Here is a 57,671-nt window from a genome sequence, read left to right as displayed (position 1 = left end):
TTCCCGAAGGACGCGGTGAGCGCACTATCCAACATGAAACTGTACCGTCGCAACCGGTATCGGGAAGGACGATTCATCCACGCAAAAACCATAATTGCGCAAACGCAGAACGCCGATCACGTTCTGCTCGGCAGCGCCAACTGCACGCTCGCGGCACTTGGTCGCGGGGACTATGTCGGCAAGAACGAAGAGGTCTGTCTCTATCGAAGACTGCCGCCCGATACTATCATACATGCGCTCGAGCTAGCCGATGTTCTGGATGAAGAGCAGACGATCGAGCCCGCAGAAATCGACGAACCCGAGCTCGATGACGACCTGCCGCTGGAAGAGCTGGCAGAAAAAGCCCCCGGCCAATTCGAGGTCAGGGTTGATGTGCTTGTCTGGCGACCTACATCGTTGATCGACCCGGCCGCTTGTACCATCGAACTGCTAGACCAAAACGGATCGGTAATCCCCTGCGCCTGGTCGCCGCTGCACAGTGAGCACAGTCTACGATTCCAGATTTCCGGGACGGATGTCAGGCCGTCCTTCGCCTGTCTGGTCTTCACTGACGGGCATCGGTCGGCACCCGCAATTGTCACGCTTATCGGCCGATTGAGCGCTGCCATCAGGGAGGCGCGCTCGCGCAAAACGGAGAATGCGCTGCGCGGTCTTGATGAAGAAACCGAAGCTGGTTTGATGCTGATGGAAGTGCTCGATTTCCTCGAACAGCTCGAACCGGATGCAGACAAGGACAAAGCGCCAATCTCGATTCCGAAGGCGGGTCACGGCGACAATGACGCGTCGGCGGCACACTATGAAGTGCTGAGCTACGAACAATTTATTGCCAGACGGCGTCCGCGCACTGCCCAAGCGAACTTGACACACAACAGCCTCGCGGGGAGTGAAGTCACGCTGGTGCGTGGATTCTTGAACCGCATCCTCGGCATCGACGGACAGCGCGACGAGATTGACGAGTCAGATAATGACTACCTGATGAGCGATGCGTTCAATCTCGATGATGAAACCGACAACGCGGAAGCCGCGATTGCTGCTGGCGTGGACTTCGGGAAAGAGGAAAAGACACTGGAAGAGGAAGAGCGGGAAGAAGCGGCGCGCAAATGCAAAGCGGCACAGCGAAAAGCCACCAAAGACCAGCTCGTCAGCGCAGCACTCAAGTTAGGACAGCGTATCATGGATCGACAAGAAACCGGACAGCTGGACAATCACGACATCCTACGCCTGCGCGCACTGCTGATGATCATCGCAGCTGCGTCATGGAAGGGATCGGAGGCCAACAAGGGCAACCAACCACCGCGCTCCTCGATCCAGGTCCTGCCTGCCGAAGGCGACAAGGACAGCTGGCCCTTTGTCATGGGGAGGCTCATTTTTGTGGTATTCGGCGGCAAAGATCCGGCCATCCGCCAGCTCTATCTAAGTAATGAGCATGACCAGATACCGGACGACATCGTCGAGTGCTGGGCGACCTGCTATTGGTGCTTCCAGGCCTGCATGCAGGCCTCGATCTCAGAAATCGAGAAGACACGGATCACCAAGCATCTCGGCCCGATCGCATCGTATGCCTACACCATGACGCTGCCGACCAAGGCAGAACTGCTCAGCGATAATATCACGACCATCCTTGACAGCATGAATGCACGCTATGCGGAGAAACTCGGTATTGAACCGGATGCCATCGAGAACGGCCACCGGTCGTTTGTCGAAGACCTGTTCGCACTCGGTCAAGCGGCAACCCAATCGACATCCTGAAGCTGATAAAGATGGTCGACTGCGGGTTGCGGATGTGCGGCGGCGCCTAAGATCTCGCGAGTGCCATCTTCCAGAAACTTTGACCACGAGTCAAAATGGCGTAATTTTTATAAGCGGACAACAATAAAATCGCGGAACTCGTACGTGCTATGAGTGACTGGTTTGGTGATGCTGCGCTGCGGCGTCATGGACCATGGCAAATGTCTGGTTTCGGAAGAAATTGCAGTGTGGTTTCTGAGGCAAGCGAGTACTTGATGAGCCATTACCTGACATTCGAGTGTTTCTCGCATGGGTTGCGCAAGTCTTTGCAGATGAGACTACGGTCTCTTTCTGAAGAGTTCATCTCAGTATATGATTATGTGAAGCGCCCGATAAGATAGGGGGCATTTACCTCCACTCGACGCAGCGTCGAGTGGAGGGAGATTGCGCAGGTGCAGCATGGCTAGAAAGGTTATGGCTGCCGGAAGTTTATCATCCAGCTCACTACTGGAGAAAGATAAAACCTGTTTATAGAGGTTGCAAAAACGTCTTTCGGACAAAGAAGGCCTCCGTTGTACAACCTGATTTTAGTCGAATGCAAAGCATTGTTAGCATTGCGGATCATGTTAAGCGATTAGTATGAGATTAGCAGTGTAACACAAAGCATATTGACAGTATTGGTCTTTAGTTTGTGTCCGTCCGGCGAACCCGGCAATTAGAAAACAGTAGCCAGATGGCAGCGAAAAAATAGTACTTCCATTTAAACAATTCACCAAAACGCTTAAATCCGCGACCTATCGTTATGAGAGCAATTGTGTAAAGAAAAGAAACAATCAAAAAATAGAATATAGATGTAAAAAATAACAGAAAAGATGGACAATGTATTAAAAGCTTTAGTTAGGTGGGTTGCTTAATAAAAAATCCAAAAATTCAAGTCTTTATTTGGTATTTTTGGATGTTAATAATATGACGGCGTTTCGATAATATCGTTGTTTTCTCTACCATAGCCTGTTTTAAAGTATTGTTATGGTTTAAGGAGGGTCGAGACGTGCAAATTGAGGTTTATTGTTGAATAATTAACTTATAGTTGCATTACCATGGGCGCCGCCTCATCGTACCCACTTGGCGTATGCAGTTGTTTTGCACAAGACTGAACAACAAAGGCTAGCGATTTGTGCGGGCCTTCAATCCAGTCGAAGGAACAGTCATGAGCATTTCAGAACAACAAAGCAATGAAGATCGAACATCAGGGCATCCCGTAATTGCGTGCTATGCGCAGGTGGGTGCGAAACTGGTCGGATCAGGCGCTTGGGGTCGCGGCATGCAGGGATCCGTGGCGATTTCCGCAGATGGCTGCACAGCGGTTGTCGGCGGCAGTGGTGATTACGAAAGCACGGGTGCAATCTGGGTTTTTATCAAGTCAGGCGATAGCTGGATCCAGCAAGGGCCTAAACTCACGGGCACCGATGGAATTGGCGCCTCCGGACTTGGGACATCCGTTGCTATTTCGGCCGACGGCAATACGGTGATCGCCGGTGGTAGCGGTGACAACGGAATGGTTGGAGCTGCCTGGGTCTTCACCAGATCCAAAGATGTCTGGACTCAGCAGGGCGATAAACTGGTAGGCACCGATTACTCTTCGTGTCCCATGCAAGGCGCTGCTGTCGGCATTTCATCTGATGGCAACACCGTTGCGATTGGTGGCAACGGCGATGGCGGTGCTAAAGGTGCGGTTTGGATGTTTACCCGCACGGCGGGCGGCTGGACGCAATCCGGCTGCAAACTGGTCGGCTCGGGCTACAGCACCAACGCAAACCAGGGCGTGTCTCTGGGCCTGTCTGGTGATGGGCAGACGCTGGTCGTCGGCAGTTTCGTTCAAGCGGTCCAGGACGCTCCGGTCTGGGTATTTGTCAATTCCGGCGGGTGGCAACAGCAGGGCAACTATCTGACGGCGACTGGCGCTGTTCCAGATCCCAATGGGCAGAACACATCGCTGGCCGTTTCACATGACGGCAATACATTCGTCCTTGGCGAAAATCAGGACAGCGACCAGACAGGAGCGACCTGGATCTTTTCCAGAGCCGGAGGTAACTGGACGCAGCAGGGCAGCAAGCTGGTCGGCACAGGAGCCTCCGGCAAAGCGGGCCAGGGCGGTGCGGTTGGTATTTCGAGCGATGGCGACATTATCGTCGTTGGAGGCGATGACGACAATTCGGATGTCGGTGCCGTGTGGGTCTTTCAGAACAGTTCCGGGACTTGGCTTCAATGTGGAGAAAAGCTGGTTGGAACCGGTGCATCCGGCGCGTCCCTTGAAGGAACTTCTGTAGGGTTGTCCGGGGATGGTCGCACGATCCTGTCAGGCGGGCCTGGTGACAATGATATGACAGGTGCCACCTGGGTGTTCGCGGCGCAGTTCATCAGCTGACAAAGACACCATCTGTCCGCACCCTTTGATTGGGCATTGTCCCCAGCAGCGATGTCAATTGGTGCCGGACCTAGCCGGGGGTGCAGTCACGCTTTGCAGGACTGTGCCTCCGGCTTGTCCAACTTTCTGCACTGCAGCGAATGTCAGCTTTGTCCGCATGGGGGATTCTGTGTTTCTATAGCACGGCTAAAGAGGAGCTCTACAAAGGTTTCAGATGCGAAGTCGACCTGCGGTTGAGAACACGCTGGGAAGGCCCGAATTCAGCATCAGGGTCAATGTCCGCTGTTGGTCACTGAGTGATTGCATATCGCAATAAGAGCTACTGCAGAAGGCTCTGGGTAAGCGCGTCTTAACTTATGATCGAACTAGCTGAAAGTTGGCTTTTGGCTCTGCTTTTCGAGAGCAGTATTCCTTTCGTTCTAATCGTTACTAAGCAATTTTTTTCAGCAATATCACTCCCCAATACGCGCTAGTCTACAGTGGTGTCCGTGATTGATGGGTTAGAGGATCTGATGGGGGATATTGTAGAGTGTGATCTGACACTCGTCGAAGGACTTTTCTTTAAAGATGCTTTCGGCAGTTTATGATTGGACACTCGAGGGTATCTGTTCGTATTTTTCAAATCTTTTGCCTAGCTGTTGGCCTGTAACTACTGACCGTCAAACTTTAACTCAACGCCACAAGAAAACAGTTCCCCCTGAGTGGCGGGATGATCATAGGTTGATGGAAATCCTTGAGAGTGGCAAGGCTCCCAAGAGAGCTGAGGAAAAGCTGGCAACTCAGCTGATATTTGAAACGTATTTGGCTCTGATATCTGCACTGCAGCGTGGTGAGCTTATAGTGAAAGGCTGCGACAGCAGCCTTAGCAGATGCCCACGTAGTTCCTGCCTCTTATTGGTGTTCTGAACTTTCGTATGTCTCATGGCGGCGAAATGAACTCTTGCGCATTGACGGTGATCAGCGGCAAGTGCTGGCCAAAGATTTGACGATATTTGTGGCTCAAAGTAATGAGGTAAAGCGCAGCTCAAAATCTGATAGTACAGGTCGTTTTGTTGAGGCTGAAGTCATACGTTTTCTGCAAGCTCTTGCAGATCGACCTTGGCAACGAAGAGACAGTATCAAGAAGGAAGCGTTACAGCTTTTTTCGGGATTAAGTGGTCGACATTTTGAAAGGCTTTGGGCTTTACACGCTCCAAAAGACCGCACAAAACCGGGGCCAAGGCTCAAGCTCTCTTTAGATCAATAATTCAGATCACCCGCACTGAATAATCGTGTCACCTATTTCTGTCGGTGGAATCCAAACAACATTTCCGCATCGCAAATGAGCGGAGATGATGGTTATGAGGACGGAACTGAACAGCGTTGAGAATGCTCTGATTACAGAGGCGGCGGCGGCGGATTATCTTGGAATTTCTATAAGGACCATACAGGCGTGGCGGTGGGCCAAGTTTCGTGAAGCTGGGAAAATCGGTAAGGTATCGACCTTCTGATATTCAGGCCTGGATTAAAGCCCATTTGGCCAGCTCCACGAGTGAAGTGGAGGCAAGGTCATGAGATCGCGCAATAAGCCACGGCCTCGCATTGATTTCCAGCACATAGCCAAAGCTGCTTTATTGCATGGTGATACGATCTGCAGGCAGTGGCTCCCCGGTGGACGGCTTTGTGGCTGCGAGTATACCGTGAAGAACCCGCGCCGGGTGGATCGACGGGCTGGCTCCTTCAAGACCAATATAGCTTCAGGCTTGTGGTGTGATTTTGCCACCGGTGAAGGCGGACGGGATTTTATCAGCCTTGGGGCCTATCTGTTTTCGCTCTCGCAGAAGCAAGCTGCATGCAATCTTGCGGATATGATTGGAGTGGATGCTTATGAGTGATCCGTTTGCTCCAATCAAAACAGACCAAGCAACCAAATCCAATCGAATACAGCCACAAAAGGCGATTGTGATGCCGGTGTCAGATGAGGCACCAGAACCACCTGCTTTCCATCCTAAATTAGGCGTTCCTTCGCAGTGCTGGACATATCGTGATGCAGCGGGCGAGGTGCTTGGATATGTCTGTCGGTTTGATATGGATGGGGAGGGCAAGAGCTTTCGACCGCTGTGTTCGTTCCAAGTTGGAGAGCAACTGAAATGGCGATGGGAGACGTGGCCTCAACCTAGGCCGCTGTATGGTTTGGATCTTTTGGCAAAAGCTCCAGATGCGCCGATTGTTATTGTTGAGGGGGAGAAGGCCGCTGATGCTGCAAGGCAATTGTTGCTGAAACATGTTTGTATCAGCTCGCCCGGTGGCTCGAATGCAGCTAAGAAAGCGGACTGGTCTGCTCTTATCGGGCGTGAGGTTTTTATCTGGCCTGATGCGGATGAGGCTGGGCTGAAGTTTGCCACTGATGTTGCTGTTTGCCTTGAGAGAGTTGGGGCTGCATCTGTAACGGTTTTTGTGCCGCCGGATGATGTTTCCAAAGGTTGGGATGCTGCTGACGCCTTGGCTGATGGGTGGTCATCAGAACAAGCTGAAGCCTTCGCATTGTCTTCTGAGGTAGAGGACGAGGCAGAACCCGAAGCTAAGCCGCGTGCGCGCGGTGGGAGTTTGCTTTCGGTCGCGCAGGATTTGGAGCTGTGGCATTCTCCGCAAAAGGATGCCTTTGCCACTGTGCTGGTGAATGGTCACAATGAACATTGGCCGGTTGAGAGCCAAAGTTTCAAACGTTGGCTGGTGGGGCGATATTATGAAAAGACCGGGCTTGCACCTTCAACGCAAAACCTAAGTGATGCCTTGCGGGTATTTGAGGTACGGGCGTTGGAGCAGGGCGCTTGCCATGCGCCCTTTATGCGTACTGGCTGGCAGGATGGGGAAAGCTGGTTCGATCTGGCAGATGAGAACTGGCAAGCGATCCGTATCAGCCGGAACGGTTGGGAAGTAGTGCAAAATCCTCCCGTCAAGTTCATCCGCAAGCAGACGATGTCGCCGTTACCTGTGCCTGAAAAAGGGTACCAGATTGAAGAGATGCGCCACCTCATCAATGCGGAGGAGGAGAACTGTAAGCTCATTCTTGGTTGGATGGTGGCGTGCTTGTGGGGGCGTAGTCGTAGCTATCCGGTTTTAGCTCTTGGAGGAGAGCAAGGCAGTGGCAAGAGCACTATGGCGCGGCTGTTGCGGTCGATTACAGATCCCTGTGCGGTTTCTGCGTCCTCTCTTCCCAAGGATGAGCGTGATCTTATGGTGATGGCGCAAAACGGGCATGTGCTCAACTTCGACAATGTCTCGAAAATGGAAGGCTGGCTCTCTAATGCGATTTGCCGGATGGCGACGGGGAGTGGGTTTATCTCTCGCAAATTGCATACAGATGGCGATGCCTATTGGTTTCAAGGAGCGCGGCCAGTGCTGCTTAATGGCATTCCGGCGCTGACTGAGCGGGCTGATCTGGCAGAGCGGGCACTTTCTGTTCGTCTCAAGCGGATTGATGAGGTGGGCCGTCAGCCGGAAGAGCTGTTCTGGCAGGAATGGGAGCAGCTCAAACCGCGTATGCTTGGCGCTTTGCTGGATGCGTTGAGCACAGCCATTCGCAATATTGAGAGTGTGCGTTTGGATCGCCACCCTCGCATGGCAGACTTTGCCCGGTTGATGGTTGCTGCCTCTTCAGGCCTTGGTTGGGAAGAGGACGAGTTTCTGGAGGCTTATGAGAGCAATCGGCGCGGCACGGCGGAAGCTGCGTTTGAAGGTGATCCAATTGCGGTAGCTCTCCATGAGTTTCTCATGGTTCGGCAAGGTGGTGAGAGCTGGGTGGGCACAGCAACTGAACTGCTGGCAGAGCTCAACATGATTGTGAGTGATCAAATCAGATCATCACGCTTTTGGCCGACAAAGGTGAATGCGTTTGGCAATGCGGTGGAACGGGCAGCACCGCTGTTGAGGCAGAAGCGGATACAGGTAACCAAGAAGGCGACGGGGGCAAGGCGGCTGATTTATCTGGATGTGATATAGCGTCTTCCTCTCTCAAGCATCGCGGGTCCTTCTCAGGCTTTTATCTGCCTACGGGTAGTTCGAGATCACGGTGCGAGCGGCTATGTGGTTTTCGCGAGGGCTTGATGTTCATGTTGTTGTTCTCAGTTTACATCGTCTAGTTTGGCCCAGTTAATCCCATGGGTTTGTGGAGGAATTCAGTTTCCCTGCATTGACACCTTGTCTCATACATCGCATGGTCAGCTTGAGGCGTCAGAACCTCGGTAACACGGCACCGCAGCCGTTTTCTGCGGTCTTTTTGTGTCTGGAGTTAGCTCTCCAAACGCAACTCTCGCTTATGGGCGGGAGGGCGGTGAATACAATACCCTTCACGGGGGAATAAACCCGCCTGCGTTACCAGGTTCTGAACCTCCCGCTCACCAGTGGGCCGTCAGAAGTCTTCTGTTGAGTGGTTTGTTCAGCAAACCTGTAACGGAGGTTTTATGATGACTGATACTGGTAAAGAGAAATGTGCCCATACGTCCCTTCGCAACGAAGTGGATCAACTTAGCCTCTCAGTCAGCCACCTTAAAAAATCTAGTTTATTCTATGAGTGTGGTTCTGAGTGAGCGCATGGAGCACACACAGGAATATGAAGCGTTGCTGACACTGTTTGATACTGTGCGCAATCACATTGAAGATGTGCAGGGAAGTAGCGAGAAGATTTCCGAGCTGCTCGAACCTTGTGCGCTGGAAGTCTCCAAAGACTAAAAATACGGAATGAAGAGAGGCTTTGCCTCTCACGGAATATTCTGGCTTGGGAAGCGTGATGCTTCTCAGGCCTTTTTTAGGTCGAGCTTCTGTCGATATGAGTTCAAGGAAAGGTGCTTATTGTGCAGGTTCTATTTGAATATCCTGAAGTTGCTCTTCTTGCCAGCTCGCATAGGTCTGATCGGTACCTTGTATGACCCAATCAACTCTACCATTTCGGCTTGTCCCATAAACGGCTTGTGATGCGGCACTTGGGCTGCCGAATGCAATATCTTCTTGAAACTCCCAAAGGTCACTTTTTTCGAAGGAGCCAGTTTGCCAGCATGAAGCAGCTGCTCTCTTGTTGATTTTACGTTAGAGCCAATTGAAGGCCGAGTATCTTTTCTAGCCTCAGACCCTTTTAGTACTACAAAGCTCCCCTCCAACTCCATTGCTGCTGCCTCAAGATTTGGCCGTTTTATCTCAAAAACTGGGCTAGAAGCCCCATCAAGGGTAGGGCGTGTTCTTAAATTGCTTTGTATGTTGCGTTGAACAAGACGCAATGAAGTTGCTCTTTTCTCATCAGACAATACGTCGGAAGTTTCCAGCTGAGGCTGAAACTCGACACGTTTTGGGGTTTCTCGAAGAAAGTCTAACCCAATGCTTGGAAGCGCTACTCGAAGTTGCTCTAGGAAGTAGTCCATATCAGCGATGTCTGCTTCGGGGAGGTAATCAAAATCAGGTGCTGTCCCGTTTAGTAGCGTTGCGCGGGCTTCTCTTTGTATGATCGAAATCAGCTGACTTTCGAGATATCGAACATGAGCTTTAGTAAGATTCTGGTCTTTGCTTGTGACAATGCATGTGTACTCCCAGAAATCTTTACTTGTGTCTTTGTTGTGCTGAAGCAGGCGACTTTTGACATTGTCGGTCTCTCCAACGTAGACCTGTGGTGCAGGTGATAAATTGCTGTCTTTGCCGACAAGCAGATACACGCCTGTTCGTGCAAGTTCATCGCGATCAAGAAGGTCTTTTAAACGGGTTCTCGGGCCGTACAGGATATGGCCGGTCCAGTTCATTATTTCTGCTGTCAGAACGCCTGAGGGGCTACCGTCTACAAGGAATAAGCGAATTGATCTGCCTGCAGTAGCCATTGTCGTCCTCAATAGTCTTTTCAGCGCAAAATTGTTGAAGGTGTCGCGTGGCACGCTTCATCTACATATAAGTGTCAGAGCCGCTGCGCAACTTATGAGGGTTGATGGCATCGGTGCTCTCTTATGGGAGTGTTGGATACAGTTAGCTTCGAGGCGGATACAACTGCTTACGACTCTCTTACAGTTACCGATGGTTGCCGCCCCGCAGAATACCTAGCTTCTGACAACTATGACGACATTCACAGCTTTTCCAGAGCTAAATTAGAGAAGATGTTGAGGGCATTGTGAGAGCAAAATCGGCTTCTGAAACACTCTCATTTGTTGACATAGTGCTGACACGAGGCCCAAATGCAAAAAGCTCCCGGGAGGGAGCTTTGCTAAACCTCTTTATATACCATGAGGTTAAATGGTGAGCCCGCACGGGTTCGAACCGTGGACCTACTGATTAAAAGTCAGTTGCTCTACCAGCTGAGCTACGGGCTCTTAGGCGGTGACCGCTGGGTCGCTGCCTGTGAGGGGTCTTCTAAGGATTGCAGGGGCTTAGCGCAAGCGCTTTTTTCGATTTTCCACACGGAGCCGCAATCGCACTCTGGAACGTTCTGAAAGCAACACTCTTCAAATACCTTCCCCTTCAAGATAGTGGCAATCGGCCTCGCCCAAATTCAATCAAGTATCAGTGAGCACAGAAACACCTGCCAACGCGTCGCCCTCATCTAAACTAACGAGCAATCCGATTTACGTACTAGGGCAAATTGTCTCGATTCCTCAGTAGAACTACAACCTAAACCCCGTCGCGCTACGTATTTTCACGTCAAGGTGAGAGCTCTAGTGTCTCTTTGATGTCAACGCCGATATCAAATAACATCAACAAAAACAATTACTTAAATAACACAAGCAGATACCCCGTCAGAGTACATCTCCACAAAATCAATCAAAAGTTGTGAAATATCTAAATACTGTGGAGAGGATCGTTTTGATCGATTAGTGGAGTTTGCTTTTTGATCTGTCGCAAAGAACTCACCTCCGAATAAGCGCACCTACTTAATGTATATTTTTCATGCGAGATAAGGTTTCTCGGAAATGCGAGCTCTCAGGTTGCGCACTGTCTTCCTTCTAATTTTCACGTTCTTTCTCAGTGCGTCGAACATCGCGATAGCTGCGTCGGACTCTTCAAGCCGTGTTCTCGACTTTGCCAAAAAAGTTGAGGTCACTAAGTTCTTCCCTAAGGCCGACAGGTATGGTGCGCTGCGCGAGGATATCGCAGTGCTGCCCGCAATGGCTGGCGATGACGTTCTAGGTTGGGTCTTCCTGACCACCGATCTCGTCTCCACAACAGGGTATTCCGGCAAGCCTATTGATACGTTGGTTGGTATCAATCCTGAAGGCATGCTTACAAGCGTTCAGCTGGTAAAACACGCAGAACCAATCGTTCTGATCGGTATCCCTGATAGCGAGATCAAAAAGATCACCGAGAACTACGCTGGTCTCGATATCAAGAAAGAAGCAGAGCAGGGCGGGTCTGCTCACGAGCTTGATATCATTTCCGGCGCGACTGTCACCATTATGGTGATTGATGATTCCGTTGTAAGAGCAAGCCTGAGAGTGGCTCGCACCCTCGGAATTGGTGGCCTCAAAGGCGCTACTGCTGACACTGGCCCAAAATTTGTCATTGATCCAGACAAGACAGAAGTCTCCGACTGGATGACAATGACCGGAGATGGCTCCATCCGCCGTCTGACGCTCGACGTCGGCCAGGTTAACGCTGCGTTTGTGGAACAAGGTAACCCCAAAGCCATCAAGCGTCCTGAGAAGGGGCCTGAAACTGACTCTTATGTCGATATGTTTATGGCGCTCGCTGACGTCCCATCTGTAGGTCGCACGATCCTGGGAGACGCAGAGTATGCCAATCTGAAAAAACGACTGAAAGAGGGTGAACATGCAATCGTGGTTCTTGGTCGCGGTCGCTATTCTTTCAAAGGAACAGGCTACGTTCGTGGTGGCATCTTTGATCGTATTCAGCTGATTCAAGATGATATTTCTGTACGCTTCAGAGATCGTCAACACAAACGTCTCGGCGTTGTGGCAGCAGGTGATGCGCCAACGTTCAAAGAACTGGACATGTTCACCATTCCTGCAGACTCTGGTTTCGATCCAAGCAAACCGTTTCGACTGCAGCTTCTTGTTCACCGTACAATTGGTGCGATTGAAAAAACCTTCCTGACATTTGATCTGGGCTATCAGTTGCCACCACAATACCTGAAGAAGGTTGAGGTTGCGCCCGTTGCCGTGGCGGATGCAGGGAATGGAGAGGGCGCAGTTGCCGCTCCTGCAGAAAACGGCCGCGTTGAGCTTTGGCAGCGCATCTGGAACGATCGCCAGGTTGATATCGCAATCCTGGGCATTGCTCTTACAATCCTGACCGGCGTTTTCTTCTTCCAGATGCAAGTTGCCAAGTCAGAGAAATTCACCTTCTGGTTCCGTATTGGCTTCCTCACCTTCGTTTTGGTCTGGCTGGGTTGGATGGAAAACGCACAGCTCTCTGTTGTAAACGTTCTGGCACTCTTCTCAGCGCTGACAACAGAATTCAGCTGGACAGCATTCCTGATGGATCCACTCGTGTTCCTGCTATGGTTCGCCGTTGCAGCAGCGCTTATCTTCTGGGGACGTGGCGCATATTGCGGCTGGCTCTGCCCATTTGGTGCGCTTCAGGAACTGACCAACAGGATCGCCAAGTTCCTCAAAGTTCCTCAGGTATCATTGCCGTGGGGATTGCATGAGCGCCTCTGGGCTGTGAAGTACATGATCTTCCTCGCTCTGTTTGGCCTGTCACTCTACTCACTGGCAGTTGCTGAGCATTATGCTGAGGTTGAACCATTCAAGACCGCGATCATTTTGAAATTCCAGCGCGGATGGCCGTTTGTCCTGTTCGCAGTGGCACTTTTGACTGCAGGTCTATTCATCGAACGGTTCTACTGCCGTTACCTCTGCCCGCTCGGTGCAGCGCTCGCCATTCCAGCACGCCTACGCATGTTCGACTGGCTGAAGCGCTACAAAGAGTGCGGCAATCCATGCGCTCGTTGCGAAAAGGACTGCATGGTTGGAGCGATCCATCCAGAGGGCAACATCAATCCAAACGAATGTCTGAACTGCCTGCATTGTCAGGTCTTGTATCAGAGCGACGACAAATGTCCGGTCTGCATTAAGAAGCTTGCCAAGCGCAAGAAATTCGAAGCGCAGACGGGTATTTCAAAGACGGAAAAGGGCACTTCCGTCAAACAACCGGCTTAAGCCAAATCTACTAGAAAGTATCAAGGGAGACTTTCATGACTGATAAAAGAGAGACAGGTCTGTCACGCCGTGCATTGCTCGGTGGTACTGCTAAAACAGCTGCTGTTGCAGGTCTGGGCGCGGTAGCAGTTGCTGGCGCAACTGGCGGCATCACTGCTGCACAGGCAGCAGAAGGCAACGATTTCCACGTTGCTCCAGGTGACCTGGACGAATACTACGGCTTCTGGTCTTCCGGTCAGGCTGGCGAGCTGCGCATTCTGGGTATCCCGTCCATGCGTGAGCTGATGCGCGTTCCTGTGTTCAACCGTTGTTCTGCAACCGGTTGGGGCCAGACCAACGAATCCAAAAAAATCCTGACAGAAAACCTTCTGCCAGAAACCAAAGAGTTCCTTGCAGCTCATAATATGGATACATATGACAATGGTGACCTTCACCATCCACATATGTCCTTCACCGACGGCAAGTATGACGGTCGCTACCTGTTCATGAACGACAAGGCAAACACACGCGTTGCACGTGTTCGTCTCGACACCATGAAAGCTGACAAGATCATCGAAGTGCCAAATGCACATGACATCCATGGTCTGCGTCCTCAAAAATGGCCTCGCACAGGTTATGTCTTCGCAAACGGTGAGCACGAAGCTCCACTCGTAAACGATGGCAAAATCCTTGATAAGCCAGAAGAGTATAGCTGTATCTTCTCCGCAATCGACGGCGACACCATGGAAGTTGCATGGCAGGTGATTGTATCCGGTAACCTGGATAACTGTGATGCGGACTATCAGGGCAAATACGCATTCTCAACCAGCTACAACTCAGAAATGGGTACAAACCTGGCAGAGATGACTGCGTCCGAAATGGACCACTGTGTTGTCTTCAACATCAAACGCATCGAAGAAGGCGTTAAAAACGGCGACTACCAGATGCTGAATGGTGTGCCTGTACTTGATGGCCGTAAAGGCTCCAAGTACACCGCATACGTTCCAGTGCCAAACAGCCCACACGGCTGTAACACTTGCCCAGACAAAAAACACGTTATGATCGCTGGTAAGCTGTCTCCAACAGTTTCCGTTATCGACGTGGACAAGCTGGATGCAGTGTTTGATGGTGCAGATCCACGTTCCGCAGTTGTTGCAGAACCTGAGCTGGGCCTCGGTCCTCTCCACACAGCATTCGATAACCGCGGCTTCGCATACACCACACTGTTCCTCGACAGCCAGATGGTTAAGTGGGACATCGACAAAGCGATCCGTCAGTACGCTGGTGAAGATATCGACCCAATCCACTCCAAGATTGATGTTGCTTATCAGCCAGGCCACAACCACACTTCCATGGGTGAAACTCTGGACGCGGACGGCAAATGGCTTGTTTCATTGAACAAGTTCTCCAAAGACCGTTTCTTGAACGTTGGCCCTCTGAAGCCAGAAAACGAGCAGCTGATCGACATTTCTGGCGACGAAATGAAGATCGTCCATGACGGCCCAACCTTTGCTGAGCCACACGACGTCATCATCGTTCACCGTTCTCTTGTGAACCCAGCTTCTGTTTGGGATCGTAACGACCCAACATTCGCTGATGCGGTTGCACAGGCGAAAGCTGATGGTGTTGATCTGGAAGAAGCAGAACACGTAATCCGCGACGGCAACAAAGTTCGCGTTTACATGCACTCTGCAGCTCCAACCTTCTCTCTTGAGAAGTTCACCGTGAAGCAGGGCGATGAAGTCACCGTTTACGTCACCAACATTGATGACATTGACGATCTGACACATGGCTTCTGTATCTCCAACTACGGTGTGGCGATGGAAGTTGCCCCTCAGGCGACTGCATCTGTAACCTTCATTGCTGAGCGTCCAGGTGTTCACTGGTTCTACTGCCAGTGGTTCTGTCACGCACTGCACATGGAAATGCGCGGTCGTATGTTCGTTGAGCCTCGCGACGCATAAGGGAGCAGCGGGCATGACAAGGTTGTTCTGGCAAACATTGCTGGGAGCGACGGCTTTGGTTGGCGTGAGCGTTTCTGCTCACGCCGCTGAGATCCTTGTTCCTGCACAGCCTGATGCCTTAGCCCGCGCCTTAGAAAAGGCGCAGGACGGAGACGTTTTGCGCCTTTCTGCTGGAATTCATCAGGGACCGGTCATCATCGATCGGTCTTTGGTGCTTAAAGGAGAGCCAGGCGCAGAGCTTAAAGGCAATGGCAAAGGCTCAGTAATAACTGTCGAAGCACCAGATGTGGTCGTCGATGGACTGGTGATTACCGGTTCAGGTCTTTCCAACCAAACAATTGATTCAGGCGTGAAGCTGACAAAAAAAGCAGATCGTGCCCGAATTACAGGCAATAAGTTCCTCAACAATCTGGTAGGTGTCGATGTACACGGACCAGACGATGCTTATGTTGCCGATAATCTGATTGAAGGACGTCGCGATCTGCGCCCGAATGAGCGTGGAAACGGCATCTATGTATGGAACTCACCAAGACTTATGGTGGAGTTCAACACCATCAAGTATGGTAGGGACGGTGTGTTTGTAAACACAAGTCCAAAAGATACTTTCAGAAATAATTATTTTGAAAATACTCGCTTTGCCGTGCACTACATGTATGGCAACAAAGGAGTTATCTCCAACAACATCTCAGTAGACAATCACATTGGCTACGCCCTCATGTTTTCCGACAAACTCACCATTACAAACAATGTTTCAGATGGTGACCGCGATCATGGCTTGATGCTGAACTACGCAAACAATGCTGTGATAACCGGAAACCATGTAAAGGCTTCCCCTGAAAAGTGTTTGTTTATGTACAACGCCAACAAAAACAAAGTCGACGGAAATACGTTTGAGCGTTGTGAGATTGGAGTTCATTTCACGGCTGGTTCCGCCAAAAATAAGTTTTCCAACAATGCTTTCATCGGAAACAAAACTCAGGTCAAGTACGTGGGCACACGTCACCTGGAGTGGACCTATGAAGGTCGCGGAAACTTCTGGAGCGACCACTCAGCCTTTGACATGAACGGTGATGGAGTAGCCGACACCGCCTACCGGCCAAACGACATGGTCGATCAAATTCTCTGGACGCAACCCGCTGCAAAGCTGCTTACCGGAAGTCCTGCTGTTCAACTCCTAAGTTGGACGCAGTCTCAGTTTCCGGCGCTTTTGCCAGGCGGAATCGTGGACACAAAGCCATTGATGCATGCGCCAGAGTTAGCAATGCCGAAGGTAGGAGCAAGAAGATGAACAATACAGTTCTTCGAGCTGAAAACGTCCGCATGACCTTCGATGGACGGGATGCTGTAAAAGATCTTTCATTTGAACTGGGAAGCGCAGAGAGGGTTGCGCTCCTCGGACACAATGGGGCAGGGAAAACGACATTCTTTAAGATGTCACTTGGCTTTCTAACCCCAACAGATGGACGGATTGAAGTTTTAGGCGCAGAGCCTGGCAGTGACAAAGCACGCGCATCTACTGCGTTCCTGCCCGAATCTGTTGCCTTTCAAAGAACATTGACAGGTGTCGAAGTTCTCAAATACTACGCAAAACTAAAAGGCGAAGATGCAAAAAAAGCCATTGGTTTGCTCGAACGGGTCGGACTTGCAGAAGCAGGAAGACGCCGCGTTGGGACTTACTCAAAAGGCATGCGTCAACGTCTGGGGCTGGCACAAGCATTGATTGGGACACCAAAACTTGTCCTTCTTGATGAGCCAACAAGTGGCCTTGACCCGATTTCTCGACAAAATTTCTACGATTTGGTGACTGAGATTTCAGGGAATGGAGCAACAGTTTTGCTGTCGTCTCACGCATTGACGGAAATGGAAGCTCGCACTGATCGCATCTTGATCATGTCCAAAGGCAAGCTGGTCGCAAACGATACGCTTGACCATTTGCGGACTGCAGCAAGATTACCAATCCGCCTCAAGGTGAAGTCGAAAGAAGAACCTGCTGAGCAACTGGCGAACCGCTTGGGTGGCACTCCGGTCAATTGCCGCTCGGTAGAAATTATGTGCGCACACGAAGACAAGATCGCAAGAATCGCTGCGGTCACCAGTCTTGGCGCAATGATCGAAGACATCGATGTCCATTTGCCAACGCTTGATGATGTGTATAAGCACTTCTCAGAAAAAGCAGATCTCGAAGATAGTGCAGGGGAGGTATAAGGTATGTTTCAACGTATCCTCACTGTAGCTCAACAAGAATTCCGGATCGGCTTACGTAATCGCTGGATCCTGCTTTCTGTTGTGATCCTGAGCGCGTTCTCAATGGCACTGGCCTTGCTCGGTTCAGCTCCTGCGGGCACACTCGATGTAAGCCGCATGACAATCACTGTGGCCTCTCTGTCCAGCCTGTCAGTCTATCTGGTTCCGTTGATCGCTCTGCTGCTCGCCTTTGATGCTGTCGCAGGTGAAATCGAACGCGGCACCTTGCTGCTGATCTTCTCCTCGCCAATGACACGAAGCGAGTTCCTTATTGGCAAGGCTGTCGGACATATCTGCGTTTTGTTGCTAGCCCTCACACTTGGCTACGGATCAACCGCAATGATGTTGGCAGCAACCGGCGGCGGCGACACCAGTGGCTTTATAGACTTTGCACGACTGATCGGAACCTCAGCTATCCTAGGCTTTGCATTCCTGTCTCTTGGGTACATCGTCAGCTCACTTGTGCGTCAGGTGACAACAGCAGCTGCAATGGCAATCGGAATTTGGCTGGTTTTGATCGTTCTTTATGATCTGGCTCTGCTCGGCGCTCTGGTTGCTGATAGCGAAGGCTTCTTTGCTTCCAGCGTGTTCCCATTCGCTCTACTGGCAAACCCTGCAGATGCTTTCCGCCTGTTCAACCTTTCAGCACTCGATGCCAACGCTATGGTCGGCGGTATGGCGGGTGTTGCTGAAAGTCTTCCATTCCCACCAATCGCAGCTCTTGCATCCATCTTCGCATTTGCGGGTGTTGCGATGTCTGGTGCAATCCTACTGCTTAAAAGGGTTTCCCCATGATGAAGAAACTATTCGTAGTCGTTGGTGTCACGTTGCTTCTGGCAGCATGTCAGGAAAAAGAAGAAGTAATCAAGCCAGTAGCGATGGAACTGAATGCCGAGGCAGCAGGATTTTACTGTCAGATGACGGTTCTCGACCATGAAGGCCCCAAAGCCCAAATCCACCTGGCAGGAAGCCCATTCCCGCTCTGGTTCTCACAGGTGCGCGATGCTGTTGCATTCACTCGCTTGCCTGAAGAGTCCAAAGATTACGTTGCAATCTACGTAAACGATATGGACAATGCAGAGAGCTGGGAGCAGCCAGGCAACAACAACTGGGTTGATGCCGATGCAGCATTTTTCGTCATTGAAAGTACGCAGAACGGCGGCATGGGGGCACCGGAGGCTATTCCATTCGGCACACAAGCGGGCGCTGAGAAGTTTTCCTCTGAAAACGGTGGTCAGGTTGTAAAACTGGCAGAAATTCCTGATGAGTACGTGCTCAAGCCAGTTGAGTTCGAACTCAGTGATGCTTCAAGCAACTAGCCCAGCCTATGCAATCTGAAAAAACAAAACGCTCCAGAAATGGAGCGTTTTGTCTACTGTTTCCATTGAATGGAATGTCGCTTCAGTATTTGCAACGTTGCGGATAGCCAACCCTCAAATCCGGATCTCCAACCACAATCAGCTCATCAGGATCACACGTCACACTTTCCGTTGGAGAGCTGTCAAAAGGTCTGAACTTGAGTGCACGGTGCCCGCAAATAAGTGTGGTTTCACCGCAAATAAAACCAACTTCTTCGGTGCTCCTATGCTTAACAATAGAACCAAGTTCAGGCTCACCAAAAGACATACCCGCAGTCAGCAAGTTCAAAAAATCGACTTCAGGAGTCGTATCCGCAGTATGCATGCTCGCTGTTTTCAAGAGGTCTTCAAAAATATCATGCCGCGCAGTCGAATGTTGACTATCTACTTCGTTTGAATGTTCAGCGCGATTTAAGTCGATGGGCATAAGAGTTCTTTCAACTAGAGAACTAAAAGCAAATGTAAAAATACCAACTCAGACGAACAGCCTGATTATGTCCAATCCTTATGCGCCTTTCATATAATCAAGAAGGGAGCACAAATTAGAGTTGAATTGGATAATAAATCCATATCGTAGATTTCAACAGCTGGAAAGGTAAATAAACTCAAGTTTTAAGTAACCTGAGTAATGCACATTAAAAGTTGAAAAACAGAGGCGCAACATTAAAGACAATTAGCCTTTGAAATACAATATCTTAATCAAGATTTACCTGAGATTAAAAAGACACAGTCATGACGTATGCACAATTACTAAGTTAAATTCATAAGGCAAAAAATCAGAGAAAAAAGCTGCATATCAACAGATAGGAATTAGGTAAATTCCCCCAACAATAAATGAGAAGATTAAACGGAAGGAATTGAGCTCAAAACGAGATTGACGAAAAGCGAGAGGCATGACATTCAATTAAGAACGCAATGTAACAAGTTGTTGGAAAATAGATTTTGAATTTCTAACAACAGTGCCAAAGAGACGGCAAGTTCGCAAGTTAATGCTACTTATTGCTCATTTCGTTTCAGCATCTCGTGATAAATACGAGCAAACATCATGGACACGAAGTTCATAGGCCCTTTACTGCCTGAGCCGTACACCTGCGCTTCAATTTCTAACGCCTGTGTCCATGCCTGATCAATTAAATCCAGATCAGTCTGCTTCGCATGCTCTTCCATCTCATTTAGAATTTCAGCGTCTTCGAGAAAACTGACATCATTGACACCGTGAATTCCAAAACGAAGAAACTGCTCGTTGACACCAAGAGCTTGCGCCAACTTTCCCAGAGTTTCCCCGCGAGGATTATCAATTAGACCTTTTTCGATCTTATAAAGATTGTCGTAACCAACGTTTGCACGTCGAGCTAAATCTTTGACCGTTAGGTCATTCTGTTTTCGTAGTTTTTGAAGCCGCTGTTGCCAAGTCATGGTCGCTCTGCAGTCACTAAAAACATAATCCCGTGGAGAGTTATTCCAGTTAGTGCAATTAATCTATGACTAGATTGATCGCAAATAAATAAGCAAATGAGATATCCGCAAGAAATAGGGGAGAGAGCATCTGCATTGTCTTTAGCCAACCATATTCCACTTTAAAATTGCTGAAGTAGCGCTTCTACTTAAATCTCAGGTTGTAGATTTAGTTTCGGCAAAAAGTGACTTGTGCACCTGTTCTCTCACCTCTGGTGTTTAGAACACCAATATTGGGCTTGTCAGATGAGTAGACCATGAGTAAATGGGGCAAAATCATTTCTGGAAGGGGATAAATGGTTGCCAAATAATCAAGGTACCGCCCATGCTGTTTACGGTATGGGGCGCTGGGGTAAAGATCTTCTCTCTGTGCTGCCAAACGGCGATATTGCACTTAGTAATCCTTTGATGCCGGACGCTCCCAAGGTGAGTCTGCCGGAGATCGTTCACGACCTTGAACAACGTGGTATCCATTCTCCGCTCTTACTTCGCGTAAGTTCGTTTCTGCAAAACGAAATCGCTCACATCAATAACTCCATGACAGATGCGATCAAACGCGTCGGTTATAAAGGCAAGTATCGCGGTGTTTTCCCGATCAAGGTCAATCAGCAGGCGCAAGTCGTTGATCGTATCGTTGAGTTTGGCCGTCCTTACTCCTACGGTCTGGAAGCCGGTTCCAAGCCCGAGCTTGTCATTGCCCTTGCGCACCGCTTGCCAAAAGACGCTCTCATTGTTTGTAACGGCGTAAAAGACGAAGAGTTCATTCGCCTCGCAATTCTTTCTCGCAAATTGGGCTTCAACACCATCATCGTGCTTGAAAGCCCAAAAGAACTCGATACCGTCATTAGCGTGGTCGAAGAGCTCGGCGAAGAGCCTCTACTTGGTGTGCGAGTAAAGCTTACCAATCAGATTGGCGGCAAGTGGGAAGAAAGCTCAGGTGATCGGTCCACATTTGGCATGAACACCGATCAGCTGGTCGCGGTCATCGATAAGCTGCGCGATGCGAAACTGATACATTGCTTGAAGCTACAGCACTCCCATCTTGGCTCACAGGTACCAGACGTCAACGATGTCCGCCGCGCTGTAGGTGAAGCCTGCCGCTATTTTGTTGAGCTGACGAGGGAAGGGGCCGAACTAACCCATCTAGATCTGGGAGGCGGCCTTGGTGTTGACTACACCGGTGAGAAAAAGGCGATTGAGAACTCAACCAACTACTCGGTCGAAGAATACTGCTCCAATGTGGTCGAAACTGTCGCCTATGCGATGGATGAGGCGGAACTCACCCACCCCACATTGATCACCGAAAGTGGCCGTGCAGTAGTGGCCACATCCTCAATGCTGCTCTTCAACGTGCTCGAAGCAACTCTGTTTGATGCACCAACCGCACCAAAGCCTGAAGAAGATGACCACCACATGGTCTCAGATCTTGCAGCTGTGGAAGGTTACCTCAATGCAGAGCGGCTTCAGGAATGTTTGAACGACGCTTCATTCTACCGCAATGAATTGCGCGCACTTTTTCGGCGTGGATATATTGATTTGCGTCAGATGGGCCGTTCTGAGCGCATTTATCTGCACCTCATGTCCAAGATTAAGGAACTGGCCCCACCACGAGGTGTTGCGCCTGAGATCGACGAACAGCTGGAGAAAGTGGCAGATATCTACCATTGTAACTTCTCTCTCTTCCAGTCGCTGCCAGACGTCTGGGCAATTGACCAACTCCATCCAATTGTCCCGCTACAACGCCTGAACGAAGCACCAGACCGACGCGCCGTTCTTTCTGACATCACCTGTGACAGCGACGGCAAAGTCGACAAGTTCATTCTGGCAGATGGCATCTCACCATCACTACCAGTGCACACTCTGGAAGAAGGCAAGCCATATTATCTTGGCGTTTTCTTTGTAGGGGCCTATCAAGAGACTCTGGGTGACCTGCACAATCTATTTGGCGACACCAATGTCGCAACAATTGACCTGAGAGCTGACGGTGGATTTGATCTACTTCAGGAAGTTGAGGGCGATACGATTTCACAGGTTCTCTCCTATGTGGAGTATGATCCGCGCGACTGCGTAGATGCCTTCCGCAAACTCATTGATGAGGCGGTTTCCGCCGGCACACTAAAGAACGCAGATCGACGCACGTTGGTTGCCGCTTACCGCGACAGCATCAACGGCTACACCTATTACGAATAATCCAAGGACCGGGGAATAGACATGAGTAAGACTCTGGTAATCGGCGCAGGCGGTGTTTCCTCCGCAGCCGTACACAAGATGGCAATGAATTCGGACATCTTCTCCGAAGTTACGCTCGCATCTCGCCGCAAGTTCAAGTGCGATGACATTGCAAAAAGCGTGAAGGAAAAGACTGGCGTTACCATCAAGACCGCTGAAGTTGACGCGATGGACGTCGCCGCTGTTGTCGCACTCATCAAAGAGAGTGGCGCGGAGCTGCTGGTGAACCTGGCGCTGCCTTATCAGGACCTGAAGCTGATGGATGCATGCCTCGAAGCAGGCATCAACTATCTGGACACCGCCAACTACGAGCCAGAAGACGAAGCAAAGTTCGAATATCACTGGCAGTGGGCGTATCAGGAACGCTTCAAAAAAGCTGGGCTGACAGCTATCCTCGGTTCTGGTTTTGATCCAGGGGTTACTTCTGTCTTCGCAACATGGCTTAAAAAGCACAAGCTCGAGACCATCCGTCAGATCGACGTTCTTGATTGTAATGGCGGCGACAACGGCAAGGCATTTGCAACCAACTTCAACCCGGAAATCAACATCCGTGAGGTAACGGCAGATGCGCGCCATTGGGAAAAAGGCGACTGGATCAGCTCACCTGCAATGACCCACAAAGTTGCTTTCGACTTCCCAGGCGTTGGCGAGAAAAACATGTACCTCATGTACCATGAGGAACTGGAAAGCATGAAAACGCACTTCACCGAAATTGAACGTGCGCGTTTCTGGATGACGTTCGGCGATGCATACATCAACCACGTACGCGTGCTTGAAGGTATCGGCATGACCTCTATCGAGCCGGTTATGCATGAAGGCAAGGAAATCATCCCGCTGCAGTTCTTGAAGTCCGTTCTGCCAGATCCGAGCGATCTGGGCGAGCTGACCAAAGGCAAGACCTGCATTGGTGACATTGCAACGGGTCAGGCAAAAGACGGCTCTGGCGAAAAAACCTATTACATCTACAACATCTGTGATCACGAAGAGTGCTATGCAGAAGTAGGTTCTCAAGCTGTTTCCTACACCACCGGTGTGCCTGCGATGATTGGTGCCGCCCAAATCCTGAAAGGGAACTGGAATGAGCCGGGCGTGTGGAACATGGAACAGCTGGACCCAGACAACTTCATGGACATGTTGAATGAGCACGGCCTGCCTTGGCAGGTTCATGAGCTCGACGGTCCGGTTCAGTTCTAAGCTCATGGCAGAAATGATGCAGACACAGGCTGGTGATGCGGGGGCCTTCAAAGAGTTTGATCTCTCCCGTGTGCCAAGTCCCTGTTTTGTCGTTGATGAGGTTGCGGTTCGCCGCAACCTCTCTGTACTTAAGGACGTAGCAGACCGCTCAGGCGCTCATGTCCTCGCTGCACTGAAGGCTTTTTCCATGTTCGCGCTAGCGCCAGTGGTGCGCGAATATTTGGATGGTACCTGTGCATCGGGGCTTTATGAAGCACGCCTTGCCCGGCAGGAATACGGCGGAGAAGTTGCAACGTTCTGCGCTGGATATAAAGCAAGCGAGATTGATGAGATCATTGGCTATACCGACCACATGATCTTCAACTCACCAGCTCAAAAAGATCGCTTCCTTCCAAACATCCGCGCTGCTGAGCAAAATGTAGACGTAGGCCTGCGTATCAATCCAGAGCACTCTGAAGGAGAGGTCGAGAAGTATGACCCATGCGCCCCATGCTCTCGTCTGGGTTTCCCAATCTCGCAGTTAAATGCAGAAGTAATGAAGGGCGTTGACGGCATTCATATGCACACATTGTGTGAGCAGGAATTCGAACCGCTCCAGCGCACGTGGGAAGCGATAAAAGACAAGCTTGAACCATATTTCTCACAACTGAAATGGATCAACTTCGGCGGCGGCCACCACATCACCCGTGAAGACTACAACCGCGAAGCGCTGATTGCCTTCATCAAGGATGTGCGGGCAACAACAGGGCTGGAAGTCTATCTGGAACCGGGCGAAGCCGTTGCACTGGATGCTGGCATTCTGGTGGGTGAAGTGCTGGATCTGCCCCAAAACACCATGAAACTGGCGATTGTCGACATTTCCGCAACCTGCCACATGCCGGATGTGATCGAAGCTCCCTATCGCCCGGCCATGCTGAACGAAGTGGAGGAGGGGCACACATACCGCCTTGGCGGCCCTTCTTGCCTCGCAGGCGACGTGATCGGCGATTACACACGGGCAGAGCCGCTGAGTGTTGGTGATCGCTTCGCATTCCTTGATCAGGCTCACTACTCCATGGTGAAAACCAACACCTTCAATGGTGTCCCTCTGCCAGCAATCGCGCTCTGGAACTCTGAAAGCGATGATCTTAAAATCATTCGCGAGTTCTCTTACAGCGACTTCCTGAACCGTCTTTCCTAAAGGTACGAAATGTCTGTTTTTCTTGACAGTGAGCTGACTGAAGCAGAACGCAAAGCAGAAGACGCTCTCTTCACAATTATTCCGGTCCCACTGGAACGCACCGTCTCATACGGCTCAGGTACACTAAAAGGCCCGCAAGCCATTATTGAGGCAAGCAATGAGCTGGAGCGCGGCTGTAATGGCGTTGAGCCATGCGCTTCCGGCATTGCAACGCAAAGCCCAGTCGACTGCGACGGACCTCTGCCAGAAGTTATGGAACGCCTCGCTCAACGTACAGAAGACGCGGTTAAAACAGGCAAAATTCCAGTCACTCTGGGGGGTGAGCATTCTTTGTCCTACGGCGCAGTCTCAGGCGTGGCCCGTGCTCTCGGCAAGCCAGTAGGCATTGTGCAAATTGATGCGCACGCAGATCTTCGCATCGCTTATCAGGGCGAAAAGCATTCCCATGCTTCTGTCATGAACCTCCTAGTAGAAGAGGGGAACTCTCTGGCTCAGTTCGGCGTTCGCGCGCTTTGCCAGCAGGAGATGGACAGCCGCAAAGACAACAGAGTATTTTTTGTCGACGCAGAAGAACTGGTCACCAAAGGGCTGCACACTGTTGACCTGCCAGAGGACTTTCCTGAGCACATCTACATCTCCTTTGACGTAGATGGCCTCGATCCCTCTCAGATGCCAGCAACAGGGACCCCAGTACCGGGAGGCCTTGGGTATTACCAGTCATTGCACCTGGTAGAGCATGCACTAAAAGGCCGCAAATGCGTTGGTCTCGACGTGGTTGAACTGGCGCCAGATGGAAATGCCGCATGGGATTTCACGGCAGCTCAGATCACCTATCGTCTGATGACTGCGGCAATGATCTCGCAAGACTAAAAGTTTGGTATTTTCAACAAACACAAAGAGCTGCAATCGCACGATTGCAGCTCTTTTTTATTGCAGGCAAGCAAGACGCCTCTAGCTCACCTCACCACAAGACCCAGCTCTTTCGCTCGCTCACTCAATTGGATGCACACAACTCCGCTTGCGTCTTCCTCTGCATCTTCCAGTGTGTGTTGCACTTCTCCTGCCAGACGAATGCTTTCCTGAACCAGCACAATATAATGAGGAGTCGCTTTGAGCTTGTTGTCTCGAATATAGTCCAACGTCCGCTCATGATTGATGCCAATATCGCAAAAGTTATCCATCGTATCGACCAGGAAGATCTCTTTGATCATTTCCTCAGCCGTCTGTGCAGCAACAGGCAACACAAATAAGGAGGTTAAAGCACCAGCTAAGCTCAATCGCTTCATGATAAAAATCCCCGCGGATAAAATGACAGTCTGGCGTCACCATATTCACCTGTCCATTAGGTAGATCTCGCTAAGGCATTCTTTGATTGCTACGAGCTAAACACTTCCAACCGCTCGTTTATTGATGGCCAGTATAGAGAGTTTGATTGGGGGGGCAGCGGGAAACTAGCTGAACCGGGAGCGTGCCTTCAGAAGTAAGACAACAAAAAACCCACCATAAAGGTGGGCTCTTTTGCTTTATCTATCATAAAGATAGATGGCGGAGAGGGTGGGATTCGAACCCACGAGACGCTTCCACGCCCGCTGGTTTTCAAGACCAGTGCATTCAACCACTCTGCCACCTCTCCGGCTGTGTGGTGTGGGCTCTATTTGGTTCATGCGACCTCCAAAGTCAAGCCAGCGAAAAACTTGTTCCACAGCATGAATTTAATTTTTTCACAGCGGAATCAAACAGCCCCGCCAAAACCGCCAATTCCCCTAAGGAAGTTAACCTTGCCAAAAATCTCTCTTTCTTGTGGAGACATTTTGATCGGATTCAGTTAAGGTTTATCGGCTATCTTTTTAATATTGGTTCAGTTTGTAGTGAGCTCGGGTGTTTTTGCTCAAGCAGACTGAAATCCGTCAGTGCCGAACATGTAGTGAGTAACAACGGTATGACTTCTTTACTGAATTGGGGCTATTCGGTGAAAGCACCAGCTCCCGAAACGATCAAACGTGTAGCGACCAGCATATCTGTAGTTGCCTTGTGCGCAGGCATTGCAGCCTGTGGTGGCGGCACAGACAAAGTGAAGTTCAGTGAAAAGAAATATGGCGTAGCTGCAAGTCCTCGTGTGGTGAAGGGCACCAAGCCAGTTCCCAAAGGGGGCGGACGCGCTGTTGTCGGCAAACCGTATAAAGTGGCTGGCAAGTGGTACTATCCCAAACGCGACGATAACTACAAGAAAACCGGCAAGGCATCATGGTATGGTCCAACCTTCCATGGTCGCAAAACAGCAAATGGCGAAATCTTTGATCGCAATGCGCTGACAGCAGCGCATCCAACAATGCCTCTGCCGAGCTATGCTAAGGTGACAAACCTGCAAAATGGCCGTTCCATGATTGTGCGCGTGAATGACCGTGGACCATTCCACGATAATCGCGTGATTGATCTGTCTGAGCGCGTTGCAGGAATGTTGGGCACCAAATCCAGCGGCGTTGCAAAGGTTCGTGTTGAATACGTCAGCCGCGCACCTCTTCATGGACAGGATGAGAAGAAGCTACTGGCCTCTTATTCTGGCAATGGCGGAAACTGGAACGGCGGCAACTCTGCACCTCGGACCATGTTTGCCTTTGCAAATCCTGTGAAACGCATTTCCGGCCCGGCTCCAATGCCAAAAAGCAGGCCATACGACACTCCAATTTATGCGGCGCAAAATGTGTTGGCGTTCAATTCCAGCCAGCTCGATCCTGCTGTGGTCTACGAACGTAACTTGAGCACGACACAAGTCGCGTCCGTATCCAGCTTCAAGAACCGCATCAACAGCGCTCTTGCGACAAACGCAAACCCAAATGCGCCTAAACCTGCGATTGCTGTACAGCCAGTTTCAACATCCTTTGGCAGCTCAATCCTTCCACCACCAAGTTCAGATGTTTATAAAACACCAACAAGTGACAGTGCACCAGCATTCCAGAGCGGAAACGCAGTTTCCTCTTACTCGTCACAGCAAAGGCTCAACAGTGCACATGAGGCATTTAAGTCGTTTTCAGGTGGAACTGGGTTGAAGAACTTACTGCTGCAATCTCGTACTGGTCAAAAACACTAAGTCATTTAGTTTTAAACGGCTTTACCCAGTCTGCTGACCTGCGTTAGTGTTTGTTTTAGGGGATGGGGCGTAGCATAGCCTCTCTAAAAACATTCAGGGAGACACAGGCGTGCAGGTTGGGTGGCAGAAGTGCAAACAGCATAAATCTCTAAGCAACTTTAAGCGCTGGCTATCTCCGGGTTGCTGGAGATTTTCAGCGATAGTAGCAACGGTGCTCTGCGCACTACTCGCATCTCCAGCAGCTCATGCAGTTGAGATAAAAGCCAAAGCAGCCACTCTTTATGACTTCTCCAACAAGTCACTAATCTTCTCAAAAAACTCTCAGGTTCTGCTTGCCCCGGCAAATCTCACCAAACTAATGACCGCCGTAACGGTGCAGCAGGCACTGCATGCCGGTGACATCACCCCGCAAACCACCTTCAAGGTCAGCGAACATGCCTGGCGGACAGGCGGCGCACCCGCCCGCGTCACCACCATGTTCGCCCGCCTGAACTCCTCTGTTCCCGTGAATGACCTGATGTACGGTCTTATCGTTCAGAGCGCCAACGATGCTGCTATCATTCTGGCAGAGGGGCTCGCAGGCAGTGAAGCCAATTTTGCGCGGGAGATGAACAAGCTTGCCAAGTCCATTGGCATGGAAAATTCCAATTTTACCAATCCGACGGGTTTTCCTGACGAGAACCACAAAACCACACTGGAAGACCTGACAATCTTGGCGGCGTATGTTCTGGAACATGAGCCTGAACTGCATTCTGTGTTTTCCATGGATCGCTTTACCTGGAACAAAATCACTCAGCGCAACAAGAACCCGCTTATTCGGGATATCGAAGGTCTTGATGGGTTTGGAGCCGGCTTCTCTGAGAGAGAAGGCTTTGCGGCGCTTGGTACGCTCGACAGTAACGGTCGCCGCTATGTGGCCGCTATTGCAGCATCCCCGACGATGCAGGATCGCGTTCAGGACATGAAAACTCTGCTGTTGCCAACATTCTCCGGTCTTAAACTCGAACAGTTTTACCGCAAAGGCGATCTTGTCAGCGACGCACAAGTGTATGGCGGCAAGAGAACAACAGTCTCGTTAAAGACAAATGATGCCGTCGCAACGCTTATCAATCCCAACGAAAAAGACAAATACCAACTGCGCGTTGTTTACAACGGACCTATTCCCGCACCGATTAAAGAGGGAATGGAAGTTGGAGAACTGCAGGTTCTTTCCAAAAATGACGTGATTTATCGGGCAACACTGGTTACAGGAGAGGATGTAGCCATGGGAGACCTGCAAGGCCGTGCTTGGGACGCGCTAGGTGAGTTCTTCTACCAGTTGTTCTAGAGAACCGGATTTCAGATCTACTGACTTCCGAAGGTCTTGGAGGCCTGTTCGACGTTGCCGGGTATTTTTATCAGTTTTGAGGGTGGCGAGGGCGCCGGTAAGTCTACTCAAATTCAGCGCTTACGCGACAAGCTCGCGTCCAAAGGCATTGAAGCGATCACCACACGTGAACCGGGCGGCTCTCAAGGCGCAGAACTCATTCGCGAAGTTCTGCTGTCCGGTGCTGCAAAAGGTTATGGCGTAACAGCTGAGGCAGTCCTTTTTGCAGCTGCCCGCGCAGACCATATCGATACGCTGATCAAGCCAGCACTAGACGATGACAAATGGGTCCTATGCGACCGATTTGCCGATTCATCCCGCGTTTATCAGGGCGAATCTGGCGTGCCTCCGCAAACAGTCGAAGCCTTGCAACAGGTCGCAATCGCAGGCCATAATCCCGATATGACCTTACTGATCAACGTGACACCTGAAGTCGGTTTGGCTCGGGTCTCAAAACGCACAGCTCCCGTCGAGTTTGACGGTCCGGATCGCTTTGAAACAGATACCTTGGAAACACACCGTCGCAGACAAGAAATGTTTCTGGATATGGCCCGTAATGAGCCAGACCGCATTGTTGTGATTGATGGTGATCAGTCTCAGGACAAAGTGACTGAAGATATCTGGCAGGCCGTCCAAAGCCGCTTTGAAGAGCAGATCAAACAAGATACGGCACGTCCGTAGGCAATCAGGGAAAAGAGAGTATGGCGAAAGCTCCCATAATCGAAGAAGTCCCTGAGTTCGACGAGGTCGAAGGCCTTCCGCTGCCGCGCGAGCAATCCCGCCTTTACGGCCACGAACTAGCAGAAACCGAATTGCTTGATGCTTACAGATCACAGCGATTTCATCATGCATGGATCCTCGGCGGCCCCAAAGGCATCGGCAAAGCCACTCTGGCGTTTCGTTTCGCACGCTTCATACTAGAGCACCCGGACCGCTTCTCTACACCTGTGATGGCTGCAAACAGCCTGTACGTACCGCCAGAAAGCCATAGCTCTCAAATGATTGCCGCAGGTTCTCATGCAGACCTTCTGCATCTGCGCCGTCCATGGGACTTGAAAGGAAAGCGTTTCAAGCGCGACCTTCCTGTTGATGAAGTGCGCAAGACCACAGGCTTCTTTGGATCAACGGCAGCAGGTGGAAACTGGCGCATCTGTCTTGTTGATTCCGCTGATGACATGAACCAGTCAGCAGCTAACGCTCTGCTTAAGATTCTCGAGGAACCACCAAAGCAATCGCTCTTTATCCTGCTTTCACACAATCCCGGACGTCTTTTACCAACAATACGCTCCAGATGCCGCAAGCTATCCATGCGCAAACTGGAAGAGCAGACTATTGAGCAAGCGCTGACTGAAATGGGCTGCGCTCTATCAGGCAACACGCAGGCTCTTCACACGCTGGCAGATGGCAGTTTGCGTCAGGCTGCATTGGCAGCAAACGGCGGAGCACTGCAAATTGCACAGGAGTTTACGGGCCTTGTCGAAACCGTCACCAATCTGGATATGATCCGCGCACATAGCTTTGCGGATAAAGTTTCGGGGCGCGGCGCAGAAGACGCATGGAACACATTTTTGGAGCTGACCCGCACATTCTTGAGCAATCAACTGCGTAAAGATGCAAGCACAAAGCCGGATGCGCTTGTCAGGTGGGCTGACTTGTGGGAAAAGGTGGGCCGCGCTGCCTCAACAGCAGATGCTTTAAACCTCGATCGCAAGCAAGTTGTATTGTCTTTTCTCGCTGACCTGCGGAAAGCAAGCACGAGCTGACCTACGTCTTTTTGGGCCACAAACCCAAAGAATTTTCCAGATTTAGATCCCGGATCAAAAGATCGCTTTAGGATATGACAGAAAAATCGCCTTTCTATATTACAACAGCAATTTCCTACCCAAATGGTGAGCCGCATATCGGCCATGCCTACGAGGCAATTGCAACTGACGTGCTGGCCCGCTTCCAGAAACTGGATGGCCGAGAAGTACATTTCCTGACAGGTACCGATGTACATGGTCAGAAGATGCTTCAGACCGCCGTCAAGGAAGGCATGTCACCTTCAGATCTTGCTGATAAGAACTCCAAGCTCTTCCGCGAAATGGTGGAAATGCTGGGCTGTTCTAATGACGACTTCATTCAGACCAACGAAGAGCGTCACTATAAATCCTGTCAGGCAATCTGGCAGAAAATGGCTGATTCTGGCGACATCTACAAAGACAGTTACGCCGGTTGGTACTCCGTACGTGACGAAGCCTACTATCAGGAAGGCGAAACCGAAGTTCGCGAAGACGGCGTTCGTTACGGCCCTCAGGGCACACCTGTCGAATGGGTCCAAGAAGAAAGTTACTTCTTCCGTCTCTCAGCTTACGAAGACAAGCTGATCGAGCTCTACGAGAAGAACCCGGATTTCGTAGGTCCAAATGCGCGCCGCAACGAAGTCATGAGCTTTGTCAAAGGCGGTCTGAAGGACCTGTCCATCTCCCGCACCACCTTTGACTGGGGCATCCCGGTGCCAGGTGACGAGAAGCACGTCATGTATGTGTGGGTCGATGCGCTGACCAACTACCTTACTGCGCTTGGTTACCCGGATTTGGACGGCGAAATGGCCAAGTTCTGGCCTGCTAACGCTCATATCATCGGCAAGGACATCATTCGCTTCCACGCAGTCTACTGGCCAGCATTCCTCATGTCTGCAGGCGTACCTCTGCCAGAGCGTGTGTTTGCTCACGGTTTCCTGTTCAACTCTGGTGAGAAGATGTCCAAGTCTCTGGGCAACGTCATCGCACCACGCGATCTGGTAGAAACCTACGGCCTCGACCAAATTCGCTACTTCTTCCTGCGTGAAGTTCCATTCGGTCAGGATGGCAACTACAACCACGAAGCAATGGTGAACCGCATCAACGCAGACCTTGCCAATGACATTGGCAACCTTGCACAACGTTCGCTCTCCATGATCTTCAAGAACTGCGAGGGTAAACTGCCAGTCCCGGGCGAGTTCTCTGATGAAGACAAGGCAATCTTGCAGCAAGCTGATGAGATGCTCGAAAAATGCCGTGGTTTCATGGCTAAGCAAGAAATCCACCATGCATTGGCATGTATCTGGTCTACTGTTGGGGAAGCAAACCGCTACTTTGCCTCTCAGGAACCTTGGGCACTGAAGAAGACAGACCCCGAGCGCATGGCCACCGTCCTTTACACCACCGCTGAGATCATCCGTCAGGTTGGCATTCTCGCACAGCCAGTCATGCCGGGCTCCGCAGCCAAACTGCTGGACCTGTTGGTGCTGAACGAAGACGAACGCTCATTCGCACTATTGGGTGAAGCTGGTCGTCTGCAAGGTGGTCGTGATTTACCGAAGCCACAGGGTGTGTTCCCACGCTATGTTGAGCCGGAAACAGCGGAATAAAACGCCAATTTATGTAGCTTTAAGGGGAGGCGCATATGCCTCCCTTTTTTATGAGGTAAATACGCTGGTATTTACCACTGAGATAAAACAAGAGGTCTACAGGACCTATTGACAGAATCGCGCTGGAGGCGCTTTTGCTGTGACCATGTTAGTTGATAGTCATTGTCATCTGGACTTTCCGGATTTTGCAGAAGAACGCGACCAGATCATCGAGCGCGCCCACGAAGCTGGCGTCAAGCTGATGGTCACCATCTGCACACGTGTCCGCAAGTTCGAGCAGATCAAAGAGATAGCTGAAGCCTACGACAGCGTTTACTGCTCTGTTGGAACCCACCCACATCAGGCCGGAGAAGAAACCGACGTCACCACTGAAGAATTGGTGGAGCTTGCAAAGCACCCCAAAGTCGTCGCAATCGGAGAAGCTGGTCTGGATTACTTCTACGACAACGCATCTCCAGAAGATCAGGAAAAGGTGCTGCGCACCCATATTGCTGCAGCACGAGAAACCCAGCTGCCGCTGGTGATTCATAGCCGCGATGCCGATGAAGATATGATGCGCATCCTGGAAGAAGAAATGAAAGCTGGCAGCTTCCCAGCGCTGCTTCATTGCTTCTCCTCTGGCAAGGAGCTGGCAATGAAAGGACTGGAGCTTGGTCTTTACGTCTCCTTCTCCGGCATTTTGACTTTTAAGCGCTCCACCGAACTGCGCGAGATCGCAGCAGAACTTCCGATGGATCGCCTTCTTGTTGAAACAGATGCTCCGTATCTTGCGCCCCAGCCATGGCGTGGCAAGCGTAACGAACCAGCTTATGTAGCGCACACCAACAAGGTTTTGGCTGAAGCACTGGGTGTTTCTGAAGAGGAAATGGCCGAAGCCACGACACAAAATTTTCTGCGCCTGTTTTCCAAAGTGCCACATCCGGCTTAATTGGCTAAACTCATGCGGCTTGTACTGCCATTGTATTTTGAGAGGACCGATGACCAGCAATTTTAAGGTCACTATTCTGGGCTGCGGCTCATCTACCGGCGTACCAAGGATTGGTGGTGATTGGGGCGAATGTGACCCCAATGAGCCCAAAAACCGCCGCCGTCGATGTGCTTTGCTGGTTCAGCGGTTCTCTGAAAAAGGCACGACAACGATAATTGTCGATACCGGGCCGGATTTGCGTGAGCAGATGCTGGCAGCTGGCGTCACACAAGTGGACGCAGTGCTCTATACCCACGCCCACGCAGACCACTTGCATGGTATTGATGACCTGCGCTTTTTCGCACTCATGCAGCGTGCCAAAGTGCCGGTCTACATGGATGACTTCACATCAAAGCGCGTCCGCTCTGCCTTTGATTACTGCTTTGTTACCCCACCAGGTTCCGGTTATCCGCCCATCCTGAGCGAGAATCGCCTGACGGATGGAGTACCTGTCACCATAGACGGAGCAGGGGGCCCAATCACTGCGCTACCATTTCTCGTTCATCACGGCGACATTGATGCACTTGGTTTCCGCTTTCAGGATCTGGCATACACACCTGACGTCAACGATATCCCGGACAGCAGCTTTCATGCATTGAAAGGGTTGGATACATGGATTGTAGATGCACTGCGTCAGAAGCCACATCAAAGCCACTTCTGCGTCAACGATGCATTGGAGTGGATTGAGAGGATGAAGCCTGCCAAGAGTATCCTCACCAACCTGCATTGCGATCTGGATTATGGACGCTTGCAGACAGAGCTTCCAGAAGGTGTTTCACCCGCCTTCGATGGTCAGGAAATTGAATTTCCAGCACATGCGACGGTCTGAGGCCGTCGCATTTTTTATGATACCTACACAGAATCATTGCTTGCCAGAACTCCGCATTTCGTGCTGATATAGATATATCAACGACATTTGCGTGATAAATATATTTTCCTACCCGTATTGCTCTGCTCACCACAAATCAAAAATAAATTCATAAAATACAGCATGTTAAACTGAAAACCGGCAGCGTTTCACATATTTTATGCTTAGATATTTTATATTTGAAATAATTTAAAAAACCTGTCACGCTTATCTCAAGTTGGAATTAGGCAGTTGCAGCCTAAGGGGGAGAGAGCAATGAAAGTCGCATGTCTTGGAGGCGGCCCGGCAGGTCTTTATTTCGCAATCAGCATGAAGCTACGAGATCCTCAACATGAGGTCACAGTCATCGAGCGAAATAAGTTTGATGACACCTTCGGTTGGGGTGTTGTTCTCTCCGATGAAACGCTGGACAACTTCAAGGTCAACGACGAAAAAAGCGCTGAAGCCATCCGCGCGCACTTTGCTTATTGGGATGATATCGCGGTTCACTACCGAGATACCTGCCACGTCTCCAGCGGTCATGGCTTCTGCGGTATTGGCCGCAAGCAGCTACTTCTGCTCCTTCAGGACCGGGCTAAAGAGCTTGGCGTAAACATGGAATTCGAGCGCAACTACACAAGCGCAAAAGAGTTCATGGGTGATTACGACCTCGTTGTTGCAGCAGATGGTCTGAACTCCACCAGCCGCACAGAGTTTGCCGAGTACTTCAAGCCAGACATCGACACCCGCAAATGCAAGTTTGTCTGGCTCGGCACCCACCAGAAATTCGACGATGCTTTCACCTTCATTTTTGAAGAGACAGAACACGGTTGGATCTGGGCGCACGCCTACCAGTTCGATGATGACACCGCGACTTTCATTGTAGAGTGTACAGAAGAGACCTATGAGGCGTTCGGCTTTGCAGATATGAGCCAGGCTGAATCGTGTCGGACTTGCGAGAGGATCTTCGAAAAGCATCTTGGCGGCAATGAGTTGATGACCAACGCAAACCACGTCCGTGGCTCTGCTTGGATCAATTTCCCGCGTGTGCTCTGCGATAAGTGGTCCCATGAAAACCTTGTCCTCATGGGCGATGCCGCAGCAACCGCACATTTTTCCATCGGTTCGGGCTCCAAGCTTGCCATGGAAAGCGCCATCGCACTGGCAGACTACTTGCACAGCGAAAACTCTATTCAAGACGCCTTCCAAAAATACGAGGATGAGCGCCGTCTGGAAGTTCTAAAGCTTCAATCTGCAGCTCGTAACTCCCTCGAATGGTTCGAAAATGTCGAACGTTACCTGCATCTGGACCCAGTCCAGTTCAACTACTCGCTTCTGACGCGCTCACAGCGAATCTCTCATGAAAACCTTCGTGAACGCGATGCAGAATGGTTAGGCACAGCAGAAGGCTGGTTCCAAAATCAGGCAGGAGTATCAGACACCGATAACGCTCCGCGCCCACCAATGTTCGCACCGTTCAAACTGCGAGAAATGGACCTGATCAACCGCGTGGTTGTCTCTCCAATGGCGCAGTACAAGGCAGAAAACGGGATGACCACGGACTGGCATCTTGCTCACTATGGCGAACGCGCCAAAGGCGGTGCAGGCATGGTTGTTGTTGAGATGACGTGCGTCAGCGCTGATGGTCGCATCACACCAGGTTGCCCGGGCCTATACGCATCTGAACACCAAACCGCTTGGAAACGTATCACCAACTTCGTACACGAACACAGCAATGCAAAGATCTGCTGTCAGCTTGGCCATGCCGGTCCAAAAGGCTCGACGCAGCTTGGTTGGGAAGAGATGGACGCACCGCTGAAAGACGGCAATTGGCCACTTCTCGCAGCTTCTCCAATTGCCTGGTCTGAGCAAAATCAGACGCCAAAGCAGATGGACCGTGCGGACATGGACCGCGTGAAAGAAGAGTTTGTGAACGCGGCGAAGATGGCAGATGCATCTGGTTTCGACATGATCGAAGTCCACTGCGCTCACGGATACTTGCTGTCCTCCTTCATTTCACCACTCACCAACCAACGTGAGGATGAATACGGCGGATCACTGGAAAACCGCATGAGATACCCGCTGGAAGTCATCAAGGCGGTGCGTGAGGCATGGCCAAAGGATAAGCCGATGTCCGTACGGATCTCAGCAACGGACTGGGTCGAGGACGAAGGCCTCACACCAGATGAGGCTGTAGAAATCGCCCGCATGCTGGATGCTGCTAACGTTGATATCTGTGACGTTTCCGCAGGTCAGACCAGTACTCGGGCTCAGCCAGTCTATGGCCGCATGTTCCAGGTGCCGTTTTCTGATCGCATCCGCAATGACGCTGGCATGAAAACCATGGCGGTCGGCAACATCTACGAACCAGACCACGTAAACTCCATTTTGATGGCTGGTCGCGCAGATCTTGTCTGCTTGGCACGTCCGCATCTGTCAGATCCGTACTGGACGCTGCACGCAGCTGCTGATCTTGGCGACAAAGGGGTTTACTGGCCAGAACCTTATCACCCAGGTCGCGACCAGCTGTATCGTCTCGCTGAACGAGCTGAGACCATGAAAGTTCGGGTGTAAGGAAAAGCGGTTTGAAAAAGCATGCAATCATAACGGGTGGCGGGACCGGAGTTGGGGCCGAAATAGCCCGCCACCTCGCTGAGCTTGGAGTGAATGTAACCGTCGCCGGGCGGCGGCAGGAGCCTCTGGACTTGGTGGCAAGTGCCAGCAGCCGTATTCGCGCAGTCACTGCAGACGTTACCGATGAAGGTTCAATAGCTCAGATGTTTGAAAAAGCATCAGAAGCAAACGGACCGGTCAACATCGTGATTGCCAATGCAGGGGCAGCAGAATCCGCTCCCTTTAGCAAGATCGACAAGAATGATTTTCAGCGCATGCTCGACATTAACCTGACTGGAACCTTCCTGACCTTCCAAAAAGGACTGGAAGCTCTGAAAGGGCAGGAGTACGGACGTATGATCGCCATTGCTTCCACGGCAGGCCTGCGCGGGTATTCCTATGTCTCCCACTATGCTGCAGCCAAACACGGTGTCATTGGCATAGTTCGTTCGCTCGCGCTGGAACTTGCCAGCAAGCCATTTACGGTCAATGCTGTGTGTCCTGGATTCACAGAGACCCCAATGTTGCAACGCTCGATCGAAAACATAATGCAAAAAACCGGAATGAACGAAGAGCAGGCACGAGTTGCTCTTTACAAGGACAACCCACAGCAACGCTTCATCCAACCGGACGAAGTTGCTGCAACAGTGGCATGGCTCATCGGAGATGGTGCGCGCTCGGTGACTGGGCAAGCTATCTCCGTATCAGGAGGCGAGACCCAATGACAGCCTCACAGGAAATGCTCAAAGCTGACAAGACAACCGACGACAAGTCCCGCGTTCGCCTCTGGTTGAGGCTGCTCCGCGCCTCTCGTGCGATCGAAGGCGAACTGCGAGAGCGGCTACGGACAACCTACAACGTGACGCTGCCACGTTTTGACGTCATGGCAGCACTTTACCGGGAGCCAGAGGGCATGCTCATGTCCCAGCTCTCAAAATACCTGATGGTATCCAACGGCAACGTCACCGGCCTCATAGATCGCCTGACCACGGACGGACTGGTTCAGCGCACATTGAGAGACGGAGACCGGAGAACCTCTGTGGTTTTGCTGACCAAAGAAGGCCGCGAGAACTTTGAGCAGATGGCAGCAAGTCACCGCGAGTGGATCAATGAGCTGCTCTCTCACTTTTCTCCTGATGAGGCAGAGAGTCTTGCTGAAACCCTGAAGGTATTTGCAAGCGATTGGGAGGGGGAGGCCCGATAATGCTGACAACTTACAAAATGGCGAATTTGCAGCCAAAGCATTTCCTCTGGCGCATGGAAGGCGATGTCGCAGTCATCCAATTGGACCGCCCGGACCGCAAAAACCCGCTGACCTTTGAAAGCTATGCTGAGCTGCGTGATACATTCCGCGATCTCGTATATGCAGATGACGTCAATGCCGTTGTGATTGCGTCTAACGAAGGCAACTATTGTTCAGGTGGAGATGTTCATGACATCATCGGTCCACTTGTCGCCATGGACATGAAAGACCTGCTGAAGTTCACGCGCATGACAGGCGATCTGGTGAAAGCCATGATCAACTGCACCAAGCCTATCATTTCAGCTGTCGACGGCATCAGCGTTGGCGCTGGGGCAATCATGGCCATGGCATCAGATCTGCGCATCGGCACGCCACAAGCAAAGACAGCATTCCTGTTTACCCGTGTAGGGCTCGCAGGCTGCGATATGGGCGCCTGCGCAATTCTTCCGCGTATTATTGGGCAGGGACGTGCTGCAGAACTGCTTTACACAGGCCGGTCCATGAGCGCAGAAGAGGGTTACACTTGGGGCTATTTCAACTCCATGTCCACCACAGAAGCACTTGAGGCCGATGCCATTCGCATGGCACAGCGCATCACTGCAGGACCAAACTTCGCGCATGGCATCACCAAGACCCAGCTCAACCAAGAATGGAACATGGGTCTGGATCAGGCAATTGAAGCCGAAGCACAGGCGCAAGCCATCTGCATGCAGACCAAAGATTTTGAGACCGCCTACAAAGCTTTTGTTGCAAAAGAAAAACCGGTCTTTGAGGGGGCATAAATGGCTGACACCACCTTCCTCACATGGCCATTCTTTGAAGAAAAACACCGAGAGCTGGCCGAAGCAGTTGAGAACTGGTGCTGCGAGAACCTTCCAGCAGACCACTCAGACACAGACGCAGCCTGTATCAAGCTCGTCAATGATCTTGGTACCGCTGGTTTCCTGAAGCTCACTGCCGTTGATCCGGCAGATCCCAAACCTCTGGATGTTCGTAGCCTTTGCATTATGCGCGAAACACTGGCCCGTCACGACGGTCTGGGAGACTTCGCCTTCGCCATGCAGGGTCTGGGAACAGGCGCCATCAGCCTGTTCGGCACGCCAGAACAGCAGCTGTGGCTCAATAAAACCAGAGCAGGCCAGACGCTTTCTGCGTTTGCGCTGACAGAACCAGACTCCGGCTCTGATGTTGCAAACATTGAACTTTCCGCCATCCGCGACGGCGATGAATATGTGCTCAATGGCGAAAAGACCTGGATATCCAACGGTGGCATTGCTGGCCTTTACGTTGTCTTCGCAAGGACGGGCGAAGCACCGGGTGCCAAAGGCATCAGTGCCTTCATCGTACCGGCGGATACTCCAGGCTTAAGCGTTGAGGAACGCCTGGATGTGATGGCACCTCATCCTCTGGCACGGTTGGGATTCAAACAACTGCGAATTCCAGCTGCAAACCGCATTGGGGGAGCTGGAGAGGGCTTCAAAATCTCAATGTCAGTTCTGGATGTCTTCCGCTGTACTGTTGGCGCTGCTGCTTTAGGCTTTGCCCGCCGCGCCTTGGAAGAAGCCGTAGCCCGCGCAACAACCCGCAAACTGGGAGATGGCGTGCTGGCCGATATGCAGATGGTGCAGGGCCATCTGGCAGAAATGGCAATCGACATTGATGCCTCTGCACTCCTGATCTACCGCGCTGCATGGACGAAAGACATGGGGGCAGCACGGGTATCCCGTGAAGCGGCCATGGCAAAGCAGTTTGCAACCGATCAGGCTCAACAAATTATTGATAAGGCAGTGCAAATCCACGGGGGCGAAGGCGTCCGTTCAGGCAATACTGTCGAAAAACTTTACCGTGAGATCAGAGCTCTTCGCATTTACGAAGGGGCATCCGATGTTCAAAAAATAATAGTAGCAAGGCAATTGCTTTCTCAGGAGGGGAGAAATGCTGGGACCAAGCGCGCACAAGGACACCTTCACAAGGGACAGGCTGCCACCAATTGATCAGCAGCCAGTTTTCCAGCTGGAGGGGTTTGAGTACCCAGACTACATCAACGCCGCAGTAGAATTGACCGACAAGATGGTTGAACGCGGATTTGGTGACAACATTGCTCTCATCGGCAATGGCAGAAAACGCACCTACAAAGAGCTTGCGGACTGGACGAACCGCATCGCTCGTGCCCTGCAGGAGGATTACGGAGTAGAACCGGGCGACCGCATTCTCATCCGCTCCGCCAACAACCCGGCAATGGTCGCCTGCTGGCTGGCTGCTACAAAAGCAGGCGCCGTGGTGGTCAACACCATGCCAATGCTACGTGCTGGCGAGTTAAGCCAGATCGTCGACAAAGCCGAAATCAAATTGGCCATGTGCGATCTACGGCTTATGGAAGAGATGGAGCTTTGCCTTGAGCAAAACGCCTATCTGACCAAAATCGTGAGTTTCGACGGCACGGCCAACTTTGCTGGCGAGATGGATAAGGTCGCACTATCAAAGCCTGTCCAGTTTGACGCTGTCCAAACAGGTCGGGATGATGTGTGCCTGCTGGGTTTCACATCCGGCACCACCGGACAGCCGAAGGCAACCATGCACTTCCACCGCGACCTGCTTATCATCGCAGATGCTTATGCAAAGGAAGTGCTGAATATTCAGCCATCGGACGTGTTTGTTGGCAGCCCACCATTGGCCTTCACATTTGGCCTCGGCGGCTTGGCGATTTTCCCGCTTCGGTTCGGTGCAACTGCAACCCTACTGGAAACGGCAGGACCTAAGCAACTTATTGAGATCATTGAGACTTACAAGGCAACGATCTCATTCACAGCACCAACGGCTTACCGCGCCATGATGGCAGCAATGGAAGAGGGGGCAGATCTGTCCTCACTGCGCATCGCAGTCTCAGCGGGAGAAACATTGCCAGCACCAGTGTTTGAGCAATGGAAAGCAAAAACTGGCATTCCAATGTTGGATGGGATTGGCGCAACGGAAATGTTGCACATCTTTATTTCCAACCATTTGGAAGATGCCATGCCAGCAACCACAGGCCGGGAGATCAAAGGATACTCGGCAAAAGTGGTTGATGAGAACATGCAGGAGGTTCCACGCGGCACAGTTGGCAAACTTGCCGTAAGAGGACCAACCGGTTGCCGGTATATGCAAGATGACCGACAGCAGAAATATGTACGCGACGGCTGGAATTTGACAGGTGATGCCTTTTATCAGGATGAAAAAGGCTATTTCCACTTCGCAGCCCGCGCAGACGACATGATCATCACGTCCGGCTACAACGTTGCCGGGCCAGAGGTCGAGGCTGCTCTGCTAAGCAGTCCAGAAGTGTCCGAGTGTGCTGTTATAGGCGTGCCTGATGAGGACCGGGGACAGATTGTAGAAGCACATGTGGTGTTGGTGGAGGACCACCCACAAGATGCAGACGTAATCAAACGTCTTCAGGACTATGTAAAATCTACTATAGCGCCCTATAAATACCCTCGTTCACTTAAACTGGTAGATTCGCTACCAAAAACCGCGACTGGTAAAATTCAAAGATTCCGTCTGAAGGAACAGCTGGTCGAGGATAAATCAGGGGAACTTATATGAAAAAACTCGTTTCAGCCGGAGTAGCCGCCCTTCTGTGTTGTACAGCTGGCGTGGCGCAAGCCGAAGTTAAAATTGGCATGATCACCACCTTGTCAGGCGGTGGCTCCACACTCGGTATCGACGTCCGCGATGGCTTTGAGCTCGCACTCAAACAAGCAGGCGCATCCGATGTTAAACTGCTGGTAGAAGACGACGCCCGCAAACCGGACGTTGCCAAGAAACTGGCAGACAAGTTCATTCAGAAAGACAAAGTAGATATCCTGACAGGTATCATCTGGTCCAACCTGGCAATGGCTGTGGTTCCAGCTGCCACCCGCAAAGGCACGCTCTATATCAGCCCGAATGCAGGCCCATCTGCGCTGGCTGGTAAAGCTTGCCATGAAAACTACTTCAATGTGGCATGGCAGAACGACAACCTCCATGAAGCGATGGGATCTCACGCCAATAAAGCTGACTACAAGAAGACCTTTATTCTGGCACCAAACTACCCAGCTGGCACCGACGCTCTGAAGGGCTTCAAGCGGATGTACAAGGGTGAGTTGGCAGGTGAACTCTTCACCAAGCTCGGTCAGGATGATTACGCAGCAGAAATCGCACAAATCCGCGCTTCTGGTGCAGATAGCGTGTTCTTCTTCCTGCCAGGTGGCATGGGCATCGCGTTCATGAAGCAGTACGCACAGTCTGGTGTTGATGTGCCAGTCATGGGCCCGGCATTTTCCTTCTCACAGGACATTCTGCCTGCGATTGGCGATGCTGCACTCGGCGTGGCAAACTCCTCACAGTGGGGTAAGGACATTGAGAGCGAAGTAAACGCTAAATTCGTCAAAGGCTTCAAAGAAGCTTATGGCCGCCTGCCTTCACTTTACGCTTCTCAAGGTTACGACGCTGCAAATCTGATCCTTTCTGCAATGGAAAAGGCAGATGTCAGCGACAAAGATGACTTCCGCGCAGCTCTGAAAGAAGCCGACTTCGCTTCTGTGCGCGGTGACTTCAAGTTCGGCAACAACAATCACCCAATTCAGGACATTTACGTTCGCGAAGTGGTGAAAGAAGATGGCCAGATCACCAACAAAATCGTTGGTGTCGCAATCAAAGGCCATCAGGATGCATACGCATCCAAGTGCCGAATGAAGTAAGCCAACACATTGAAGTAAAATAACAATCAGCGGGGAAACCCTAATCCTTCTCCGCTGATCCCCTATACTGATGTCACAATGAAAAAGAAGCCTCGGGAATATCATAAATGACGGCAGCTTTGATTTTTGAGCAGGTATTGAACGGGCTGCAATTCGGTCTCACTTTGTTTCTGATGGCAGCTGGCCTCACGCTGGTCTTCGGCGTTATGGGCCTGATCAACCTCGCTCATGGCTCGCTTTACATGGTCGGTGCCTTTTGTTGCGCTTGGATCACTCAGCAGACCGGCTCTTTCTGGCTTGGTCTGGGTGGTGGTGTCCTTGGAGCAGCAGCAGCTGGTGCACTCATCGAAATGCTTGTCATCCGCAGGCTTTATGACCGCGATCACCTCGATCAGGTACTGGCAACCTTTGCTCTCATTCTGATCTTTTCTGAAGGTACCCGCATGGTCTTCGGCTCCATGCCACTTTACCTCAACATCCCAGCTGCTCTGGGGGGCACCATGGCGTTGCCCGGCGTAGAAGCTTATCCAGTCTACCGCCTGTTTATCATTCTTGCAGCGCTGGCTGTTGCCATGCTTCTTTATCTGCTCATTTCTAAAACACGCCTTGGCATGCGGATCCGCGCCGGTGAAAGTGACCGCGAGATGATCGCTGCCTTAGGCGTTGATATCAAAACGCTTTACACCATTGTTTTCGCATTGGGTGCGGCCATCGCAGGTCTATCTGGAGCTCTGGTCGGAGCATTGCGCTCCGTGCAGGTCGGCATGGGAGAGCCTGTGCTCATTCTGGCCTTTGTTGTCATCGTGATTGGCGGCATTGGATCAATCAAGGGTGCTCTCATCGGGTCTATCCTGATTGGCCTTGTAGATACACTGGGACGTATTTTCATACCTGTCATCCTGAAGTTCTTCATGGAAAACGCCAGCGCAAACAGCATCGGGGCAGCTCTGTCTTCCATGCTGATCTATCTGATGATGGCAGGCATTCTGGCCGTAAAACCAAAGGGGCTTTTCAATGCAACGAACTGATACAGCTCCTAAACCCGTCAGCATGCCAAAGCTGAGCCGTGAGACCATCGTCAACATCGCAGTCATGGCAATCCTGCTGGCTCTGCCGCTCTGGGCATCTTCCATCGGAGAAGATTACTACGTCAACCTGGCAAGCCTGATCACAATCTTCGCTATCGCCGGAGTCGGCCTCAACTTTGCCATCGGCCAAGGCGGAATGGTCAGCTTCGGTCATGCAGCCTTCTTCGGCATCGGCGGCTACACCACTGGCATTGCAGCCTTTCACAGCTTTGAAGAAACACTCTTCGTGGCCATGCCCTTTGCCATCTCCGGCACCAACCAGATGCTTATTATCTGGATTGTCGCAATGGTCATTTGCGGAATTGCAGCCTTAGCAATTGGCGCAATCTCGCTGAGAACCGAGGGCGTCTACTTCATCATGATCACACTGGCATTTGCCCAGATGATCTACTATTTCGCCATTTCCTGGCCGACATACGGCGGTGAAGATGGGCTCTCAATCTACCTACGCAATCAGCTTCCAATGGTGGACGCCGAAAGCGCGCTGACCTTCTTCCTCGTCTGCTTTATCCTGCTCCTCGGTGCAATCTTCGTCTCAGCACGCCTGTCAGGCTCCCGTTTCGGAGCAGCACTCGGCACTGCTCGTATGAACGAGACACGACTGGCAACCTCGGGTATTGACCCGTTCCCGATCAAACTCACGGGCTTCGTTATCTCCGCAATGATCACCGGCCTTGCTGGGGCACTGTTTGCCGAGTTGAATGGCTTTGTAGGCCCCTCAATGCTCTCCTGGCACCGTTCTGGCGAGATTATGGTGTTCGTCATCCTCGGCGGCGTCGGGCGCCTCTACGGTCCTGTAATCGGCGCAGCGCTGTTCGTGCTGCTGGAAACCTATATCGGCGAGTGGACGCAGCACTGGCAACTGCTGCTTGGTCTGGCCTTGCTTGGTGTCGTTCTGTTCGCCCGAGGGGGCGTCATGGGCATGATCGCAGGGAGAGCACGTCATGACTAAACCGGTTCTTGAAGTCAAAGGCCTGCACAAATCCTTTGGTGCTTTGCAGGCGACAAAAAACGTGTCCCTGGACCTGAAACCTAATGAGATTCATGCTCTTATCGGACCAAACGGTGCGGGCAAATCAACACTCATTGGCCAAATCGCAGGTTGGATCACACCCGACAGCGGCAGCATCTATCTGGATGGTGAAGACGTGACCTCAGAGACAGTTGCTAGTCGCTCCCGCAAAGGCCTTGGACGAAGCTTTCAGGTCTCTTCACTGGCCATGGAAGTCAGCGCACGTCGCAATGTGATGCTCTCTGTACAAGCCAGTCAAGGCTCCAGCTTCCGTTTCTGGAAGCAAACCAAGTCCGACGAGGAACTACGCGAAACAGCCAGAAATTGGCTCAGAAAAGTAGGACTTAGCGGGCGCGAGGATATCGCTGTCTCAGAATTGTCTCACGGTGAGCGCCGTCAGGTGGAAGTCGCCTGTGCTTTGGCACTCGCACCCAAAGCTCTCTTGCTTGATGAACCCATGGCTGGTCTCGGCCCGACGGGATCTATCCAACTCACAGAATTCCTTGAGGAAATTCGCCCGGAAATCCCGATTCTACTCATTGAGCACGACATGGATGCCGTGTTCCGTCTTGCAGATCGCATCACGGTTCTGGTGGGCGGCGCAGCCATTCTGTCAGGCTCGGTCGATGAGATCCGCGCCAGTGCGCTTGTCAGAGAAGCTTATCTCGGGGAGGAAGCCTGATGCTGTTGGAAGTCAAAGGCTTAGAAGCCCATTACGGCGCCGCACAAGCGCTTTTCGGCGTAAACCTCTCCATCAATGAAGGCGAGATGGTAGCGATGCTTGGCCGCAACGGCATGGGCAAATCTACCACAATCAGCTCTATTTGTCAGATGGTTACGCCAACCAAAGGCACCATCGAATTCTGCGGCCAAAGCCTGAACCGCATGTCCAGTCACAAAGCTGCCCGCTTGGGTCTGGGATTGGTGCCAGAAGGTCGCCGCTGTTTCCCAAACCTGTCTGTTCTGGAAAATCTCAGCGCTGCCGCCCGTAAAGGCGCGTGGACACTGGACCGCGTCTACGACTTGTTTCCACGCCTCAAGGAGAGGAAAAGCCAGAGCGCCAACACGCTGTCTGGCGGAGAGCAGCAGATGCTCGCCATCTCCAGAGCATTGATGACAAACCCGAAATTGCTGATCCTTGACGAAGCAACAGAAGGTTTGGCACCGGTTGTACGCGGGGAAATCTGGCAGGCGATTGCGAGGCTTAAAAAGGAAGGACTGTCCATTCTCATCGTCGACAAGACGCTGAAGGAGCTCCTTCCGCTGGCTGATCAGGCCGTCATTCTGGAAAAAGGCGAGTCAGTCTGGGCAGGCCGCCCGGATACACTCACCGAGGAAATGAAGGACAGATACCTTGGTCTTTGAACGCACGATCAAAGTGATCTTCCAGCACTGCGATCCCGCTGGAATTGTCTTTTATCCCCGCTACTTCGAGATGATCAATCAGGTCACAGAAGAGTGGTTCGAGCAATCGCTTGGCACGTCGTTCGTAGACATTCATATAAATCAAGGGGATGCAGTCCCCACAGCCAAGATCGAAACAGAGTTCAAAAAGCCAAGCAAGCTTGGTGACGAACTTTTATTCACGCTTCAGGTTTTAAAGCTCGGTCGCTCCAGTGTGCATCTGGAGTTCACAGTCACCTGCGCAGACCAGCTTCGGCTCACAAGCCGCTCGGTCATTGTCTACGTCACAGGCGCAGATAAAAAACCAGTGAGTTGGCCGCAAGCCATTAAAAAACAAATGGAATTTTTCCTGAAGGAAGAGGGACCTTCATGACAACACAACAAGCACTGTTCAAATTTCTCCAGCCGGAAGGTTGGAAACCAGCCTCCGGATATGCCAATGGCATTATGGCAGAGGGCACACCAATCTTTCTGGGTGGTCAAATCGGCTGGAATGGTCAGCAGGTCTTTGAGAGCGATGATCTCATTGACCAGATCAAGCAAACGCTTGAGAACATTCGCGAAATTCTAGCCACTGCTGGCGCGAAGCCAGAGCATGTGGTGCGCCTGACATGGTATGTGGTCGACAAGAAAGACTACACCGCTCGCCTGCGCGAAGTTGGCGAGGCGTATCGCTCTGTGTTTGGGCGCCATTTTCCATCCATGACCATGATCCAGGTGGCTGATCTGGTAGAAGATCAGGCCAAAGTGGAAATTGAAGCAACGGCAGTACTGCCAAGAGCGGAATAACATGATGCGGGATTGGGACGCGGCCTATCATAACTCCGGAGCAGTGCCAAACGCACAAGAGCTGTTCGATCAATGGGTTGAACGCTCCAAAGCGTTTCGCGAGAGCTCAAAAAAACAGCTGGATATCGCCTACGGAAGCGGGGAGAGAGAGAAGCTCGACCTGTTCTTCCCGCAAGGCACTGAGGCGTCCAAAGGGCTCGTCATGATCGTTCATGGCGGGTACTGGAAGGCCTTCGATAAGTCCGCCTTCAGCCATCTGGCAAAGGGGGCTGTCGAGATGGGTTACACCGTTGCCATACCGTCTTACGACCTCTGCCCAGATGCAAATATTGTCAATATTACCAATCAGATGCAGCATGCTCTTGAAGTTTCAGCTGAACAAGTTAAAGGACCGATTCACCTGACAGGTCATTCTGCTGGTGGTCACTTGGTTGCACGGCTTGGCTGCAAAAATCGGATGATACCAGACAGTATCACTAGTCGGATCAAGCACATCCTCGGCATCAGTGGGGTCTATGATCTGCGACCAATCCGCAGGACAGCAATGAACGACATTCTGCATATCGACGAAGCGGAAGCGCTGGCAGAAAGTCCGGTGCTGCACGAACCTCTTGATAATCTACGCTTTACAGGCTGGGTTGGCGCTGAGGAGCTGGCAGAGTTTCGGCGGCAAAATGCAGCCCACTGCGCAATGTGGGGCGGCTTTGAAACGCAGATCACTGCCTATGAGGACCCCGGCAAAAATCATTTTACCGTGGTAGAGGCACTGGAACAGCCAGACAGCTTACTCCTCACAACTATATTGAATACATAATCACAACCTACTGAAATATATAGACATTATAAAAACCACGCGACTTTGCGTTCTTATGTGTAATTTTGCGTGGTTTAAGTGATTCATGCGTTACTTTAAGTTGCTATGTAACTGCGTTGATGAATTCATTTCATCAGAAAACGCCCGTCACAGCAAACGACACAGCCCAGCGCATCAGACTGAAAAACCTCCTCGCACTCACCATCCATCTTAACCTATTGGATAGGCTATTCACCAAATGGAGAGTTGTGGAACCACCATCAGCCGCTCTAAGGTTGACCCAACAACGCAAACCGGAGTTATCCGCCCAGCGCGGCTTTCAGGTAATCTAATCTGACGAGCCAGCTCTGCAAGGCATCAACTCTGGAAACGGGCACTTTCTAAGATGTCCGCATGCGCAGGACTTGGCTGACTGGGGAGGCATATGTGACAGCAGCAAAAGCGGGACCACTTTCAGGACTTCAGGTGGTGGAGATGGCAGGCCTTGGCCCAGCGCCCATGGCCGGACAATTGCTTGCAGATCTGGGAGCCGATGTCATCGTCGTCGATCGCCGCACCGGCGAGCGGATCGACAAGGACGTCAACCGCAGAGGCAAGAAGTCCATAGCGCTCAACATGAAGAGCGAAGAGGCAGTCAAAGTCTTCTTCTCCCTCGTTGAGAAAGCCGACATCCTGATCGAAGGCTTCCGCCCCGGCGTAATGGAGCGCCTTGGCCTTGGGCCGGACGAATGCCTCGCCAAGAACCCGGGCCTGATCTATGGCCGCATGACAGGTTGGGGGCAGGACGGGCCACTGGCTCATGCCGCCGGCCACGACCTCAATTACCTCGCCATGACCGGCATGCTCCACGCCATTGGTGAAGAAGGCCGACCACCCGTGCCACCACTCAACATGGCAGCAGACTACGGCGGCGGGTCCATGTTCCTGCTGCTGGGAGTATTATCAGCCCTGTTTGAACGCACCAGAAGCGGCAAAGGGCAGGTGATTGATGCAGCCATGGTCGATGGTGTACCAGCCATGATGGGCCTGATCTACTCCTTGCTGGGTCGCGGCCTTTGGCAGGACAAGCGCCAGACCAACCTGCTGGATGGCGGCGCACCGTTCTATCAATGCTACGAAACCTCAGATGGCCGCTATCTGTCCGTCGGCTCTCTGGAACCTCAGTTCTTCGCTTTGCTGCTGAAAGGGCTGGACCTTCCGCAAGAGCTTTCCAAGATCCAGATGAACATGAAAGAGTGGCCTCAGCTGGAAGAACAAATCGGCAATGCCATCAAAGCAAACACACTGGATCACTGGACCGGTGTCTTTGCAGGTACCGACGCCTGCGTTGCTCCTGTGCTCTCCATCGAAGAGGCAAACGCAGCCTCTCTCAACACCGAGCGCGGCAACCGCATCCGGCTCAATGGCGTCACACAGGCAGCACCAGCACCACGCTTCAGCCGCACAGTTCCGCAAACACCTGAACCAGCAGGAAGAACCGGAGACGATACTGCACAGGTTTTACAGCAGCTTGGTTTCTCTGAGGCAGACATCGATGAAATGCAGCAGAGCAAAACTTTGGCCTGAATCTGCGCTAATTAACGATGCGAAACAAACTGTGAGAGGAGAGGGCCTCAGCACTCCCTCCCACGTCATAACTGCCTCAGCCCAATCCTCTGAGAACATCCCATGACTGAGGGCATTCTCTCGAATCTCCTAGGGTAACTTTAATCAGGTTACTGCGAAGGAGTGCACCAGAGTATGCTGGTAACAGATGCTTTTGTATTATTGTTTCTTGTTACGCAGGGCCTCTTTCTCGTCGCCTCATACGTTTTTGCTGTATCTGGCGCAGATGACCTGTTCGTTGACACCCTCTATTACACCTTTGTCGCCTGGTATCGCGGCCCATTAGTGGGCAGAACTGAAGAGCGCCTGTTTGAAGAAACAGGGCACGTCCCGCCCAGACCGCTGGTCATCATGTTGCCCGCGTGGGATGAAGCCGCAATCCTCTATCCCGCCGTCACAGGCATCATGCGCAGGCTGGACTATCCATCCTATTGGATCTTCATCGGTGTCTACCCCAATGATGAAGCCACACAGAAGGCTGCAAGCCGTCTGGCAGCCGAACATGACAACCTGCGCGTCGTCACCACCAACAATCCCGGCCCAACTTGTAAGGCTGACTGCGTCAACACCATTCTTGCCGAAATCGAGAGGTTCGAACAGGAGCAGAACATCTCCTTCGCCGGCATTGTGATGCAGGATGCCGAAGACATCCTCAATTCCAACGCCCTGCACATCTTCAACGCCAGTCTGGAACTTGCCGATGTAGTGCAACTGCCTGTGCTCTCGTTACCCCGTAGACGCCGGGACCTGACAGCAGGCCACTACATGGACGAGTTCGCCGAGTTCCATTCCAAGGAAGTCCTCGTCAGGGGCTTCCTGACCGGAACCGTTCCGGGCGCTGGCGTTGGTACCTGCTATTCCAAGAAAACCATCGAGACAGCCAAATCCATTTCTGGGACAGATGAGAACGGCATACCGGAAATCTTCAACATCAGCTCCTTGACGGAAGACTATGACCTTGCCATGCGGCTCACAGGGAAGGGGCTCACCCATCGCCTGCTCTGGGTCCACCCGACAAAGAAAAGCGACCACACGGACTTTGCAGTCACACAGGAACTGTTTCCCTCCGGCTTCTGGCAAAGCGTACGCCAGAAAACCCGTTGGACCATCGGCATCGCGTTTCAGGGCTGGGCACAGCTGGGGTGGAAAGGAGGGCTCGCTGATAAATACTTTTATTGGCGCGACAGGAAGATGGTCTTCTTCAGCCATGCCATCATCATCGGCTACATCTCACTAATCTTCTACTGGGGCCTTCGCCTCTATGAGAAGCTGGCACCGGATGCATACCATTTGCCGCCACTTCTGCCAGAAGACAGCCCGTTCTGGTATGTAATCTGGTTCAACGTGCTGCTGCTCGCCCACCGCCTTATCCAGCGCCATATCTGGACAGGCTACCACTACGGCCTGCGCGCATTGGCTCCTGTAACTCTGCGCTATTTCGTATCCATCATCATCAACTACATCGCCATGATGCGCGCCATCAAAACATGGATCCGACATCTGGGCACTGGCGAAGTTATAGGCTGGGACAAGACCGCTCATGATTATCCGGATGAAGAAAGTCTGGAACTCACAATTCCTGTAGAGCAGGAAACGCACTCATGACCCGGCCCCAAACACCCCACAACACACGCACAAATGCCAATCGAAACTCGGCATTCTATCTGCTGTGGGTCATCATGTTTGCGCTTGGCTTGTCCATTCCAACACAATCGCAAAATCCAGCACCGCCTTCAGAGCCAGTTACCCCCGTACCTTACACCCTTCAGCAAAAAGACGAGTACTACATCAGTTTATTGAAGGACCGTCAGGACAGCCAATCCCTGCTGCAAAGCACGTGGCGCGATTACCGCTCCTATCCCTTGCTGGACCTGGCCTACCGCCTGCTGGCAGAAGGACGAAGCGAAGATGCCCTGAAAGAGCTGGATGAGCTGCTCAAGCAAGATCCCAATCATCTTGTGGCCCGTTGGCAAAAAATTCAGCTGCTCATCGGCCTCAATCGCCCAATCGCGGCAATCGATCAATTGGAGATCCTGCAATCCCAATCGCCCGCCTTCAGCCGCGGTTATCTCTCTCTGGGCCATCTGCAAATGCTCACGGGTGAGTATGCGGAGGCCTTTGATGATTTCAGACTGGCGATCGAGACTGGCAAACTGTTGCCAAGCGACCGGGAAGAAGCCCTTGCAGGCGCAGCAGAAGCAGCCATTAAGCTAGGCAAAACCAAAGAAGCTCTCCACGCCCTGAACATTCTGCGAGAGCTGGGCGCTGCCACTCCAAGGCAAAGGCTCATCAGAGCGGATCTTTTGCTCAACTTCAATCAATTGGAAGAAGCGCGAGACGAGTGGGAGGATCTTTCCAAGCTGGACAATGCACCAAGAACCCAGCGCACAGCAATTCTGAACGAAGCCTTCCTTCTTCTTGAACAAGGCAAGGACGAAGACGCTTACCGTTTGCTGCTGCGCGGTGAAATGAATGGACTGTTTACTGGCCGCCAATCCTCCGCTTTGGAACAACGCACATTCGCCAGAGCTCTGGCCGCCAGTGCGCTCAATTCTGGTCATCTGGACGAGTTGCTGACCTTCCTCAACCCCGGGCGCATTGATCAACTAGGATTGTCCACGCGCGTTCAGCTGGCCTACGCTCTGGTGAAAAAAGGCTCCAGCGCTGAGGCTGAAATGGCGCTTCTAACAGCAGATGGCCGGATCCTCGACACCAAAGCCTCCGGGCCAGAAGAAGCCGCCAACTACTATCTGGCACTGGCAGACATCGCCATTCGCGCCGGAGATGATGCCAGAGCGGTCACCGCAGGCCGATTGTTGATCAAGCTCACCCGCAGCCCGGAATACGGCCTACAACTCAGCAAGCTGGCCCTCAACAACGGCTGGGAAACACAGGCTATCAACGCTTTGGTGGAACTGCGCGCCATTACCCAGTTTACCGACCAGCAGAAGTCACCTGAAGCATGGGTAGAGCTGCTGCAAACCCTATCAGATTTAGCACGACGGGCAGGGGATCTGGATCTCGCCAATCAGGTTCTCAAAGAAGCTGAAATTTTGATGCCCAACTGGCGCATCACAGCAAAAAGAGGGCAGATTGCCCTGCTCTCCAACATGCACCGCATCGCTTCCGCCGTTCTTCAGGATGCCCTTGCGCGAGCTCAGAAAGCCCGCGCTGACGGTGCTTTCAATGAAAACGACAAGAAAGCCTATGCACGTCTTCTGTTTGATCTGGCAGCCGTCTCTGCAACCAATGAAGACTGGACCAGCACGCTTGACTATCTGATCGCGGACTGGAAGCTGCAGCCAGACCCGACACTCGTTCTGCCAGCATATCTCATGCTCAAGGAAAGCACCGCAGAAGGTGTCACGGCCCGCATGTGGCTGAACTACGTTTTCAGCTACACCAACACAGCAAACCTGTCAGACGAAAACAAAAACAGGTTTGCCATGGCTTTCCTTGCACTGGCGCGCCTCCTGAAAACAGAGGGGCAGCTTCAGGAAGCCGTGAAAATGTACCGACAGTCACTGCGAATGGCGCCAACTGCAGAAACCCGCCTGGAAGCCGCTTATCTTGCCTTGGAGCTCAATCACCCCAAAAGAGCTCTCATGTTGCTGCAACAACTGGACCAGACCAAAAATACCGATGCGATCTTGGCAATCAGATGCGAGGCTTACCGCGTACTCGACCGCAACCTGGAAGCTCTGACATGCGCACAACAGGAGCTTCAGGCCCAGCCCATGAACGCCGACAAGCACCTGACGCTGGCCAGCCTCTATCTGCGACTGGGAGACAAGGAGAAAGCCAGACAGGAGCTACAGCAAGCGTATGAGCTCAGCCCAAACCTCGCCACCGCAAGCCAGCTCGGCTTTCTCTATCAGGAGTTGGGAGAATATAACGCCGCACAGGACTGGTTTCAGGAATCCTTTGAGGCGCATGACGATCAGAGCGCTGGCATGGCGCTGCTCTATCTCAACCTACGCCAGATGCAATATGACGAGGCAGCGCGCCTCATGGCCAAGCTTGATGTCTCCAAGCTCTCTCAACAGCAGATGGCCGGGTATTATGCTGCCCGAGCCCAACTCACGCTCCATAGGGGTAATCAGTCCCCAGAGGCACTGGCAAACGCTCTGGTGGACCTGCGCAAGGCACAGTCCATCTCTTCAACGCAGGACATCCGTTTTTCCGTGGTCCAGGTTCTGTTCCAGCTGGATCAACTGGAGGAAGCAGAGGCCGCATACGAAAGCCTGCCAGCAAGTGATCATAAAAACCCGGCAACCCTTGCTTTGGGTGGATATCTTGCTCGTGCTCAGGGTGACACTGATCTGGCGATCACGCGCTTTGAAACCTCGCTGGAGGAAAAGCCAGATCAGGCGAACCTGCAGGAAGATCTGGCCTATACCTATCTGTCAGCCTTTGAAAACAAGAAGGCTGCTGAACTGTTTCGCAAGCGGATTGATGTGCTGCACCAGCACCAGCGCAACATCTATGAACAGGACAAACTGGAGCGCTTCCAACGGCAGCTCCGTATTCTGGAAATTCCGCTCAGCTTCCTGTTCTTTGACGGCATCAGCCCCTCACGGCAGAATGAAGAAGAAATAACAGGTGCTATCCTGGGTATCCCGTCCAGCAGTCCGTTCGGTACATTCGAAGTGGCGTGGCGACCTCCCGTGATCGGTTACCAGAATGGCCGCGTCTTCGAGATCATCGCCCGCGCCCAATGGCTCAATGAGCGCTACAGCTTCCGCCCCAATCCCGACACCTACCAGACCATCGTCGGCCTGCGCTTCAAACCTTTCATGACGCAAAACCTGAAAATCGGTCTGGAGCGGTTTTTCAAAGGCGGCAGCATCACAGAAGACAACTGGCTGGGGAGGGTGCTTTGGTCCTTCACCCGCGGAAACGACTTCCTCCCGCTCTACGATATATACTCCGGCGAGCCCATCGACAAAGAACCCTACATCAGTCTCTATCTGGAAGGTGGTCGTTTCTTCGAAAAGGAAAAAACCATTTTATTCTATGGAGATGGCCGACTTGGTTACACTTTTAGGCTCGATCCTAACCTGATTTTGTCGCCCTTTGCGTATTCCATAGGGAGCGGAAACTGGAACTCCCAAACCAGCGCTGTGGCAATTGAAGCAGGGCTGGGAGCATCTTTGAAGTGGAGAGGGTGGTACACCGAAGCCTATGGTGACCTGCTTCAGCTGGAAGTGTTCGGGCGTGTAGGACACGAAGTATTAAACACAGATGACAGTGAGACCAGCCGAGTGCTTCTTGGGCTTCAAGCAAACTTTTAAACGCTTCTTTTTTGGAGTGTTTTGCCTCGCTCTCATCACATTCATGTTGATCTTAAAAGCCTATGCGCGGCAGGATTCCGGCACTAAGGAATGTATTCCTATACATATGAGCTTCATACAGCCTTGGGGCGATGAATATTTTCCTAACCCTAGATTATGGCGCAGCGAACTCCTTTCACATCAACGACTTGGCATAAACGAAGCCATCCTCCAGTGGACTGTTTGGGGAAGCGATCTTCAGGACGAAATCAAGCTGCCTATGTGGCTCGAAGCCGCAATCATGGGCGCGGATGAAGCTGGAGCCAAACTCTGGTTCGGCCTCAGATATGATCCATCCTTCATGGAGAAGCTGCAAAAGGATGGCCAGACCTATCTGGACAATCGCTTAGCAGAGACCGAAAAGCTCGCCGCGGCCATAAAGGCTCAGATCAGCTACACCGCACATCCCACTGAGGTATTTGCGGGCTGGTATATACCAGATGAAATTGACGGCAATCTGCTGTTGGATAGCAAGCTCAGAAAGCTCGTCACCGGGTACACAAAACAAACCCGCGCAATCTTGAACCGCATCCTCCCGGGGCCTGTTGCCATCTCTGGATACACTGATTTGAAAACCATTCCGCGAAAGCTGGCCGCTCATTGGAACAAGCTCATGGCAAAGTCGTCCATGGACATTCTGCTGCTGCAGGATGGATTAGGGGCCAAGCTTATGGAACCTTATTCCAGCCGCAACTTGCAACGCGCCATCAGCGCAGCCTTTAGCACGCAAGATCATACGGTTATCCCGGTGGTGGAAATCTTCGAGATTGACCCGAGAACACCAGATTTCAGCACAATCCCAACCACGCTCGGCACAATGAAAAGCCGTTTGAAGAACGCAAGTTTTTCGCCCACACAGCCTTTGGCCTTGTTCTCATTATCCAGTCACATCCTGAAGTTCGACAACAAACACAGTCGCGAGATCAAAGAGTTCCTTACACAGAACGCTCATGTCTGCGGTGCAAGCACATTGGCGAATGCAGAAGCTGCCGAATAATCACAAGGACCGTAGCGCATAAGATGAAAGAACCAGAGATCATCGGAGCAGGCCCGGACAAAGTGCTGTGCATCATCGGCACTCGTCCCGAAGCCATCAAAATGGCGCCGGTCATCTCTGCAATCGCAAACTGTCCAGGGCTGCACGCCCATGTACTGATGACAGGCCAGCACCGCGAAATCGCATCTAACGCACTTGAATCCTTCGACATTCACCAGATCAATTGGCTCGACATTTCGAGTACAAGCCACAAACTGGCTGATCAGGCAGGAGAACTACTCAAAGGCATCAATGCCTATATGGCCGTGCACCATCCCAAATACACGCTGGTTCATGGCGACACCACAACAGGGTTCGCTGGCGCACTGGCAAGTTTTTACAGCGCAGTGCCCGTTGGCCATGTGGAAGCCGGCTTGCGCAGCGGCGAACTGAGTGATCCATTCCCAGAAGAAGCCAATCGCAGGCTGGCAGACCAACTGTGTCATAAACTGTTCGCACCAACATCCATCGCCAGAGACAACTTGCTGCGCGAAGGCTTAAGTGACGAGAAAATACTCACTACGGGAAACACGGTAGTCGATGCCGTGCGCCATCTGTCACGCAAGATCAAACCAGCCCGTGAGCTGGATGAACTCAGGAACGTTCTGGGGCCGCAAAAACGTTTGGCGCTGGTAACCACACACCGACGTGAAAACTGGGGCGATCCCATGCGCCACATTTGTCAGGCCATAAAACACATCACAAAAGCCCATGAGGATCTGCAGGTCGTATTGCCGGTCCATCCAAATCCGGTTGTCAAAGACATGGTCGAGTCCGTGCTCAAAAATGTGCCACGTGTACATCTGGTCACGCCGCTGTCATATGAAGCGCTCATCGCATTGGAACGTGACGCAGACCTGATCCTCACAGACAGCGGTGGCATTCAGGAAGAAGCACCGGAGTTTGGAACACCGCTACTGATCCTGCGTAAGACCACAGAGCGGCCCGAGGCACTGGAAAGCGGACTTGCAAAACTCGTTGGCACATGTGAGCAAACCATCACGGATGAAGCCGCGCACATCCTGAAAGGCAAACACACAAAGATCGATCGCAAAAATCCGTTCGGTGACGGCCACGCATCACAACGCATTGCAACCGCTGTCGAAACCCACATAAACTCAACACACTAAGCTCAAACTGACCTTTTACGTTTTAGTTCCATAATCTACCTTATGCGTATTTGGCATATACGGCCCGTACGAAGGACAAAGGTAGCTTCACGCCTCCAAAATGTGCGATTTCAACATCTGCGATATTGTCATAATCCTGGTACATCTTTCAAACGATCAAAGCTCAAAGGTAAGCCGCAGAAAGCAATTCGAGCTGATCCCAAAGAGCCCCCGATTTCTGCCGATCCATACCAGCATCATCTTCAGGCAAATCCATAACTCCCCAGACGTTGTGCCAATAGGTTCCGCTAGGAACATCTTGCGTCGCCGCAATAAGCGCAGCTTGTGCCCCGAGTTCTTCCGA

At 51.8% G+C, this 57,671-nt stretch carries 47 protein-coding genes and 2 tRNA genes (2 of these 49 running past the window's edge); 42 read left to right on the top strand and 7 right to left on the bottom strand.

What is annotated here, in order from left to right; translation table 11 throughout:
- The 6 genes from BM231_RS19145 to BM231_RS27220 form a co-directional block, all read left to right on the top strand.
- Positions 1 to 1,749: the 3' portion of a phospholipase D-like domain-containing protein gene (locus BM231_RS19145; RefSeq protein ID WP_139226371.1), read on the top strand. The gene continues 1,149 nt to the left of window position 1, outside the view; the window shows 1,749 of its 2,898 coding nt (coding positions 1,150–2,898); the start codon falls outside the window, past its left edge; its stop codon occupies positions 1,747 to 1,749.
- Between the two features lie 1,186 nt (positions 1,750 to 2,935).
- Positions 2,936 to 4,153: a WD40 repeat domain-containing protein gene (locus tag BM231_RS19140; protein ID WP_093521858.1), complete on the top strand. Its 1,218-nt coding sequence runs from the start codon at positions 2,936 to 2,938 to the stop codon at positions 4,151 to 4,153.
- 940 nt (positions 4,154 to 5,093) lie between these two features.
- Complete coding sequence (locus BM231_RS26875; RefSeq protein ID WP_139226370.1) at positions 5,094 to 5,399, top strand: hypothetical protein; 306 nt, start codon at positions 5,094 to 5,096, stop codon at positions 5,397 to 5,399.
- Between the two features lie 304 nt (positions 5,400 to 5,703).
- Positions 5,704 to 6,027 (top strand): hypothetical protein, encoded by a 324-nt coding sequence (locus BM231_RS19130; protein WP_093521856.1) that lies wholly within the window; start codon positions 5,704 to 5,706, stop codon positions 6,025 to 6,027.
- The gene (locus BM231_RS19125; RefSeq protein ID WP_093521854.1) at positions 6,020 to 8,134 is read left to right on the top strand and encodes a DUF6371 domain-containing protein; all 2,115 of its coding nucleotides are present in this window, start codon (positions 6,020 to 6,022) and stop codon (positions 8,132 to 8,134) included. Before BM231_RS19130 ends, BM231_RS19125 begins: the two co-directional genes overlap by 8 nt.
- 567 nt (positions 8,135 to 8,701) lie before the next feature.
- Positions 8,702 to 8,863, top strand: coding sequence for a hypothetical protein (locus tag BM231_RS27220; protein WP_193757812.1), 162 nt, complete (start codon positions 8,702 to 8,704; stop codon positions 8,861 to 8,863).
- A gap of 117 nt (positions 8,864 to 8,980) precedes the next feature.
- Here the strand turns inward: BM231_RS27220 and BM231_RS27550 are convergent, their stop codons facing one another.
- Positions 8,981 to 9,133, bottom strand: coding sequence for a DUF4357 domain-containing protein (locus BM231_RS27550; protein WP_425287825.1), 153 nt, complete (start codon positions 9,131 to 9,133; stop codon positions 8,981 to 8,983).
- Positions 9,134 to 10,400: 1,267 nt separating this feature from the next.
- Positions 10,401 to 10,476 (bottom strand) — tRNA-Lys (locus BM231_RS19115).
- 597 nt (positions 10,477 to 11,073) lie between these two features.
- On the opposite strand from BM231_RS19115, the gene BM231_RS19110 reads away from it, so the two are divergent.
- The 6 genes from BM231_RS19110 to BM231_RS19085 are packed head-to-tail and all read left to right on the top strand — an operon-like array spanning position 11,074 to position 18,787.
- Complete coding sequence (locus BM231_RS19110; RefSeq protein WP_093521852.1) at positions 11,074 to 13,281, top strand: NosR/NirI family protein; 2,208 nt, start codon at positions 11,074 to 11,076, stop codon at positions 13,279 to 13,281.
- Positions 13,282 to 13,316: 35 nt separating this feature from the next.
- Entirely contained in the window at positions 13,317 to 15,224 is a 1,908-nt protein-coding gene (gene nosZ / locus BM231_RS19105) for a TAT-dependent nitrous-oxide reductase (protein WP_093521850.1), read from the top strand.
- Positions 15,225 to 15,237: 13 nt separating this feature from the next.
- Positions 15,238 to 16,512 (top strand): nitrous oxide reductase family maturation protein NosD, encoded by a 1,275-nt coding sequence (locus tag BM231_RS19100; RefSeq protein WP_093521848.1) that lies wholly within the window; start codon positions 15,238 to 15,240, stop codon positions 16,510 to 16,512.
- A complete protein-coding gene (locus tag BM231_RS19095; RefSeq protein ID WP_093521846.1) occupies positions 16,509 to 17,429 on the top strand; it encodes an ABC transporter ATP-binding protein in 921 nt (306 codons plus the stop codon). Before BM231_RS19100 ends, BM231_RS19095 begins: the two co-directional genes overlap by 4 nt.
- 3 nt (positions 17,430 to 17,432) lie before the next feature.
- Positions 17,433 to 18,263 carry an ABC transporter permease gene (locus tag BM231_RS19090; protein WP_093521844.1) on the top strand — a complete coding sequence of 277 codons (831 nt, stop codon included), beginning with the start codon at positions 17,433 to 17,435 and terminating at the stop codon, positions 18,261 to 18,263.
- Positions 18,260 to 18,787 carry a nitrous oxide reductase accessory protein NosL gene (locus BM231_RS19085; protein ID WP_093521842.1) on the top strand — a complete coding sequence of 176 codons (528 nt, stop codon included), beginning with the start codon at positions 18,260 to 18,262 and terminating at the stop codon, positions 18,785 to 18,787. The genes BM231_RS19090 and BM231_RS19085 overlap by 4 nt, the downstream gene beginning before the upstream one ends.
- Positions 18,788 to 18,869: 82 nt before the next feature.
- On the opposite strand, the gene BM231_RS19080 is transcribed toward BM231_RS19085, so the two are convergent.
- Positions 18,870 to 19,166 carry a hypothetical protein gene (locus tag BM231_RS19080; RefSeq protein WP_139226369.1) on the bottom strand — a complete coding sequence of 99 codons (297 nt, stop codon included), beginning with the start codon at positions 19,164 to 19,166 and terminating at the stop codon, positions 18,870 to 18,872.
- Between the two features lie 656 nt (positions 19,167 to 19,822).
- Entirely contained in the window at positions 19,823 to 20,242 is a 420-nt protein-coding gene (locus tag BM231_RS19075) for a helix-turn-helix domain-containing protein (RefSeq protein WP_093521838.1), read from the bottom strand.
- A 339-nt stretch (positions 20,243 to 20,581) separates the two neighbouring features.
- Here BM231_RS19075 and speA point away from each other — a divergent pair, with 339 nt between their 5' ends.
- The 4 genes from speA to speB are packed head-to-tail and all read left to right on the top strand — an operon-like array spanning position 20,582 to position 25,754.
- The gene (speA, locus tag BM231_RS19070) at positions 20,582 to 22,471 is read left to right on the top strand and encodes a biosynthetic arginine decarboxylase (protein ID WP_093521836.1); all 1,890 of its coding nucleotides are present in this window, start codon (positions 20,582 to 20,584) and stop codon (positions 22,469 to 22,471) included.
- A 21-nt stretch (positions 22,472 to 22,492) separates the two neighbouring features.
- Complete coding sequence (locus BM231_RS19065) at positions 22,493 to 23,704, top strand: saccharopine dehydrogenase family protein (RefSeq protein WP_093521834.1); 1,212 nt, start codon at positions 22,493 to 22,495, stop codon at positions 23,702 to 23,704.
- A complete protein-coding gene (nspC, locus tag BM231_RS19060; protein ID WP_208860495.1) occupies positions 23,676 to 24,884 on the top strand; it encodes a carboxynorspermidine decarboxylase in 1,209 nt (402 codons plus the stop codon). The genes BM231_RS19065 and nspC overlap by 29 nt, the downstream gene beginning before the upstream one ends.
- A 9-nt stretch (positions 24,885 to 24,893) precedes the next feature.
- Positions 24,894 to 25,754, top strand: coding sequence for an agmatinase (gene speB, locus BM231_RS19055; protein WP_093521830.1), 861 nt, complete (start codon positions 24,894 to 24,896; stop codon positions 25,752 to 25,754).
- An 86-nt stretch (positions 25,755 to 25,840) separates the two neighbouring features.
- Here the strand turns inward: speB and BM231_RS19050 are convergent, their stop codons facing one another.
- Together BM231_RS19050 and BM231_RS19045 are read right to left on the bottom strand one after the other, a co-directional pair.
- A complete protein-coding gene (locus tag BM231_RS19050) occupies positions 25,841 to 26,170 on the bottom strand; it encodes a hypothetical protein (protein WP_093521828.1) in 330 nt (109 codons plus the stop codon).
- 257 nt (positions 26,171 to 26,427) lie between these two features.
- A tRNA-Ser gene (locus tag BM231_RS19045) sits at positions 26,428 to 26,517 on the bottom strand.
- Positions 26,518 to 26,823: 306 nt separating this feature from the next.
- On the opposite strand from BM231_RS19045, the gene BM231_RS19040 reads away from it, so the two are divergent.
- The 26 genes from BM231_RS19040 (at position 26,824) to wecB (ending at position 57,328) form a co-directional block, all read left to right on the top strand.
- Complete coding sequence (locus BM231_RS19040) at positions 26,824 to 27,972, top strand: septal ring lytic transglycosylase RlpA family protein (protein WP_093521826.1); 1,149 nt, start codon at positions 26,824 to 26,826, stop codon at positions 27,970 to 27,972.
- Positions 27,973 to 28,183: 211 nt separating this feature from the next.
- A complete protein-coding gene (locus tag BM231_RS19035; RefSeq protein ID WP_093521824.1) occupies positions 28,184 to 29,299 on the top strand; it encodes a D-alanyl-D-alanine carboxypeptidase family protein in 1,116 nt (371 codons plus the stop codon).
- A 54-nt stretch (positions 29,300 to 29,353) separates the two neighbouring features.
- A complete protein-coding gene (gene tmk / locus BM231_RS19030) occupies positions 29,354 to 30,019 on the top strand; it encodes a dTMP kinase (protein WP_093521822.1) in 666 nt (221 codons plus the stop codon).
- A gap of 20 nt (positions 30,020 to 30,039) precedes the next feature.
- A complete protein-coding gene (locus tag BM231_RS19025) occupies positions 30,040 to 31,101 on the top strand; it encodes a DNA polymerase III subunit delta' (protein ID WP_093521820.1) in 1,062 nt (353 codons plus the stop codon).
- A gap of 74 nt (positions 31,102 to 31,175) precedes the next feature.
- On the top strand, positions 31,176 to 32,729 hold the full coding sequence (metG, locus tag BM231_RS19020) for a methionine--tRNA ligase (protein WP_093521818.1): 1,554 nt from the start codon (positions 31,176 to 31,178) through the stop codon (positions 32,727 to 32,729).
- 145 nt (positions 32,730 to 32,874) lie between these two features.
- On the top strand, positions 32,875 to 33,657 hold the full coding sequence (locus BM231_RS19015) for a TatD family hydrolase (protein ID WP_093521816.1): 783 nt from the start codon (positions 32,875 to 32,877) through the stop codon (positions 33,655 to 33,657).
- 49 nt (positions 33,658 to 33,706) lie between these two features.
- Complete coding sequence (locus BM231_RS19010) at positions 33,707 to 34,525, top strand: MBL fold metallo-hydrolase (RefSeq protein ID WP_093521814.1); 819 nt, start codon at positions 33,707 to 33,709, stop codon at positions 34,523 to 34,525.
- Between the two features lie 294 nt (positions 34,526 to 34,819).
- Positions 34,820 to 37,117, top strand: coding sequence for a bifunctional salicylyl-CoA 5-hydroxylase/oxidoreductase (locus BM231_RS19005; protein WP_093521812.1), 2,298 nt, complete (start codon positions 34,820 to 34,822; stop codon positions 37,115 to 37,117).
- Between the two features lie 11 nt (positions 37,118 to 37,128).
- The gene (locus BM231_RS19000) at positions 37,129 to 37,881 is read left to right on the top strand and encodes an SDR family NAD(P)-dependent oxidoreductase (RefSeq protein WP_093521810.1); all 753 of its coding nucleotides are present in this window, start codon (positions 37,129 to 37,131) and stop codon (positions 37,879 to 37,881) included.
- Positions 37,878 to 38,360 carry a MarR family winged helix-turn-helix transcriptional regulator gene (locus BM231_RS18995; protein WP_063297048.1) on the top strand — a complete coding sequence of 161 codons (483 nt, stop codon included), beginning with the start codon at positions 37,878 to 37,880 and terminating at the stop codon, positions 38,358 to 38,360. Before BM231_RS19000 ends, BM231_RS18995 begins: the two co-directional genes overlap by 4 nt.
- A complete protein-coding gene (locus tag BM231_RS18990; protein WP_244527192.1) occupies positions 38,360 to 39,181 on the top strand; it encodes an enoyl-CoA hydratase family protein in 822 nt (273 codons plus the stop codon). Before BM231_RS18995 ends, BM231_RS18990 begins: the two co-directional genes overlap by 1 nt.
- A complete protein-coding gene (locus BM231_RS18985; RefSeq protein ID WP_093521808.1) occupies positions 39,182 to 40,393 on the top strand; it encodes an acyl-CoA dehydrogenase family protein in 1,212 nt (403 codons plus the stop codon). It begins immediately after the preceding gene.
- The gene (locus BM231_RS18980; protein ID WP_208860494.1) at positions 40,335 to 41,981 is read left to right on the top strand and encodes an AMP-binding protein; all 1,647 of its coding nucleotides are present in this window, start codon (positions 40,335 to 40,337) and stop codon (positions 41,979 to 41,981) included. Before BM231_RS18985 ends, BM231_RS18980 begins: the two co-directional genes overlap by 59 nt.
- The gene (locus BM231_RS18975; protein ID WP_093521806.1) at positions 41,978 to 43,117 is read left to right on the top strand and encodes an ABC transporter substrate-binding protein; all 1,140 of its coding nucleotides are present in this window, start codon (positions 41,978 to 41,980) and stop codon (positions 43,115 to 43,117) included. Before BM231_RS18980 ends, BM231_RS18975 begins: the two co-directional genes overlap by 4 nt.
- A 107-nt stretch (positions 43,118 to 43,224) precedes the next feature.
- The gene (locus BM231_RS18970) at positions 43,225 to 44,145 is read left to right on the top strand and encodes a branched-chain amino acid ABC transporter permease (RefSeq protein WP_093521804.1); all 921 of its coding nucleotides are present in this window, start codon (positions 43,225 to 43,227) and stop codon (positions 44,143 to 44,145) included.
- The gene (locus tag BM231_RS18965) at positions 44,132 to 45,157 is read left to right on the top strand and encodes a branched-chain amino acid ABC transporter permease (RefSeq protein WP_093521802.1); all 1,026 of its coding nucleotides are present in this window, start codon (positions 44,132 to 44,134) and stop codon (positions 45,155 to 45,157) included. The genes BM231_RS18970 and BM231_RS18965 overlap by 14 nt, the downstream gene beginning before the upstream one ends.
- On the top strand, positions 45,150 to 45,899 hold the full coding sequence (locus BM231_RS18960; protein ID WP_093521800.1) for an ABC transporter ATP-binding protein: 750 nt from the start codon (positions 45,150 to 45,152) through the stop codon (positions 45,897 to 45,899). The genes BM231_RS18965 and BM231_RS18960 overlap by 8 nt, the downstream gene beginning before the upstream one ends.
- Positions 45,899 to 46,582, top strand: coding sequence for an ABC transporter ATP-binding protein (locus BM231_RS18955; protein WP_093521798.1), 684 nt, complete (start codon positions 45,899 to 45,901; stop codon positions 46,580 to 46,582). The genes BM231_RS18960 and BM231_RS18955 overlap by 1 nt, the downstream gene beginning before the upstream one ends.
- On the top strand, positions 46,572 to 46,994 hold the full coding sequence (locus BM231_RS18950) for an acyl-CoA thioesterase (RefSeq protein ID WP_093521796.1): 423 nt from the start codon (positions 46,572 to 46,574) through the stop codon (positions 46,992 to 46,994). Before BM231_RS18955 ends, BM231_RS18950 begins: the two co-directional genes overlap by 11 nt.
- Complete coding sequence (locus tag BM231_RS18945; protein WP_057463883.1) at positions 46,991 to 47,410, top strand: RidA family protein; 420 nt, start codon at positions 46,991 to 46,993, stop codon at positions 47,408 to 47,410. The genes BM231_RS18950 and BM231_RS18945 overlap by 4 nt, the downstream gene beginning before the upstream one ends.
- Before the next feature lie 4 nt (positions 47,411 to 47,414).
- Positions 47,415 to 48,224: an alpha/beta hydrolase gene (locus tag BM231_RS18940; protein ID WP_244527191.1), complete on the top strand. Its 810-nt coding sequence runs from the start codon at positions 47,415 to 47,417 to the stop codon at positions 48,222 to 48,224.
- Positions 48,225 to 48,650: 426 nt separating this feature from the next.
- Positions 48,651 to 49,790 carry a CaiB/BaiF CoA transferase family protein gene (locus tag BM231_RS18935; protein WP_093521888.1) on the top strand — a complete coding sequence of 380 codons (1,140 nt, stop codon included), beginning with the start codon at positions 48,651 to 48,653 and terminating at the stop codon, positions 49,788 to 49,790.
- Positions 49,791 to 49,964: 174 nt separating this feature from the next.
- Positions 49,965 to 51,434: a glycosyltransferase gene (locus BM231_RS18930; protein ID WP_093521792.1), complete on the top strand. Its 1,470-nt coding sequence runs from the start codon at positions 49,965 to 49,967 to the stop codon at positions 51,432 to 51,434.
- Positions 51,431 to 55,123, top strand: coding sequence for a tetratricopeptide repeat protein (locus tag BM231_RS18925; protein WP_093521790.1), 3,693 nt, complete (start codon positions 51,431 to 51,433; stop codon positions 55,121 to 55,123). Before BM231_RS18930 ends, BM231_RS18925 begins: the two co-directional genes overlap by 4 nt.
- Positions 55,124 to 55,229: 106 nt before the next feature.
- The gene (locus BM231_RS18920; RefSeq protein ID WP_093521886.1) at positions 55,230 to 56,159 is read left to right on the top strand and encodes a DUF4434 domain-containing protein; all 930 of its coding nucleotides are present in this window, start codon (positions 55,230 to 55,232) and stop codon (positions 56,157 to 56,159) included.
- A gap of 23 nt (positions 56,160 to 56,182) precedes the next feature.
- Entirely contained in the window at positions 56,183 to 57,328 is a 1,146-nt protein-coding gene (gene wecB, locus BM231_RS18915) for a non-hydrolyzing UDP-N-acetylglucosamine 2-epimerase (protein WP_093521788.1), read from the top strand.
- 163 nt (positions 57,329 to 57,491) lie between these two features.
- On the opposite strand, the gene BM231_RS18910 is transcribed toward wecB, so the two are convergent.
- Positions 57,492 to 57,671, bottom strand: partial view of an SDR family NAD(P)-dependent oxidoreductase gene (locus BM231_RS18910; RefSeq protein ID WP_093521786.1) — the final stretch only. 660 nt of this gene lie beyond the right edge of the window; 180 of the gene's 840 nt are visible here — the last part of the coding sequence; its start codon lies beyond the right edge, outside the window — the gene reads right to left on this strand; it ends in the stop codon at positions 57,492 to 57,494.

Origin of the sequence: Pseudovibrio ascidiaceicola, assembly GCF_900114245.1 — a bacterium.
GTDB classification, from domain to species: domain Bacteria; phylum Pseudomonadota; class Alphaproteobacteria; order Rhizobiales; family Stappiaceae; genus Pseudovibrio; species Pseudovibrio ascidiaceicola.
This window is presented reverse-complemented; position numbering and strand designations above follow the sequence as displayed.

What these genes read in the sequence shown, in the direction of transcription:
- BM231_RS19140 (WP_093521858.1), top strand. Translation starts at nt 2,936, where the DNA reads ATGAGCATTTCAGAACAACAAAGCAATGAAGATCGAACATCAGGGCAT.
- BM231_RS19130 (WP_093521856.1), top strand. Translation starts at nt 5,704, where the DNA reads ATGAGATCGCGCAATAAGCCACGGCCTCGCATTGATTTCCAGCACATA.
- BM231_RS19125 (WP_093521854.1), top strand. Translation starts at nt 6,020, where the DNA reads ATGAGTGATCCGTTTGCTCCAATCAAAACAGACCAAGCAACCAAATCC.
- BM231_RS27220 (WP_193757812.1), top strand. Translation starts at nt 8,702, where the DNA reads ATGAGTGTGGTTCTGAGTGAGCGCATGGAGCACACACAGGAATATGAA.
- BM231_RS19110 (WP_093521852.1), top strand. Translation starts at nt 11,074, where the DNA reads ATGCGAGCTCTCAGGTTGCGCACTGTCTTCCTTCTAATTTTCACGTTC.
- nosZ (WP_093521850.1), top strand. Translation starts at nt 13,317, where the DNA reads ATGACTGATAAAAGAGAGACAGGTCTGTCACGCCGTGCATTGCTCGGT.
- BM231_RS19100 (WP_093521848.1), top strand. Translation starts at nt 15,238, where the DNA reads ATGACAAGGTTGTTCTGGCAAACATTGCTGGGAGCGACGGCTTTGGTT.
- BM231_RS19095 (WP_093521846.1), top strand. Translation starts at nt 16,509, where the DNA reads ATGAACAATACAGTTCTTCGAGCTGAAAACGTCCGCATGACCTTCGAT.
- BM231_RS19090 (WP_093521844.1), top strand. Translation starts at nt 17,433, where the DNA reads ATGTTTCAACGTATCCTCACTGTAGCTCAACAAGAATTCCGGATCGGC.
- BM231_RS19085 (WP_093521842.1), top strand. Translation starts at nt 18,260, where the DNA reads ATGATGAAGAAACTATTCGTAGTCGTTGGTGTCACGTTGCTTCTGGCA.
- BM231_RS19075 (WP_093521838.1), bottom strand. Translation starts at nt 20,242, where the DNA reads ATGACTTGGCAACAGCGGCTTCAAAAACTACGAAAACAGAATGACCTA.
- BM231_RS19065 (WP_093521834.1), top strand. Translation starts at nt 22,493, where the DNA reads ATGAGTAAGACTCTGGTAATCGGCGCAGGCGGTGTTTCCTCCGCAGCC.
- nspC (WP_208860495.1), top strand. Translation starts at nt 23,676, where the DNA reads ATGAGCTCGACGGTCCGGTTCAGTTCTAAGCTCATGGCAGAAATGATG.
- speB (WP_093521830.1), top strand. Translation starts at nt 24,894, where the DNA reads ATGTCTGTTTTTCTTGACAGTGAGCTGACTGAAGCAGAACGCAAAGCA.
- BM231_RS19050 (WP_093521828.1), bottom strand. Translation starts at nt 26,170, where the DNA reads ATGAAGCGATTGAGCTTAGCTGGTGCTTTAACCTCCTTATTTGTGTTG.
- BM231_RS19040 (WP_093521826.1), top strand. Translation starts at nt 26,824, where the DNA reads ATGACTTCTTTACTGAATTGGGGCTATTCGGTGAAAGCACCAGCTCCC.
- BM231_RS19025 (WP_093521820.1), top strand. Translation starts at nt 30,040, where the DNA reads ATGGCGAAAGCTCCCATAATCGAAGAAGTCCCTGAGTTCGACGAGGTC.
- metG (WP_093521818.1), top strand. Translation starts at nt 31,176, where the DNA reads ATGACAGAAAAATCGCCTTTCTATATTACAACAGCAATTTCCTACCCA.
- BM231_RS19015 (WP_093521816.1), top strand. Translation starts at nt 32,875, where the DNA reads ATGTTAGTTGATAGTCATTGTCATCTGGACTTTCCGGATTTTGCAGAA.
- BM231_RS19010 (WP_093521814.1), top strand. Translation starts at nt 33,707, where the DNA reads ATGACCAGCAATTTTAAGGTCACTATTCTGGGCTGCGGCTCATCTACC.
- BM231_RS19005 (WP_093521812.1), top strand. Translation starts at nt 34,820, where the DNA reads ATGAAAGTCGCATGTCTTGGAGGCGGCCCGGCAGGTCTTTATTTCGCA.
- BM231_RS18995 (WP_063297048.1), top strand. Translation starts at nt 37,878, where the DNA reads ATGACAGCCTCACAGGAAATGCTCAAAGCTGACAAGACAACCGACGAC.
- BM231_RS18990 (WP_244527192.1), top strand. Translation starts at nt 38,360, where the DNA reads ATGCTGACAACTTACAAAATGGCGAATTTGCAGCCAAAGCATTTCCTC.
- BM231_RS18985 (WP_093521808.1), top strand. Translation starts at nt 39,182, where the DNA reads ATGGCTGACACCACCTTCCTCACATGGCCATTCTTTGAAGAAAAACAC.
- BM231_RS18980 (WP_208860494.1), top strand. Translation starts at nt 40,335, where the DNA reads ATGCTGGGACCAAGCGCGCACAAGGACACCTTCACAAGGGACAGGCTG.
- BM231_RS18975 (WP_093521806.1), top strand. Translation starts at nt 41,978, where the DNA reads ATGAAAAAACTCGTTTCAGCCGGAGTAGCCGCCCTTCTGTGTTGTACA.
- BM231_RS18970 (WP_093521804.1), top strand. Translation starts at nt 43,225, where the DNA reads ATGACGGCAGCTTTGATTTTTGAGCAGGTATTGAACGGGCTGCAATTC.
- BM231_RS18965 (WP_093521802.1), top strand. Translation starts at nt 44,132, where the DNA reads ATGCAACGAACTGATACAGCTCCTAAACCCGTCAGCATGCCAAAGCTG.
- BM231_RS18960 (WP_093521800.1), top strand. Translation starts at nt 45,150, where the DNA reads ATGACTAAACCGGTTCTTGAAGTCAAAGGCCTGCACAAATCCTTTGGT.
- BM231_RS18955 (WP_093521798.1), top strand. Translation starts at nt 45,899, where the DNA reads ATGCTGTTGGAAGTCAAAGGCTTAGAAGCCCATTACGGCGCCGCACAA.
- BM231_RS18945 (WP_057463883.1), top strand. Translation starts at nt 46,991, where the DNA reads ATGACAACACAACAAGCACTGTTCAAATTTCTCCAGCCGGAAGGTTGG.
- BM231_RS18940 (WP_244527191.1), top strand. Translation starts at nt 47,415, where the DNA reads ATGCGGGATTGGGACGCGGCCTATCATAACTCCGGAGCAGTGCCAAAC.
- BM231_RS18930 (WP_093521792.1), top strand. Translation starts at nt 49,965, where the DNA reads ATGCTGGTAACAGATGCTTTTGTATTATTGTTTCTTGTTACGCAGGGC.
- BM231_RS18925 (WP_093521790.1), top strand. Translation starts at nt 51,431, where the DNA reads ATGACCCGGCCCCAAACACCCCACAACACACGCACAAATGCCAATCGA.
- BM231_RS18920 (WP_093521886.1), top strand. Translation starts at nt 55,230, where the DNA reads ATGAGCTTCATACAGCCTTGGGGCGATGAATATTTTCCTAACCCTAGA.
- wecB (WP_093521788.1), top strand. Translation starts at nt 56,183, where the DNA reads ATGAAAGAACCAGAGATCATCGGAGCAGGCCCGGACAAAGTGCTGTGC.